This window comes from Bacillus cereus group sp. RP29, assembly GCF_040459765.1.
Taxonomy (GTDB): Bacteria; Bacillota; Bacilli; order Bacillales; family Bacillaceae_G; genus Bacillus_A; species Bacillus_A paranthracis.
Genome location: NZ_JARVHN010000001.1, coordinates 2650961 through 2707477 on the forward strand (window position 1 = coordinate 2650961; position 56517 = coordinate 2707477).

A 56517-nucleotide genomic window follows, 5' to 3' on the forward strand; every position below is an offset into this window, starting at 1 on the left:
TATATACGACATTATTAAAAATGATCATTCCAATTGCAGTTGTTATTGCACTCATTGCAATGGTTGCAGAAAATTTTTTAAGTTATACTGGTGATCAAGCAGTATTAAATGTTATTTTACAAGTAATAGGTAAAGGCATTGGAGAAATTTTTGAAGTAGCCCTCCATGTATTTTTCTGGTTAACACTCGTATTTGCTATTTTAGAAAGAACGGATAAAAACAAAGATACCGAGCCGTTGACGACAAATTTAAAAAAGTGGACGCCAGATGATTTGAAAAACATTTCGTACATTCCGAAGAAAAAAGCAATCTCCAAGTTTGAAGTTTTTGGAGGGTTAATGTGGACGGCAATATGGGGTACACTTTATTTTTATGCGAATCATCTCGTTGGCGTATACAGTGGTACGGGAAGTGGATTGAAGTTTGTCGCGCCAACGTTTAATCAAGATGTGTTACTTCAGTATTGGCCAATCGTTGTGATGATAATTGTTTTTGAAATAGCGATATCTCTTTATAAATTAGTACAGGGACAATGGACAAAAAGATTGGCAATCGGGAATGCTATTCTCCAAATAGCTGGAACGATAGTATTCATTATAATTGTAGTAAATCCGCACATATTTACCGATGGATTTATTACGTTTGTGGTAAATGTGTTCACTATTTCTCCGGAAGAACTTAAAAAGTGGCTAATTAGTGGGGGTATTCTCATTTACGTTTTATCTGCTGCATTAAACATTTATGATGGCTTTCGAAAAGCTAGTGTTCGTGTAACAAATAGGTAGTTAAAAAGAGAACGTATATGAAAGGAAAAAAACGATGATAAGGGAAGCAACGGAAAAAGATGTAATATACATTTTAGATATTTATAATGATGCGATACTGAATACAACTGCTGTATATACGTATAAACCCGTAACCCTTGAAAATAGAATAGATTGGTATGAACAAAAAAAGGCTGATGGTTATCCGATTTTTGTATACGAACTAGATAATAAAGTAGTAGGATTTGCGACATTCGGTCCGTTTAGAGCTTGGCCTGCCTACAAATATTCAATTGAGCATTCTGTGTATGTTGATAAGGAATATAGAAAATGTGGGATTGGAACTTCTTTGATGAGAGCATTGATCACAATTGCAAAAGAAAGAGAATATATGACTTTAATTGCTGGAATTGATGCGGAAAACGAGAAAAGTATTGCCTTACATGAAAACTATGGATTTGTTCATGCAGGGACGATTAAAAAGGCTGGTTATAAGTTTAATAAATGGCTAGATTTAGCTTTTTATCAATTGGAGCTTAATGGTCCTAAAAATCCTTTAGAAGAATAGAAAATTAGTATCTTAGGTAGCATGGAGTTATTCATGCTACCTTTTTCTTATTGTAATCATAAGAATGCTTATCTAAAAAGGGATTTTATATTATATATTGAATTATTAAAAAATAATATAACGTTTGGAAAAGAGGCTGGGAAATGGAAACTGTCATTCAAAAAATGAAAGAGATACAATCTGATCATGTTGGGATAGCTATTTATTCTACAAAAAGTAATCGCATAGTTGCTTCATATAATAGTGAATTAAATATTCCGTTAGCATCGGCAGCAAAAGTAACAATAGGATTTGTAGTAGCGCAGATGGTGAAGGAAAATAAATGTAATTGGCATGATATACTTCATCATGTTAAATTTAATCCAAATGAAGATAGTGCGCAGTTGTATCCACATTTACAAGGAAGAAGGACTTTAACACTTAGTAAAGCAGTAGAAGTGATGATAGCATGTCATGATAGTTACGTTGCACAGTCAGTTGTAATGTACTGTGGTGGATGGGATGCTGTGAAAATGTATGCCCAAACGTACTTTTCAAAAATTTATATACAAGAGGACGCTAGAGATGAGAAAAATGTTGGAGAATTAAATGAAGTTCTTTCACTTTTAGTACATATTTTTCAGGGTTATAAATCAGAAGCAGAATTATGGGAACCAATTATTAGCGGCATGGTAAGACAGCAAGCTGAATATGAAGGAATACATTCATATCACTTAGCTCATATGACAGGTGGGCTATCTTCAGCTGCAATAAATATTGGTATAATAGGAATATTTAACGAATTTCCGTTTCTTTATGTTATTGGGGGAAAAGATTTACCTAACCGACTTGAAAATAAAGAGGTAGATGAAGCTTTTGCGGTAGCTTTGAAGTACATATACAAAGAATATAGTGAAAGCATGCTAGGAGTGAGTAATTGAAAAGAAACTTAAAGACATCAACAATCATTATGTTAATTGTAACGATTATTGCTCTTGAAGTGGGTATCGCACTATACAATCACAATTTGTCATTAGATACTATTTATTTTGCAGCGATCCTCATTTGTATTGTATTACTTTTTGGTACACGTGTTTCTGAGAAGAAAGAGAGACGAAAAAAAACAGCTCTTTTATTTTGGCCATCTATTTTACTATCTATCGCTTGTTTTGCAGTTATAAGTTACATAAGAATAGGCTATGTTTCTGTACCAGGTATAATTGGCTTTTCATGCTTTGTTATTTATGGTGGTTTCGTATTTATTAGTATGTTAAAAAGGAAAAGTAAAAATGAGAGATAGCTTACTAAGTTGAAAGGAAGAGATATATGAAACGCATAGAGAATGGTACTCGCATAGAAGGAGAATATATAAAGAATAAAGTCATTCAATATAACATGTCTATTTTAACAGATGAAGCAAAACAGCCGATGGAACAAGTAAGTTTTGTTCTGAAAGATGAGGCTGGGAAAATCTTTGGCGGCGTAACAGGTACGATGTATTTTTATCATCTTCATATAGATTTTTTATGGGTTGATGATTCAGTTCGTCATGATGGTTATGGTAGTCAACTATTACATAAAATTGAAGATATTGCGAAGGAAAAAGGTTGTAGATTAATATTATTAGATTCATTTAGTTTTCAAGCACCAGAATTTTATAAAAAGCATGGCTACCGAGAATATGGTGTTGTTGAAGATCATCCGAAAGGGCATAATCAACACTTTTTAGAGAAGAGGTTATAGTATTCGTGTTTTGCAAGAAAAGTGTTTTTTAAAAGCATCGCCAATAAGGCGATGCTTTTTTTAGTTTATAGAAACTAATCCATCTGATGCAATTATGCGAAGAAATAGTTCGATTCGTATTACAAGGATTTTCTTTTTTTACTATTCAAATAGCTTATTCATTAAATCTTGTATTTCACGTCTTCTTTTATCTGTTTCATCCTTATCAATTGTATATGTATCATCCTCTATTATGAGAACATCACCCTCTTTTGCAGTGGAAGGGAGTTTGGATTTAGGTACATCAATTGTTACGTTATTCACTTCAATAACTGCTAGTTCGCCTTCGAAACGGTCAATAATACCTCTCTTCATAATTATCTCTCCGTTCTTACAGAAATGTTAGAACTATCACTAGTAATAATTACAGTTCCATTTAAATCCGTTCTATATACTTTAACAGACATTGCATTTAACTTTGCTAAAGTTTCCTGTGTGGGATGGCCATATCGGTTACCTGCACCTGCACTGATTACAGCGATACTTGGTTTCACTGCATCTAAAAATGGTTGAGAAGAAGAAGTCTTACTTCCGTGATGGCCAGGTTTTAATACATCGGATTTTAGGCCGGAACCATACGTTGCAACCATATCTTTTTCACTTTTAGATTCAGCATCACCAGTAAATAAGAAAGATTTGCTGCCATGTGTTACTTTTAATACAGCACTCCACTCATTTAGATCGTTACCGTATTCTTTAACAGGAGCTAAAAATTGTGAGTTTAAACCATTGATTGATAAAGTTACTCCAGACTTCGCTTCTTTAATAGTTAACCCTTTGTTAGCTACTGCAGTTAAAAAGTCTTGAAACGTTTGTGTCGTATGGCTTACTTTAGGTGCGTAAACGTTTTTTACATTCATAGCATAAAGTACTTCATCCAATCCGCCTACATGATCGGCATCAGGATGAGTAGCAATCATATAATCGATAGTTTGGAATCCTAATCCTTTTAAATAATTTGCTACTACTTTACCTTTTCCGTTGTTACCACCGTCAATAAGGATCGTTTCGCCACTTGGAGATTTAATAAAAGTAGCATCACCTTGTCCTACATCAATATAATGAACTTCTAACTCTCCTTTAGGCTTAGGAAGAGCCGGACGGAAACTAGGTTCTAATACACGAGCTAAAAATGCGGCGAACTGTTCACGAGTTACTTTTATGTCTGGACCAAATGTACCATCAGGAAACCCAGCTGTAATATTATTTTGAGCTAAAATTTTGACAAAATTGTAACCCCAATGAGTAGATGGAACATCAGGGAAATTGACGTCTGCACCTGTAGGTTGCAAATTAAAAGTTTTAACTAAAACTACTGCCATTTCTGCACGAGTTAATGAACGGTCAGGGAAATAGTTTGTTTCACGTTGTACAATGTTATTATGTGCTAACTTATGTACAGAATCATAGTAATAGATACCTTTGGCTACATCGGAAAAAATATGATTATAGCTAGATGGTTTTTCTAATTTTAATGATAAATCTAGCATTAAGGCCATTTGTCCACGAGTTACATCATCACCCGGTTTAAAAGTTCCTTCTGGCGTACCATTAATGATACCTTTATCCGATAAATAGTTAATTTCCTTAATTGCCCAATGATTAGATTGGACATCTGGGAAAGCTTTAGCACTTGTAAGATTTGGAATGAACAATGTTAAAATCATGACAAATGCTGTTAGTAATAAACTAAACTTTTTCAAAAAATCGACTCACTTAATGTATTTTTTACCTTATTAACTTTACCATTTATTACAAGTAATTCAAAGTTTAATAAGTAAATATTTTATTAGTTGTTTTGTATTTCCATAAATTCGTTAATTTGAAATAATCTAACTTAATAGAGGGGATAGGAAAGGTATTAGAGAATTGTTTATATTGCAATTGTAAAATCCATATTATAAATTTATAAAATCATTTATAATAATTTATATCATGTTAAATGGGAGAAAGAAAATGTATACATATAAATTACAAGATGAGAAACCAATCTGTTCAGAAAAATTAAAGAGGCTTTACGATTCTGTCGGTTGGTGGCCAGAAAGAAAAGAAATCGATATTCAAAAAATGTTAAAAAATAGTATAGCAATTGGGGTATGGAAAGAAAATGAGTTAATTGGTTTTGCTAGAGTTGTTTCAGATGGTGTTTTTCGAGCGTACTTAGAAGATGTTGTTGTGAATGAGAGTGTAAGGAATAAAGGTATTGGAGAGAAGATGCTTACAATGTTACTTGAAGAAATATCTCATATCGATATTGTGAGCTTATTTTGTGGAGAGAAGCTTATAAAGTTTTATGGTCAAAAACAATTTCAAGCGACGAAACAAATTGTGATGCATCGTAATCAAATAGTGAAAGAATAAGGGGAGAATTAGAATGAATGCAACAAGGGAATATTGTTTATCGAAAAGAAAAGCGACAGAAGATTCACCAGATGGTTGGAATGCAACGTGTATGAGGCTTAATAATAAAATATTTGCGATATTGAACCATGAAGAAGGCGAAAAAGCGGCAATAACATTAAAATGTGATCCAGAACTTGCGCTAAGATTAAGAGAAGAGTATCCAGAAACAATCATTCCGGGTTATCATATGAATAAAAAACATTGGAATACGGTGTATATACATAAAGATGTGGAACAGGTGCAAATTAATAAGATGATTGATTGGTCGTATGATTTAGTTCTACAATCATTTTCAAAGAGAAAGCAGCAAGAGTTATTAGATTAATATGTATAAGGGGTGGATGTATTGAAAGACACGATTAAAGATACATATGATAAATTAGCGAGTACATATAAAGAAAATCTAGATGTGGCAAATCCATATAACAGCTATTATGAAAGACCAGCGATGATGGAGATGGTTCCAAAGAAATTAGAAGGGAAGAGTATACTAGATGCCGGATGTGCAGCTGGATGGTATACTTCTCAATTTGTAGAAAGAGGAGCAAATGTTACTGCAATTGACGTAAGTTATGAAATGGTAAAAGCTGCAAAGGAAAGTATGGGGGATAAAGCAACGTTTCTTTGTCATGACTTGCAAGATATATTGCCATTTGAAGACAATACTTTTGATGTAATTGTAAGTTCGTTAACTCTTCATTACTTACAAAATTGGAATCAAGTATTTCAGGAGTTTCGTCGAGTACTGAAGCCAGGTGGAGAATTTATATACTCCATTCATCATCCTTTTATGGACTTTACAAAGTTTACTTGTAAAAATTATTTCGAAAAACAATTATTAGTAGATACTTGGGTTAAACCAAACATTACAATTGAAGTTGAATTTTTTAGAAGGTCACTTCAAGATATTATTAATGAAACAACAAATTATTTTATGTTAGAAAAAATGGTTGAACCGAGGCCAGTTGAAAAGATGAAAGAAGTAAATAAAAACTCTTATTACTATTTAAATACAAATCCACATTTTCTTATTGTTAAAGCAGTTAATAAATAGCTAGTAAAATGATTATATTTTACTAGCTATTTTGCAATTATAAATGATGAATTAGGAGTTTTGAAATGAATACGAAACGAAATAGATTACTATACGCAATGTTTACAATCCTTGTTATTATTTTAGGGCTTAGTTCAAGAAAATTTGCTTTTGCGCTGCCGGCTCTATTAAATGATTATTTAGGTGATGCTTTATGGGCTTTAATGATTTTCATTGGATTTGGATTTTTATTTCCTAAAATAGAAATGAAGAAATTGGCTTTTATTAGTTTAATGTTTTGCTACGGGATTGAAGTGAGCCAATTGTATCATGCTGAATGGATAGATAATATTCGTGCAACGACTTTAGGTGGACTCGTATTAGGTTATGGATTTTTGTGGAGTGATTTAGTTGCTTATACAATTGGTGTTGGGGTAGGATTTCTTTTTGAGTTTATATTAAGGACGAATAAGCGATTTTAAATGGAGGTATTTATTATGGAGGATATATTAGAAATTGTGAATTTTTGGTTTGAAGATAAAGATGTCACAGCTACTGAAATAAAAGCAAACGTAACAAAGATTCATTGTAATAATAAATCCTATATTTTGAAGGAAAAGGGATCGATAAAACAACTATTAGTTGAAATACATGTATTAGAACAGCTTGAGGAAAAAGGGGTTAAAGTACAAAAATTAGTGAAAACGAGTAATAGTAAAAAGTATGTATTTTATAAAGAGAAGTATTATTGTTTGTACAAATATATTGCTGGAAGTGGACTTGAAATAAAAGATACAGAAAATCTGAAGGAGCTAGGAAGTACAATTGGAGAAGAAATAGCTAATTTACATCAAGTACTTAATTCGGTGAATAATAATGGGTTAGTAAAAAGAGATTTGTATAAAGTAGTATACGGATGGGCTTTACCTATTTTAGAAAAGAATGAGTATGTTCATCAGGATGTAATTCGAAAAATGAATCAAATACATACAGCTTTCAAAGAAATAGTTCACCCATTACGAGAGCAAATTATTCATCGTGATATGCACTTATCCAATGTAATCTTTAAAGATAATGAATTTCAAGGTTTTATAGATTTTGAACTATTAGAAAGTAATGTAAGAGTATTCGATTTATGCTATTGCTGTACGAGTATTTTGAGTGAGTTATATAGTGATGAAGTATTAAGAGGGAAGTGGCAACATATTATCAGCACAATCTTTGAAGGATATAATAAACAAAACATTTTAATGAAAGAAGAACTACAGTCTATTTGGTATGTGATGCTTTCGATTCAAGTTATCTTTATTACTTATTTTGTTCAGTTAAAAGATTTATTAAAGTTAAATGAAGAGATGTTTTTCTGGATTTTTGCTAATAAAGAAACTATTGAAGAATTAATAGAAAGTAGTGTACAAATATGAAAAAAATAATATTAATAGGTTCTGGTGGTTCAGGGAAGTCTACATTAGCAAGGCAGTTAGGCAATAAATTAAATATTAAAGTACATCATCTTGATGCACTATTTTGGAAACCGAATTGGGAAGGAGTACCGAAAGAAGAGCAAAGAACGGTTCAGAATGAATTAGTGAAAGAAGATGAGTGGATTATTGATGGGAATTATGGCGGGACAATGGACCTAAGAATGAACGCAGCTGATACAATTATTTTTCTTGATATTCATAGAACAATATGTGTTTATCGTGCTTTTAAAAGAGTTATACAATATCGGAATAAAACAAGACCAGATATGGGCGCGGGATGTAAGGAAAGATTTGATTTACAATTTTTTAAATGGATATGGGAATATCCTAAGACGAAGCGACCTACAATTTTAAAGAAGTTAAATCAATTGAGTAAGGATAAAGATGTTATTATTTTAAAATCTACAAATGAAGTAAGACTATTTTTAGAGAAGTACAGTGCTATAAATGGTTAGATTATAAAAAGAAATAACCTGGGGGTATAGAATTGGATAGATTTATTAGGCTAGTTGATTCTAATATGGTGAAAATTCCAGCAGGAAAAGTAGAATTAAGAGATGATCGAATAAAAAAAGAATGGAAAGCCCAAGTTAATTCGTTTCTTCTTGCAAAGTATGTTGTAACGATGGAATTATATGATGCGATTACGAATCATACATCAAATTTATCCAAAGATAAAAAAAAACCAGTTGTAATTTACATAGATGACCTTGGATTTAGGCTCGCTAAGTCCATTTAGAAAAATTATAAGAGCAAAATAATATAGATAAGATTTAAAGTAAGGAGTGTTTTAAGTGGCACGTGTTTTATTCATTAATGCTGGATCAGAAGGACATATAAATCCAACGTTGCAAGTTGTAGAAGAATTAGTTTCGCGTGGGGAAGAGGTAGTTTATTTTTCGATAGAAGCTTTCAGAGAACGTATTGAAAAAACAGGGGCTATTGTAAGAACAATTGACGACCAAAGGTTTATAAAAGCATTTCTTTCCGGTGGCCGAAATTATTTGCAGGAAAGAATAAATGGCCTTCTACATACAGCAGATGTTATTATACCAAGTGTTCTTGAACAAATTGAAGGAGAACATTTTGATTATATGATTCATGATTCGATGTTTGGCTGTGGCCGTATAATTGCTCAAATTTTAAAGCTTCCGGCAATAAATTCCTGTACATCTTTTGCACAAGATGAAAAATCATTTCAACAAATGTTAGATCACTTGTCTAAAAGTATCCCAGTGAAAGTTCAGGAGAGGATACATAATGATTTTGAAAGATTAACTAAGGAGGTTGCGGAAAAGTATAGTGTTGAAATAAACTCACCATATGAAGTTTTCTGTAATCCAGCGTCACTTACTATTGTATATACAATAAAAGAGTTCCAGCCTTTTGGAGATATGTTTAATGAAACATTTAAATTTGTAGGTCCATCCGTCCCTGCACAAGTAAAAAATGAAGACTTTGATTTTACTTCAATTGAAGAAAAAAGCCCGATTTACATTTCGCTAGGCACTGTTTTTAATGAAGCGCTTGATTTTTATAAACTTTGTATGAAGGCGTTCGAGAATAGCGAGCATACTATTGTAATGTCTATTGGTAATAAAACGAACATAAGTGATTTAGGTGAAATTCCTAAAAACTTCATTGTGAAAAACTATGTACCACAAACGAAACTACTTGCATATACAAAGTTGTTTATTACACATGGTGGAATGAACAGTACACATGAAGGGCTATATAACGGGATTCCACTCATTGTAATTCCGCAAAGTGCAGATCAGCCAGTAATCGCAAAGCAAGTGGAGAATCTAGGAGCTGGGATTAAGTTATCTATGAAAGAATTAACTGTAGAACAACTACGTGAAAGTGTAGAACTTGTATTAAATAATCCATCATATAAAGAAGTTGCATGGAATTTGAAGGAATCTTTCCTGAAATCTGGTGGCTATCAGGAAGCTGCTGATGAGATTTTTACATTTATAGGTCAATAATAAATAGAAAATTATACATGAGAAGAGTGTCTATATGAAATGATATAGACACTCTTTTTTTATATGAAGCGGAGAATTCGTTGTTTTGAAATGTTAAATATTCTGTTTTGCAAATTCGGACCATAGTTTTACGTGTTACTAATGCTTTCATCATTTCTGCACAACTTCTGCACATACTTTGATGATTTCTATGTCATGATATATTCATCAAGTGAAATATTTCACAAGAAATGAAATATATTTTCACTGCGGTGTATGCATAACACACACATACATCGTTACAAGATTGTCTCTTGTTATTCTTTTACATCGAAGCCCACATTACACTACAAATTATAACAAGAAGGGGACAGGAACATGAAGAATCAATTTTTAAAACAACTACAAAACATGAAAATGAACAAAAAAAGTCTAGGAGCTGTTGCATTAACAGCTGGAATTATTGGCACGACACTTATTCCTCAAAACGCATACGCGCACGGTTTTGTTGAAAAGCCGAGCAGCCGATCTGCTTTATGTAGTCCAACTTATGGTGCACTAAATGTAAACTGCGGAAGTGTTATGTATGAACCACAAAGTTTGGAAGCTCCAAAAGGGTTCCCGCAAACTGGCCCAGTTGATGGTCAAATCGCTTCTGCAGGTGGTAAGTTTGGTGGTATTTTAGATCAACAAACTGCCGATCGTTGGTTTAAAAATACAATTACAGGCGGGGAAAATACATTTACGTGGAAATATACAGCGCCTCACTTAACGAGCAAATGGCATTACTATATTACAAAAAAAGGATGGAATCCAAATAAAGCGCTCACAAGAGCAGATTTTGAACCAATTGGAACTGTGCAACATGATGGTTCTGCAGCCTCAAATCATTTAACTCACAAAATCAATGTACCTACTGATAGAAGTGGGTATCATGTAATTTTAGCAGTATGGGATGTAGCTGATACAGCAAATGCATTCTATAATGTAATTGATGTTAATCTCATCAATGACGTAAAACCAGACACAGAAGCTCCAAGCATTCCAAATAGAATTCAGGCACAAAAAGTAACAGCGAATAGTATAGAACTAGCATGGACCGCTTCTACGGATAATGTAGGGGTAAAAGGGTATCAAATCTTCCGTAACGGAGAGATGATTGATACAGTACCAGGAACTCATTTTATTGATAAAAAATTACAACCAAGTACAGAATACTCTTATACTATAAAAGCAATTGACGCAGCTGGAAATGTATCGAAAGAAAGTGCAACGCTTACAGTAAAAACAACAGTTGAGGCTCCTGATACAGAAGCACCAACACAACCAAAAGGATTACATAGTATGGGAACGACAGCGTCAAGTGTGGATCTAATGTGGAGTCCTTCTGACGATAATATTGGTGTAGACCATTACGATATTTATAGAGAAACAAAAGGATCAATGGAAAAAATTGCAACATCCAATACGACTTCTTATATGGATAAATATTTACTCTCTAATACTACTTATAAATATGTAGTGAAAGCTGTTGATGTAGCTGGAAATGAATCTGTACAGAGTGATATATTCATAATTACTACAAAAACTGAAAGCGTTTCATATGAAGAATGGGATGCAAAGAAAGCATATGAAAAGGGAGATAAAGTTCTACACGAGGGAAAAGTATATGAAGCAGTCCAAAGTTATAAAGGAAATGGGGATCCAAACTGGATTTATGCCTTATCATTATGGAAAACAGTGTAAGCTTTACCTTGGTATGAACTAAGAGATAATGGGCTTTGATGCAAAAGGACATCTTGAGAATTCATTTTTCTATAAATAAAAAAGGGCAGTATATGAATACGTAAAGTAGTTTCATATACTGCCTTTTTTATTATGATAACATTTTCGTCATAAGTATATGCGGAATGCCATCTTCCATAAATACATCAGAAGAGGTTTGATAACCTAGTTTTTTATAAAATCCTTCAGCCTGTGTTTGACCGTGTAGTTTTACTTTTGTAGATTCTTTTTCACGAGCAATTTCTTCTAACGTTTGAATAATTACTTTTCCTAAACCGTATTTACGATAGTCTTTTAAAATACAAATACGTTCTAATTTTCCAGTTCCATCAACAAATCGTATGCGACCTGTACCAACAGGAAGCTCGTTATAATAAACTAAAATATGTTTACATTTCTCCCCGATTTCATCAAACATATCGAATTCATCTTCAAGTGGGACATTTTGTTCTTTTACAAATACTTCTTTTCGAATATGAAAGGCAGTTTCTAAATCTGTAAGTTCTGTTATGAGTTTGGAGTGCAAATTGTTCAATCCTTTCTAGTGTAATGTGCTTTTGTTTTCATAGTATATCATAATGTTACGTAATAACGAGAAAATATAAAAAAGCTGACTGTAAGAGTCAGCGTTCATTATAATTCCTGTATCCCGTTTTTTGTTCCAATAATCGCCTTACTAGTCATGTTAACAAACAATCCGGTTTCAACTACACCAGTAATCATTTTTAATCTTTTGTGTAAATCGGAAGGAGTAGCTATATGATTAGGAAATATACAATCGACAATCATATTATTATTATCGGTTATAAATATTTCATTATTTTTTAAACGTAACGTTGTTTGACATCCTAAAGATTGAATTTTACTTTCGGTTTGTTTCCATGAAAAAGGTATAATTTCAACAGGTAATGGGAAAGTACCTAAATGCGTTACGAGTTTCGATTCATCAGCAATGATAAGTAGTTCCTTAGAGGAAGAGGCAACGATTTTTTCGCGAAGTAATGCGCCACCGCCTCCTTTAATAAGCTGTAAATTAGAATCAATTTCATCAGCTCCATCAATTGTAAGATCAAGACTTTGTACGTCGTTTAACGAAATCAACGGAATATTTAGCTGCTGTGCCAATGCTTCCGTTTCCTTTGATGTCGGGACAGCTTGAATTGATAATCCCTCTTTTACACGTTGACCTAATTTTTGTATCGTCCAGTATGCGGTTGATCCTGTACCAAGACCAATCTTCATACCATCTTTTACGAAGGTTGCAGCATATTCACCAGCTATCTGTTTTAAATCCATCGCTTTACTCCGCCGGACGTGGTCCAGCATCAAGACCTGAACTTTCAACTGTAAGTACTGGACGAACTACTATATCCTTATGTACACGCATTTGACAAGATAATCGTAAATGATCCTCAATCCCTTTTTCAGTCATTGCATGTTTTTCATTCGCACTCGCTTCACAAAAATCACCGGCTATAATTTCTACTCTACAAGTTGTGCAACGTGCTTTTCCGCCGCAACGATGGAGTATGTTTACACCGTTATCTTCAATTGCTAATACTAATTTTGTGCCTTCTTTTACATCAAAAGTTCCCGCACCTTCAATTGTTAATTTTGGCAAATTTGTTCCTCCTCACGTAAAATTGTACATAACATATTTATGACCGCGAATTATTGAACATAAACATAATTTTTTTATATGCCCCGTAACTTTTTTATTTGTTGAATCGTTAATTAAGTAAGCGCTGAAAAGGAGTGGTTATTTTGTGCACAAAAGTAACTCATATTTTGAAAAATCATATCGATATGAATCATTCAAATATAACTTTTTTAATTGAGCAATACGGAGAGTTGAAAAGATACTGTACATTTTTAACGAAAAATAAATGGGATGGCGAAGATCTTGCCCAAGAAACGGTTTGTAAAGTACTTCAAAAATATAGTAATAAAGATATTTGTATGACGCTCGTATATAAAATAGCTAGAAATCGTTGGTTAGATCAAATAAAGTCAAAATCAGTTCATGAAAAAATAAGAGACCAAATTACTTTTGAAGAACCACATGAAAAAATTGCAGATTTGCATGAAATGGTAGGGAAAGTATTATCTTCATTAAATGTACAGCAATCCACGATTTTATTATTAAAGGATGTTTTTCAATATAGTATCGCTGATATTGCTAAAGTATGTTCCGTATCGGAAGGGGCAGTAAAAGCTTCTTTGTTTCGGAGTAGAAATAGGTTGAAAACTGTAAGTGAAGAAGGGATAGAGATAGTTGAATTCACAGACGATATGGAAGTTGTAGTAACGTCTATTCGAGAAGAGAGACCGGAATTATTAACGAAACTGCTTCCAACAATAGATTTTACTAAGTTACCATCTAAACAGCCAGTCTTATTATTTAATGTGAAACAACCTTCTTCCTACAGTTGTATGCTTTTAGCAGCATAACAATTATTGGAGGGATTTAAAATGAATGCAATTCCATATGTTGTAGAACAAACGAAATTAGGAGAACGTTCCTATGATATATACTCAAGGTTATTAAAAGACCGTATTGTTATTATTGGTTCAGAAATAAATGATCAAGTAGCGAGTAGTGTCGTAGCTCAATTATTATTTTTAGAAGCAGAAGATGCAGAGAAAGATATATTTTTATACATTAATAGTCCAGGCGGATCAACGACAGCAGGTTTTGCCATATTGGATACGATGAATTTAATCAAACCAGACGTGCAAACGCTATGCATGGGCTTTGCAGCATCATTTGGTGCATTGCTATTATTATCAGGTGCAAAAGGAAAACGGTTTGCACTCCCAAATAGTGAAATTATGATTCATCAGCCGCTTGGTGGTGCACAAGGGCAAGCAACGGAAATTGAAATCACAGCAAAAAGAATTTTAAAGTTAAAACATGATATTAATAAAATGATTGCAGAAAAAACAGGGCAACCGATTGAAAGAGTAGCACATGATACAGAAAGAGATTATTTTATGACCGCAGAAGAAGCAAAGGCATATGGGATTGTAGATGATGTTGTTACGAAAAAATAGCAGAAAGCAGGCTAGAGAGTAAAGTATATTCTCTAGCCTGTTTTATTAATCTTTTATCCATTCATCGACTAACGCTTGATTCTTTTTAATCCATTTTCGCGCCGCTTCTTCGGGATCTTTCGTTTTATTTAACTCGACCATTAATGTACCAAGCTGTTCATCGTTCATTTTCCATTTATCAAAGTATTTTATGATATCCGGATGATCTTTTTCGAAACCTTTACGAACGGAGTAATAAATGTCATCTTTTTCACCATATACTTTCTTAGGGTCTTTTAAATATTTTAAGTCAAATTCTGAAAACCCCCAATGTGGATTCCAAAGCGTAACAGCGATTGGTTTCTTTTTCGTATATGCTTTTTTTAGTTCACTCATCAAAGCAGCTTCAGAAGACTGGACAAGTTTTAGCTTTATATCATATTCCTTCATCGCTTTATTCGTTAAATTCATAAGACTGCTGCCAGGTTCAATTCCGACAATTTTATTATCTAGTTCATCTTTATGTGCATTTAGATCTTCAATGCTGTTTATGTTTTTCACATAAGAAGGGACAACTAAACCTAGTCCGGTTCCTTCATACCATTTTGATTTTAAGACAATATCATCTTTATAACGATCATTTAGTGGTTTATCCGTAACGGGTAGCCATACTTCTAAATTAGCATCAACATCACCGCGAGCAACACCAGTCCAAATTGCCGCTTTTTCTAAATACATGAGTTCAACTTTGTAGCCTTTTTGTTCTAGTAGTACCTTCCACATATTTGCAGTTGCAATGTTTTCTTTCCAACTTGTTACACCTAGTTTAATTTTTCCTTTCGAATTTGCATTTGTTGCATTACATGAAGAGAAAATCATAGTAATAAATAATGCAAGGCATATGAGCCATATTTTCTTTCTCATTAAAAACCTCCTAAGAAACGTTTGCTTTTTAAATAAATGTATAAGTAAGCATTCTTATTATGAACGGAAAAAAGAATTTTAAAGAAATCTTATAAATGTTATTTTTATGTAATATTTCTTTGCAAAATCGCAACACTATGTGAATAGATGGGTAGAAAAGGAGTAGTGACATGGATAATACAAAGGTACGTGTTGAAAACGTAACAAAAGTATTTGGGAAACACCCGCAAAGAGCGCTTACCTTATTAAAAGAGGGAAAAAGTAAATCGGAAATTTTGAAAGAGACAGGAATGAACGTTGGCGTAAAAAAGGCGACGTTCGAAGTATATACGGGAGAAATTTTCGTTATTATGGGATTGTCTGGTAGCGGGAAATCGACATTAGTTCGTATGTTAAACCAACTGATTAGACCAACAGCGGGGCATATATACATAGATGGAGAGGATATCGCAACGATGGGAAAAGAAGAGTTGCGAAGAGTGAGAAGAACGAAGATGAGCATGGTGTTTCAGAAATTCGCTCTATTCCCTCATCGTACCGTTTTGCAAAATGTTGCATATGGGTTGGAAATACAAGGAGTTCCAGTAGAGGAACGAGAGAGAAAAGCGTTAGAGTCCTTGAAGTTAGTTGGACTTGATCATCATAAAGATAATTATCCAAGTCAACTGAGTGGTGGTATGCAACAGCGTGTCGGCATTGCGAGAGCGCTTACGAATGATCCAGATGTTTTACTTATGGATGAGTCATTTAGTGCATTAGATCCACTGATTCGAAAAGAAATGCAAGATGAACTGTTAGAATTACAAGATAAAATGGAAAAAACAATTATTTTTATTACGCATGATTTAGATGAAGCCCTTCGAATTGGTGATCGAATTGCGTTAATGAAAGATGGAGAAGTTGTCCAAATTGGAACGCCAGAAGAAATTATGATGAGTCCTGCGAATGAATTTGTAGAGAAATTCGTGGCGGATGTGAATTTAGGAAAAGTAATAACGGCGGAATCTATATTAAAACGACCAGAGACGTTATTAATAGACCGTGGACCACGTGTAGCACTTCAAATTATGAGAAATGCCGGCGTTTCTACCGTATATGTTGTAAACAAAAAATATGAGTTTTTAGGAATATTAACGGCAGATGATGCGAGTAAAGCAGTACAAAAGCAATGGCCGATTGCTGATTTATTACTTACCGATATTCCGCACGTGTATTTAGATACTTTACTGGAAGAAACGTATGCGAAAATGGCGGAGATGAAATATCCGTTACCAGTAATTGATGAGAAGAAAAGGCTAAGAGGAATTATTAAACGTGAAAGTGTCATTCAAGCTCTTGCAGGTAATATTGAAGAAGAGGTGAAAGACGATGAATAGTATACCACGTATTCCTTTAGGGGAATGGGTCGACTCATTTGTTGCAAGTTTATATGAGCACTTTGAAGGCTTATTCCGAGGATTCTCTTATATTATCGGTGGATTCGTTGATTTACTCACTAATTTTTTAACAATAATACCGGCTATATTGATGATTATTATTTTGTGTTTCCTCATTTGGTACACAACGAGAAAAGTATCTTTAGTTATTTTTACACTCATCGGATTATTATTTATTTTGAATATTAACTACTGGGCACAGACGATGCAGACATTAGCTCTTGTACTTACATCTGTTATTATTTCAATTATTGTAGGTATCCCAATTGGCATTTTAGCTTCGCAAAATGAACGGTTTTCAAAATTTTTAAAACCGACATTAGATTTTATGCAAACAATGCCGGCTTTCGTATATCTGATTCCTGCGATTACATTTTTCGGAGTAGGGGTAGTACCTGGGATTATTGCATCGGTAATCTTTGCAATGCCACCGACAATTCGTTTTACTGACTTAGGAATTAGACAAGTTCCAGAAGATTTAATAGAAGCAGCGAATGCGTTTGGCTCTACCGCATCACAAAAATTATTTAAAGTACAATTACCACTCGCAACTGGAACGATCATGGCTGGTGTGAACCAAAGTATTATGCTCTCTTTATCAATGGTAGTAACAGCATCGCTTGTAGGAGCTCCAGGTCTTGGAGTTGATGTATACCGCTCTGTGACACAAGTTAATATCGGGATGGGATTTGAAGCGGGACTAGCCATTGTTGTCATTGCGATTATATTAGATCGTATTACACAAGGATTTCACCAAAAAAGAAGATAACAAGAAAACACACTTTATTATACAAAGTGTGTTTTTTGTTTGAATAGATTATATTCGAACGATAACAGAACCGTCAGCTGACGCAAAAACTTGTTTTTTTATTTCATTGATTTAATTCTTCGATGAATAACGATATGTTTGTTTAATAGCGACTTGAAAATCTCTTCTTAAGAAGAGGATTATGTGGTGGAAAAGTATAAGTAATAAAGTGCATTTTTTGGAAATTATTAAGTGGAATAGCGAATATATTAGGAGACAGTGACTTCATGTAAATAGATATTATTTTGGAAGAAATTATGAGAGGAGATGCTATTTTGTCTAAAAAGAAAAAAAGTAATGATGCCTTGGCGATAGGCGTCGGTATAGGGGTTGTAATCGGTGTAGTCCAAGGTTATTTTACAAATAATTTAGTAGTCGGAATTGTGATTGGGATTGTAATTGGAGTTGTGGTTTTGAAGAAAAAATGAGGTGTAAATTCAATTCAAAATTGTTGCGTTAAAAGAATGAATTTTCGGAATATAAATCTTATTTTTCCTTTTTTTATGATATTATATATAAAAAGGATGGTGATGGATATGCCAACAAATAATCAAGAAGAACAAAATTGCTTCATTTGTGAAAAACATAAAGGAAATATTACAGTTCCAGGTGGAGCTATTTACGAAGATGAACTCGTTTACGTTGGACATGTCCACTGGGATAGCGAAGAAACGTATCTTGGTTATGTAATGATAGATATAAAAAGACATGTACCTGGTCTTGCTGAGCTAACAGATGAAGAAGCAAAAAGGTTCGGACTTATATCAAGTAGAGTAAGTAAAGCACTAAAAGAAAGTGAAGGTGCCGAACATATTTACACTTTTGTTTCAGGGAATGGTGTACCACATATGCATATGCACATCATACCGCGTTATGCAAATACACCAAAAGAGTTTTGGTCACTGACTGAAGTAGAGAAATGGAACGGTGCGCCTTATAGTGATACAGAAAAAATCAAAAAACTATGCGAAAGAATACGAAAGTATATGGTGAGTGAATATGCATACAACAAATAATAGACAACATTCATGGATTGGAAGTAGAGAAATGTGTTTAGACGAAATTTCGGTAAAGCAATATGGTGATATCGTGCTCGGTGCATATGGTGGGAATATTAGTGCCGGAGCAAAAAAGAATGAAGATGGTGCGTTAGTTTGGTCAAATGGTGATTGGGAATTTGCAGCTATATTAGATGGACATAATAGTGCAGAAAGTGTTGATTTAGTAGTAAATACAATTCAAAAAGAATATGAAAATATAAAAGAAATGATGAATGAATCGATTGATACAGTATTTCGATCTATTGAAAATCATATTCTTACAATCTTACAATCTTCTTCATTTAAGGAAAAGTGCAAAAGAATTAAAGGTGAAACAGCTTGCTTACTATGTGTAAGAAAAGAAAACTATATATGGTGGTTATCTATCGGAGACTGTTTAGTGTATGTATTTCATGATGAATTACACAAATTAGGACAATACGCACTAAATCAACGTCATTTTTACGAATGGATTGGTAACGTAAATACTTTTGATTTACCTGTTCCTTGTTATTCAACAGGCATTCGTGAATTACGTAATGGAAAGAATCGAATTGTAATGGTGACAGATGGAGTATTAGAATGCGGGGAACGTCGGTATGAAACTCCTGTAAATCTGTATAGTGATATGAATAGAAATAATATAAAACTTGAAGAAAGTGTTCATCATGTATTAGAGCACGTTCATCATCAATTCGGACGCGATAGTGCGACAATTATTAGTTGGGACATTGATAATAAAGGAAAAGCTACTTATCCGAGTGATCAGCCAGAGAAAATAAAAGTAAGAAAATAAAAGGAGAGGGTTTTCTGTCAATTACCAAAATAACGCTATTAATTTTATGGGTACTATGTATATTCGTTTTTGAAAAAATAGCAAGAAGAAGATTAAACATCCCGAAACAAAAGGGATGGGATAATCAATATGTGAATAAAACACATAAATGGGGGAATAGAATTATTATTTTCTCTTATATAGTTGTTATTGCGATAAGTGCTTTGTTTCCAAACCGTATATTTATGGGGTATGTACCTCTTTTGTTTTTTATCACGTTATATGGATTTCAATCATATATGGAGTGGAAATATGATAAGGAATCGCGCGAGTTCTTGATTTCATTTTTTGCAGTTACAGCGCTAATAATAACTGGATTAATTATATACTTCTTTCTTTAATAAATTTTCAATTAAAGATTTAAAGGAGGAAAATAATGAATAGATCTGTATTACGTGTAGAAGTTATTATTTATAATGGAGATAACTCAAAAGTGCTCGTTCAATGCGATGAAAATGAATCATTTTATCGTTTTCCAGGAGGCTCTATTGAATTTGGTGAACCAGCAAAAGAAGCGATAATACGAGAATTAATGGAAGAATACGATTTGAAAATTGATGTCCAAAAGCTAGCTGTTGTAAATGAGCATATTTTCGAGTGGAACAACGAAAAAGGACATCATTGTACATTGATATATTGGGGAACTGTTCAAGAGATGGTTACAAATGAAATAAGGCATAAAGAACATGAGAATATTATATTAATATGGAAGAGCATAGAGGAATTAAAGGAGAAGCCAACATATCCTGAAGGAATTGTAAGTTATTTAGAAGAGAATAACCATAATATAGTCCACTTTGTTTCTAAAAATATATAAAGTAATTGGAGGGATAACAATGGATACCTCTACAATTTTAATTATTATTATTGGACTGGGTATAGGTGGTTACTTTTTAGAACAGTTTTTAAGAAGAAAATTAAATATGGAGAAAAGAGGCTTCTTTGGATATAAGCATGTGAATAGTGTACATGTAAAATTAGAAATAGGTCTTATTATTATTTATGTAATAAGTAGTTGTTATTATATGTTTAAATTTGAAAACGCTAAAATGGCTTATGTCATGTTCACTTATTTAGGGATATCATGGACTTTAAGAGCATGGATGGAATGGAAATATGATAGAAAATCAAAAGAATATATACTTTCGATAACGGGAATGGTTTCTTTTATATTGATGCTCTCGATACTATTTTATTTCGTTCCACCTGCTGTATAATTAAAAATTTGATTATACATAATGAGATAACTAATAAATAAGAAACCATTTACTGCTAAATGGTTTCTTATTCAATTTAAACATTTAATTTCGCTAATACGGATTTAATGAAATTTGTTTTATCCTCTGCATATTGATGTTTATCATTAGGATTAGCCTGTGAAAGTTGAATCTTCAACTGTTCATACTGTATACGAGCAGTTTTATTGACTATTAAGTAATCTCTGAATTGCAATTGTTCTATTACATGTGTATTCCCTTTTTCATACATATGAATTTGATGAGTTCTTGGCTCACCTTTATTAAAATAATATCGTTCAGGCAATACATCTTTTCTATATTTATAGTTTAGTAGTTCTAATTTTTTAATACAATGTATACCGTCCCTATAATTTTCTAATTCAATTGCTATATCAATAATGGGCTTTGCACTTAAATGTGGAATAGAAGTACTACCAATATGGTGTATCGCTAAAATATGTTCGCCAATTTGTTCCTCAATGAATTGTTTCTCCTTTACAAATTCAATTGCCCACTCTTCAGTCCATGGAACTAAAAACACTTTACCATAGGGTAAACCTAACATTTAATTAGCACCTCTTTCAAAATGGTTTTCAATAAAGGTAATTACATTTTCTTAAAGCTTCTCAAAACAAGATATTCCCACAATCTCCAAGGAAGAATTTTCTTTGCAAAGATCATAAATTTTACACCTTTACCGATTGGATAACGTAAATTCGTACGCTTAGACTCAGCAATTTCTACAATTTTATTAGCAACATCTATCGGATTACCAAATGTATCACTGCCGCTATTAATATGTTTTTGTATTTTATCCATATATTCTTTGTAAGGAGAAGTAGTATCAGATTGGTTTGTAGCTAGTTGTTTACCAACTTCCCATATATTCGTGTTATAAGAACCAGGTTCCACTAAAGCAACATCTATTCCAAAAGGTTTCACTTCTAAACGAAGGGATTCACTCCATCCTTCTAATGCATATTTGGAAGAAACGTAAGGAGATAGACCAGGGAATCCAACTTGACCACTAATGCTGCTTATATTAATGATTTTCCCACTTTTTTGTACTCTCATATAAGGTAAAACAAGCTGAGTGATTGAAATAGCACCAAAAAGGTTCGTTTCAAATTGTTTGCGATATTCCTCTACTGGAATTTCTTCTACAAAGCCACCATTAGCATATCCTGCATTATTAATAAGGAGGTCTACTTTGTTTATTTCTTTTAAAAATAATTGAAAGTTATGTATAGAGTTTTGATCGGTTACATCTAATTGTTGAACTGTTATGTTGTGCAGCAAGTTTAGTTGAGTAGCTTGAGATAGTAAGTTCGCTTGTTTTTCAAGGTTTCTCATTGTAGCGATAACTAAATAATCTTTTTTTGCGAGTTCGAGTGTAGTTAATAGTCCAAATCCACTTGAGGATCCTGTAATAATTGCGACTTTTTTGTTCATTTTCTGCCAGCTTTCTTTTTCTTTTATCATAACGAGTTATGATAAGAAAATCTATTATTCTTACATTCGTTTTGAGAGCATTACCCGTTAATTCTATATTCTATGAGATTTTTAAAAGAGGAAATTATACGGACTCAGCGTATATAGAGAAGTGAGTATGAATACGTTTATGAAATGAGGGAAGAATAATGGCCCATGTGAAGGATGTATTAGCAGATCAGTTATTAGCGAATGCGAACGATCCTAGTTGGTATATTCCGTTTTCAGATGCAGTTAAGGGTTTATCTGAGAGGGAAGCTTTCTGGAAACCGAATGAAGAGAGTAACAGTATAGCTGAAATTGTACAACATTTATTGTATTGGAATTCTACGTGGCAAACTAGATATAAAGAATCGAATGTGAATGCTGTGCCCGCTATTGGAGATAATAACAAAAGTTTTATGCTTTCAAATAATCAAACTTTCGATGAATTACGAGAAAAACTACTAGAGAAACTGTTACTATGGCAAAATCTCATAAATGAAGAAAAGGTTGAAAGCGATGTAGTGGGATTTCCTGTTTCTGCAAAGTGGTGGGAAGTGCTAGCCAATGTAACTACTCATAATGCATATCATATCGGTCAAATTATTTACATCCGAAAATTACAGAAGAGTTTTGATGGTGAATAAGATAATAATTTTCAAATTAGGTGAACAAAAGTGGACAAAACGAGACTAATGTCTCATTTTGTCCACTTTTTTATTTTCAACATAGAGAGAAAACCTATTAAATCAAGGATTGGAAATTGGCACGGTACTTGCAATATAAAAGATGAACAAGAAAATAGGAGGGCTGAACATGTTAAAAACAACTGAAAGTAAAGGGAATGGAATTACGAAAGAACAAGCTCGCTGGATGTACGAAAAAATGTTAGAGATTCGTAAGTTTGAAGATAAGGTGCATGAATTATTCGCGCAAGGCGTTCTGCCAGGTTTCGTCCATTTATACGCTGGGGAAGAAGCGGTAGCAGTTGGTGTATGTGCCCACTTAACGGATAGTGACAGTATTACAAGTACGCATAGAGGACATGGACACTGTATCGCAAAAGGTTGTGATTTAAACGGTATGATGGCTGAACTTTTCGGGAAAGCGACAGGATTATGTAAAGGTAAAGGCGGATCCATGCATATTGCTGATTTAGATAAAGGAATGCTTGGTGCAAATGGCATTGTAGGTGGTGGTTTCCCGCTTGCTTGCGGTTCGGCATTAACAGCTAAATATAAAGGAACGAAAGATGTAAGTGTTTGTTTCTTCGGTGATGGAGCAAATAATGAAGGAACATTCCATGAAGGGGTTAACTTAGCGGCGATTTGGAAGTTACCAGTTATTTTTATCGCTGAAAATAACGGTTACGGTGAAGCAACGACATTTGAATATGCTTCAAGTTGTGATTCTATTGCGGATCGTGCGAAAGCTTATAACATTCCAGGTGTTCAAGTGGATGGAAAAGATCTGCTAGCTGTATATAAAGCTGCTGAAGAAGCAGTAGAACGTGCGCGTAACGGCGGTGGTCCAACAATAATTGAATGTATGACATATCGTAATTACGGTCATTTCGAAGGTGAAGCACAAACGTATAAAACTTCAGAAGAAAAAGAAGAACATTTAAATGAAAAAGATGCGATTGTGAATTTCCGTAAGCATTTAATTCATGAAGCTGTATTAACTGAATCTGAGCTTGTAGATATGGAAAAGGCAGTAGATGAAGCGGTTCAAAAATCAATTGAATTTAGTGAAAATAGTCCATATCCAGAGGATGAAGAGTTATTAAAAGATGTATACGTTTCTTACAAATAAGAGGAGGGTGAAAAATAATGACTAGAACAGTAAGTATGTCAACTGCAATTAATGAAGCGATGAAAATATCGATGCGCCGTGATGAAAATGTAATTTTAATAGGAGAAGACGTTGCAGGTGGTGCACAAGTTGATCACTTGCAAGATGATGAAGCATGGGGCGGTGTTCTTGGTGTTACGAAAGGCCTTGTACAAGAATTTGGCCGAAATCGTATTTTAGATACACCAATTTCAGAAGCGGGTTACATGGGAGCAGCAATGGCAGCTGCGGCAACAGGACTACGTCCGATTGCTGAATTAATGTTTAATGATTTTATCGGTAGTTGTCTTGATCAAGTATTAAACCAAGGTGCAAAGTTCCGCTATATGTTCGGTGGTAAAGCGAAAGTGCCAGTTACAGTACGTACGATGCATGGTGCAGGTTTTAGCGCAGCTGCACAACATTCACAAAGTTTGTATGCGTTATTTACGAGCATTCCAGGTATAAAAGTTGTCGTTCCTTCTACTCCATATGACGCAAAAGGCTTACTATTAGCGGCAATTGAAGATGATGATCCGGTAATCTTCTTTGAAGATAAAACACTCTACAATATGAAGGGTGAAGTGCCAGAAGGTTATTACACAATTCCATTAGGAAAAGCGGATATTAAACGGGAAGGTTCTGACGTAACAATCATCGCAATTGGAAAACAAGTTCATACAGCACTTGCGGCTGCTGAGCAATTATCGAAAAAAGGACTTGAAGTAGAAGTAATTGATCCACGTTCTTTATCACCACTGGATGAAGATACGATTTTAGCATCAGTTGAAAAAACAAATCGCCTTATTGTTATTGATGAAGCAAATCCAAGATGTAGTATCGCAACGGATATTGCGGCAATTGTAGCAGATAAAGGATTCGATTTGTTAGATGCGCCTATTAAACGAATTACAGCACCACATACACCAGTTCCGTTCTCGCCACCACTTGAAAAGTTATATTTACCAACGCCGGAAAAAGTAATTGAAACTGTATCAGAAATGATCGGAGACCAAACTTTATTACATGTGTAATAAAACGATGAGAAGGGAGAGAGAAGCATGGCTGTAGAAGTTGTAATGCCGAAGTTAGGTATGGCGATGAAAGAAGGTATTATTACAAGCTGGAATATTAAAGCAGGCGATCATGTCTCAAAAGGTGAACTAATTGCTAGTATTAATTCGGAAAAAATCGAAACTGAAATAGAAGCACCAGCTGATGGAACTGTTCTTGATATAGCTGTAAGTGAAGATGAGGGAGTTCCACCTGGCACTGTCATTTGCTATATCGGTAAGCTGAACGAAAAAGTAGAAATCAATGAAAGTATAAATGTTGTAGAAGAAAAAGCACCTAATCTAGAGCCTAAAAAGGTCCAACATCCAGAACCATATGCGAAAGAAGTGGCGAAGAAAAGAATCAAAATTTCACCTGTAGCGAAGAAAATTGCAAAGTCTGAAAATCTAGATATCAAAGCATTAGTTGGTACAGGCCCTGGCGGAAGGATTACAAAAGTAGACGTATTAAAAGCGATTGAAGAAAGAGTAACAATTCCAGAAGTACTTGAACAAGAAGAAAGTAAAGTAATTCCTGTTACTGGTATGCGGAAAGCAATAGCAAACCGTATGCATGCAAGTTTACAAAATAGTGCACAATTAACATTAACGATGAAAGTAGATGTTACAGATTTAGTTGCTTTACATAAAGAAATAGCTTCAGTTGTACAAAAACGATACGATAACAAACTAACTATTACGGATTTCGTTTCTCGTGCTGTTGTATTAGCGCTTGGAGAGCATAAAGAAATGAACAGCGCTTATATGGATGATACAATTCATCAATTTGAACATGTTCATTTAGGCATGGCAGTCGCATTAGAAAAAGGATTAGTCGTTCCAGCTATTCGCTTTGCTAATAATCTATCTTTAGTAGAGTTATCTAAACAAATTAAAAACGTTGCACAAAAAGCAAGAGAAGGTAGTTTAAGTAGTGATGATATGCAAGGGACAACCTTTACAATTAGTAATTTAGGTAGCTTCGGTATTGAATATTTTACGCCAGTATTAAATACACCTGAAACTGGTATTTTAGGTGTAGGTGCAATTGAACATGTTCCAGTATATAAAGGGAAGAAAATAAAAAAAGGCAGTATGTTACCTTTAAGTTTAACATTCGATCATCGTGTATTAGATGGTGTACCAGCAGCTGCATTTTTACGCACAATTAAACGTTATTTAGAAGAACCTGTAACAATTCTTTTATAAAGAGAAGGTGAGAGAATGAGTAAACTAGTCGTTATTGGTGGCGGACCTGCTGGCTATGTAGCGGCAATTACCGCAGCTCAAAATGGAAAAGATGTCACTCTTATTGATGAAGCTGATCTTGGCGGGACTTGTTTAAATGTTGGATGCATGCCTACAAAATCATTGTTAGAAAGTGCAGAAGTGCATGACATTGTGAGAAAAGCGAATCATTATGGAGTTACACTCAATAATGGAAGTATATCAATTGATTGGAAGCAAATGCAGGCGAGGAAATCACAAATCGTAACGCAGCTCGTTCAAGGAATTCAATATTTAATGAAGAAAAATAAAATAAAAGTTATACAAGGTAAAGCGAACTTTGAAACGGATCATCGTGTGCGAGTTATATACGGTGATAAAGAAGATGTAGTAGATGGAGAACAGTTCATTATAGCGGCAGGTTCAGAACCGACTGCATTACCCTTTGCTCCATTTGACGGAAAGTGGATTTTAAATAGTAGCCATGCAATGTCCATAGATTATATACCAAAATCATTATTAATCGTTGGCGGTGGTGTAATAGGATGCGAGTTTGCAAGTATTTATAGTCGTCTTGGAACAAAAGTTACGATTGTTGAAATGGCACCGCAATTATTACCAGGTGAAGATGAAGATATCGCACACATTTTAAGAGGGAAACTAGAAAATGATGGTGTAGAAATATTTACAGGAGCAGCTTTAAAAGGATTAAATAATTATAAGAAGCAGGCTTCATTTGAATATGAAGGAAGTATCCAAGAAGTTAATCCAGAATTTGTTCTCGTTTCTGTCGGCCGAAAACCACGTGTACAACAATTAGATTTAGAAAAAGCAGGAATTCAATATTCAAATAAAGGAATTTCTGTGAATGAACATATGCAAACCAATGTATCACATATTTATGCAGCAGGAGATGTGATTGGTGGAATCCAGCTTGCTCACGTTGCATTCCATGAAGGAACGACGGCAGCATTACACGCGAGTGGAGAAGATGTAAAAGTAAACTACCATGCTGTACCTCGCTGTATTTATACCGCTCCAGAAATTGCTAGTGTCGGTTTAACAGAAAAAGATGCAAGAGAGCAGTACGGTGACATACAAATTGGAGAATTTCCTTTTACAGCAAATGGAAAATCGCTTATTATTGGAGAACAAACGGGGAAAGTAAAAGTTATTGTGGAACCTAAATATCAAGAAATTGTTGGAATTTCTATTATTGGTCCTCGTGCAACAGAACTAATTGGTCAAGGAACTGTAATGATTCATACGGAAGTTACTGCCGATATTATGAGCGATTATATTGCAGCGCATCCAACTTTATCTGAAGCGATTCATGAAGCTTTATTGCAAGCGGTAGGACATGCTGTACACGCTTAAATGGAATTATAATAAACCACTATTCTCTAAATGAATAAGAGAATAGTGGTTTGAATTTTTACGGGAGAAATTGAATATCCTATTATTTTTTTACGTCAATCGCTGAAGTAATATCGTTCCAATCAGCAGCTAAATTAGCAGTTTTACCGTACCAATCCGCATGTTTGAATACAACACCTTTTCCATAGCCTTGTGTTGAAGTATGCTCCCAAAGTGTCGTTGAATAACTTGCTGAAGGTGATGCTGTACTTACAGAGGAAATTCTGTCGTTCCAGCTAGATGGTAAGTTTTTAAAGCCGCTGCTCCAGTAAATATATTGGCCACCTTTATCTTTATGTTCATAAAAATCAGTACTACCAGCACCGCTACCTAAAGGATTAATTTTATTTTTAAGTACTTTTTTATCCTTTTCAATATAAGCATCTAATGTTTCACGGCTAGTAAAACCGTAAGCTAACCAATCTCCATTTTCATTTTGCTCTGGTAATACCATAGTAATTTGGATGTCTTTCTTATCTTGATCACTTAATTTTGTAAGAGAATTAACATTCTGTTCATCCACTTTTAAATAATCAAAAGACTTAATTGTGTTACCTTTTTCTTCAGCACTTGCTACTCCTAGTCCTCCAGTTAATGCAAATCCCGCTACTAATGTACCTGCTACTAATTTCTTCAACATATAACCATCCCTTTTAGTTTAGATTTTTGTACAGGTGAATCTTTGTACTAGTAAAATGTATTCTAATTATCAACTATTGTAAATATTCTGAAGTTTTAGAAATAAAAGATGGAATATTTACAGTTTTGCATTTTTTCTTTAGAAAAAATAGTTATTAGAATGATATAATAAATAGATATATCGATTTTGTTGGATCTTAAAATGTTTTAGGGGGAAAGTCTTTGAAGTATTTTAATAAAGATTGGTATAAAGAAATGCAAGTATCTGGTTTTTTAAATTTCCCAGAAACAGTAGAAGAATGGGAAGAGATGTTGCGAGAGAGCGAAAAGGTAGGAATGGATTATAAGCAAAGTTTAAGAGAAGACGTGGAAGAAAAGAAAGAAGATTTATTAAAGTTCCTCCCTAAATCACTGCATCCATACATTCATGACAATACAATTAATTCAGAATACCCAACGGAAAAATTAAAGAGACTTATGCTTGAGTGGACAAAAGATTATGAGAAAAGAATGAATGATTTAGAGCAAGCCTATATAGATAATTATAATTCTATAAAAGAAAAGCTCGCGCAGAATGTCGTTCAACTACATGAATACTCACTACATGACAGTGTAGTCAAATCAGTGGAGAAAAAATCAGAAGCTACGCTAATTATAACTTTAGATTGCAGTGGTACTTTCAGTGAATTTGATAAACTACAAGCAACTTTTATAGGAGTAACGAAATGTTCTATCCCGGAAAATTTTGAAGGTGCTTGGTGGTTATGTCATGAAATAGATTTTGCTGAAGATGGTTTTGAACTAGGGGTTTTATTTGATTGTCCATTTGAAGAAGTGATGATTTGTGCAAAAAATGTATTGCTGGAAATAGATAACTAGTAAACTTTATAACTCTATAAATAAAAAACAGTCTTATATGACTGTTTTTTATTTATATACTAAATGATCCAGCTTCCAATATGTATCTGTTAATGGCGCAGCTTTGCTATCTATGTATAAATACATATTATTTAAATCTTTTGGAGAATCTTTCATATTAAATACAATGTCGGTAGTTAAAGAAAACTCAGATGGAACCTTTTTAGCATTTTCATTTTGTATAACTTCACCTTTGTATTTTTTACCCGTTTTTTCATCTTTTATGAAATATTTTATTTCTGAAAGATCTATCGTTTGTCCGTCAACACGAGCATTATTTATAGTAACGCGAGCTGTGAGACGCCACTCTTTGTCTATTTTTTCAAATTTAGCATTTTCAACAGTTGCTCTATAGTATTCGTTTTTAAAGATTTCCCCATAGTGCATTGCATTTTTTGCTAGAGCGCTTTTTTCTTGTTTTGGTGTAGCATTTCCACTACATCCTGCCATTATCCCTGTAAATAATAATGCTGTACAAGTTACTTTCATTAAAGATTTCATAGTAATTCCTTTCTGTGTTAAAAAGTAAAATATAGGAATAATTTTACATTAATAGAAGGATGAATGGAAGTATAATTGTGAAATATGCAAATATGCATTTATTTAGTTGTTAATTTAATGGGATAGAAAAAGGGAAAAAACCTGTATAGAGCTGAATAAAGAAGTATTGAAAATATTATAAAATAGAAAAAACATGCATATAATTAAAAGATGAATAAATTTTCTGGATATTAAATGATAGTGGTGAGAACATGTTTACTGAAGAGCGTAGAGAGAAAATTTTAGAGTTACTTAAGAAAAATGGAAGGGTCATTGCAAAGGATCTTGCGGAAAGTTTCGATATGTCTATCGATTCTATAAGAAGAGATTTGTCTATTATGGAGAAGGATGGCTTGTTAAAAAGAACACATGGAGGAGCAATTGAACTTGCTAGAGTACGGAATTTAGCTACCAAGCCATTGAAACGTTATAGTAATGGTTCTGTATATGAAGACGCAATTGCAAAAATCGCAGCTTCTTATATACAAGAAGGAGATTCCGTTTTTATTGGTGGAGCTTCTATTCATTATGCCATGTTAAAATATTTACCTGAAACATCATTTACAGTTGTTACGAATGCTTTAGAAATTGCTAGTACGTTACGGGAATATAAGAACATTGATACGTACTTAATTGGTGGAAAGGTGAAACCATCAGGAAATATGACAGATACACTTGCCTCAGAGTTGATAAGTAGATTTTCTATTGATCTTAATTTCTCTACAGGTGGTGGCATTTCATTGAATGGTATAAGTACTGCAACGCCGGAAGTTGCTTTTTTTAGTAAAACAGTAAGTAAGATTGCTAGAAGAAATATTTGTTTAGCTCCTCACAATAAACTTGGAATAGACTACTTTATAAAAGGAGAGTCACTGATTGAAATTGACATTATAATAACAGATTCGGAGGCTAGTAAAGAAACAATTCAAGAATTTGAGAAACAAGGTAAAGAAATTGTAATAGCATCAATAGACTGCATTTAAAAGGAGTTTGAAATGATTATAAAAGGGCAAGAGTTTCACATAAATGGATTAGTTTATACAGTTCGTCCTGCAGCTGAAACAGATGCGGAACAGTTGTCGGAAATTAGAGTTCAGATCGATGGAGAAACTGAAAATATGGATAGAGAAGCTGGAGAGGGATTTATAGATAAGATAGGGTTTCAAAAAATAATAAAAACAGATAGTGAAGAGAGTAAGAATCTGTTTTTAGTTGCAGAAGTGCACAACCGAATCGTTGGATTTTCAAGGTGCGAAGGTTCAAACCTGAAGAGGTTATCTCATAAAGTAGAATTTGGCGTTTGTATTTTAAAAGAGTTTTGGGGATATGGAATGGGTAAGAGTCTATTGCAACAATCTATTCATTGGGCTGATGAAAATGAGATTAAAAAGATATCATTACAAGTATTAGAAACAAATGAAAAAGCCATTCAGCTATATAAAAAATTAGGTTTTGAAGTAGAAGGTATTTTAAAAAATGATAAAAGGCTGTCGGATGGGAAGTATTATAATACGGTTGTAATGGGAAGGTGTATTTGAGTCTGTTCATTAAAGAGGTGAAAATGTATGTTTTATAGAAGAAAGTACTATATAGTAAAAAATGAATTTATTAAAATTTTTAATGATCATTTCAATCATACGAACTTACCTAATCAGTTAAAGCATGGCTCTAGGCTAATAGGACGCTGGATGAAAGATAATAAGAATGGTACGACCGAAGTGTTTGCCATATGGGAATATGATAGTTATGAACAGTATAAAGAAATAGAATCAAAGATTAGAAATGACGAGAAACATGCTAGAAGAATACATGAATGGTATGAAAAACATGGCGGAAGAGAATATGTTTTACAGGAGTACATAGTAGAGATGAAAAATGAAGAGTTAGTGTGTACTGTAAAGTGATAGAGAGGTGATGGATAATGGGAATGAAAACAAAATTATATTTTAGTGTAGCATCCACAATTTTATTTGCAATAGCCGTGAGTGTTTTCTTTATAAATGGAAATCCACAAAAGTGGTTTTGGTTATGTATTTTCTTTGCTTCCATTATACAAAATATAGTGCTACTAAAAAAGAATAAAGAAGTGCATTAAGATATTCAAATTATTAACATATTTGTGTCGTCTTTCTAGTTTTGTTGAAAACGCTTTTATTCAGTTTTATAATAAAAGTATGTTTTTACAAATCTCCAAAATAATGAATAGGGAGATGATACAATGCTAGCTTCACCGTTTTACTTACATACATGGAAAAAGTTTGTTGATGAGGGTGTCCTTGATTCGAACCGTATAAACGAAAGAATTTCAGAATCATGGCATCGATGTAAACAAGCAAATGTGAATCCTCATATGAATAAAGGTCAGAAAATTTTGTCTTCTAATATTTTTCAAGACCAAAAGAAAAAGAGTGAAATCTTCCTAGATATAGCAATACCTCAAATACAAAATATGAGAAAAACCATTGATGAACTGCAAATGATGGCATTATTAATCGATCCAGACGGTTACGTTCTATCGTTAAGTGGAAATAAACAAACGTTGCAACGAGCGAAACAGATTAATTTCATTGAAGGTGTGAAATGGACGGAAGCTGCTGTTGGTACAAATGCGATAGGAACAGCGCTTGAGATTGAAGAGGCTATTATGATAAGTGGTACAGAGCATTATTCTGTCGCATCTCATAGCTGGAGCTGTGCGGCCGCTCCTATTCATAATGATGATGGGAAATTAATAGGCGTTCTAGATTTCTCTTGTCCGATTGAGTTTTCGCATCCATATATGCTCGGTATGGTAACTTCGATTGCACATGCGATTGAACGTGAATGTAGTATTCGAGTACATCAAAATGAACTGCAGTTAATCCATCGTTTTTTAGATGTAATTGATAGTGATGAACAAGTTGTAATTTGTAATCATCGTGATGTTATCGTTTCTGCAAGCAAGAGGGTTCGGGAACGAGTATGTAATTGGTCACGGATGAAACTTGAAGATTTAATGCACTATGGATTGAAAACTAAATTAGAAGTTCCATTATACAGTAATAATAGAATGATTGGGAAATGTATTTATGTAAAGGGAAATAAACAAGTAAAATCATTTTCAACGTCCCCATTTATAAATGGCATCACTTTTCCTGGAGTAATTGGGACAAGCAGTGCATTTCAACATACTTTAGAAGAAATTAAGCTTGTATCACCAACTGACGCAAGTGTATATGTTTGTGGTGAAACAGGTGTAGGAAAAGAATATGTAGCGAGAGCGATTCATGAAAATAGTCCAAGAAAAAATGGTCCTTTTATAGCTGTTAACTGCGGTTCATTACCGAAAGAATTAATGGAAAGTGAATTGTTCGGTTATGCTGAAGGAGCGTTTACAGGTGCACGGCGCCAAGGATATAAAGGGAAATTCGAACAAGCAGACGGAGGAACAATATTTTTAGATGAAATTGGTGAAGTGCCACCAGAGATGCAAGTAGCATTATTGCGTGTTTTACAAGAACGAACAGTAAACCCAATTGGCAGTTCAAAAGAGATACCAGTAAATATTCGTATTATTACTGCGACACATAAAGATCTATTGCGATTAGTAGAAGAAGGGAAATTCCGTCAAGATTTATATTATCGCTTACATGTTTATCCACTATATGTCCCATCGTTAATAGAAAGAAAAGAGGATATTCCGTACTTCATAAAACATTTTTGCAAACGAAAGAATTGGAATGTTGTATTTCCAAAAAGTATTTGTAATCAATTTTATCAGCATACATGGCCCGGAAATATTCGAGAATTATTAAATGTATTAGAACGCATCTACATTTTGTCGCAAGGACGAGAAATATGTGAAAAACAAATCTCTTTTTTATTACAAACAATGATGGGAAATCAACATCAACTTGCATTGCAAGCAGAAAATAAAACAGAGAACACATTAAATTTCCGTGAAAAAATACAGCGTGATAGCATGATTGAAGCGTTAGAAAAGACAAATGGAAATGTTTCATTAGCTGCAAAACTTTTAGATGTACCTCGAAGTACATTTTATAAACGAATGCAAAAATATAAGTTATAAAGTAGATTTTTGTAATCTACTTTTTCTTTGTGGGCTCATGTTCTGTCGGAATGTGCGCTTACCGGGGAAATAATAGAATAGTTAGAAATTAATTTCCGGAAGGAGGACTTAGGTGAAATATATTGAAATTGGTATTGGGAATACGTGGTTCGTTCGAACAGAAACTGAAAATAAAGATGGAACTGAATTTGAAGAACGAGGAATTATAAAACCTATTTATTTTGAGTCTTTATATGTACGAGTGTGGTTTCGAAAAACGTGTTTAATTTTTGATACGAAAGAAGGGTTTAAAAAAGTTAAGAAGAGGAGGATTGAATATAAATTTATAGTTGGAATTGTAAGTAGACTGGATAAAGAAAAAGTGGGCTAACATGCGTAGTTATATTGGACAGGAAATTCTTTTGAATTATATCAAATTCATGAAAAGCACTTTTACTAAATATAAATTGTTAATAAAACCGCTAAGGAAACTTAGCGGTTTCTTTTTAAAAAGGAGGGATTTTCGTATGAATAGGATCGTAACGGTTTTACTTGCAATTATTATAATGGGGTATTCCATTTATAGTTGGAATGATACTTCGGAAATGAGTATGCTAATTTTACAAACGCTTTTAGGGTTTATATTAGTTAGCTTAGGGGTGCAAAATTTAAAAAATAACGAAAAAGAAAATAGAAGTATAGGGATAGCTCTATTACTTGTGGCTTTGTTTTTAATTGTTGTATCTTTAATAAAATATTTTGTATGAATAAGTTTTTAAATTAATAAAAAATTAAAATTCTACTTGTATTTCACTATATAAAATATGGCATAATGATTTAGTTAAAATAGAAATGGATAGGGTATTTGAGAGGGGCAGTATAATGAGTTTTGCAATAGAAATAGTAATAAAAGCACCAATGGATGTTGTATGTGACTACATAATAGAAGATGAAAAAATAAAAGAATGGAATACGTTTATAATAGAAAATCGCTATCCTTCAAATATGGATAAAGAAAATCCACGTGTAGGAGATAAATATATTACTGTTCAAAAAGTCGGTAAGAAAATATTGGAGGCAGAAGTAGAAATTCTTGAATACGATGCACCCTATATTATTTCACTTGGCAGTGAAATGAAGCAAGGTTATTCGGCAATGACTTATATGTTAGAAGAAGATGAGGAGGGTACAGCACTTACATTAATTTCAGAATATGAACCTAGTAATCTTTACTATAAAATTATGTATAAGTTAACAGGCTGGATTTCACGAGGTTTAACTATGGAACAAATTGAGCGTCTAGCAGAATGTGTAGAAGCTGCTTATCAGAAAGAAGATTAAGATTAAAAATATATTAAGGTAAAAGCGTTACTCAATCTCGTGAGTAACGCTTTTACTGTTTGAAGATTTTTTATTGAAAATCTCAATAGCTCTTTCATATATTTCTTTATCAACACAAAATCTTTCTGTTATCCAATAATTAAGTTCAGAAGATGTAATGATTTGTTCTCTTTTCTTACCTTGGAAATATCGTTTTAAAACATTATCATTAATAGAAGTTGGAATACCATCGATATAACCGAAAATCTGAATTTTCTTTAATACAGGGGATGTATACCAATCGTTAGACTTTGTAATGAGTTCTTTCATACTTGATAAATGTATTGGATCTGTATGTAAGATTTTTGTTGGACCTGGATCTCTAGTAATTTTAATCCTATTATTTGAGACTTCATAAGTGAAAGTTTCTCTTACATTACTTACTTGAAATGATTCATAAAGTGGGTAAGCTTGGAATAAAGGTGCACAATAACCAACATCAACATAATAAGGTTGGTCTAAGTTAACCCGTAAGCATAAATGTCCGGGATCCATATACATATAATGAACATTAAAACCAAGATTTGATAATAACCAATGGAATCCAATTGAGTGCGTCCAACAAGTACCCCCGAGACCTTTTGTTGTAATATGGTTTATGTATGTCTCAATGGAAGGGAAATAATTACCTGTTTCATTACCCTTTTCCCAGTCAATTATTTTAGTGAGGGTTTCCCATTTTATTTTTTCTTGATGAGCTTTAATAAGCTCATTTAAAAACTTTAAGCTAGTAGGCTGTTTTGTCATACCTAAAAATGATAGAAAGCTATTTACTAGTTTTTCTTGAGACATTTTCTGATCCTTTCTATATAGAAATCGTTTTTGGTATTATTATACAATAGATATCAGAAAATACAGTTATTTATTAATAGAGTGGGAGAGAATTATATGTCGATGTCGCTATATTATAAACAAATCCGTGAGCAATTAGGTCATGAACTAATTTTTATACCGAGTGTAGCTGCTATTATTAAAAATGAGCAAGGGGAAATCTTATTTCAATATCCTGGTGGAGAATACTGGAGCTTGCCAGCTGGAGCAATTGAGCCTGGAGAAACTCCAGAAGAAGCGGTAGTTCGTGAAGTGTGGGAAGAAACAGGATTGAAAGTGCAAGTAAAAAAACAAAAAGGGGTGTTTGGAGGAAAAGAGTATCGCCATACATATCCGAATGGCGATCAAGTAGAATATATTGTTGTTGTGTTTGAATGTGAAATTACTAGTGGAAAACTAAAATCAATAGATGGTGAATCTTTAAAACTACAATATTTCTCATTATCTGAAAAGCCTTCTTTAGCGCTACCATACCCAAATAATATATTTTTATAGATGTAAAATAGCACACCTTATGTATTGAAGGTGTGCTATTTATATAAACCAGTCGTATACATTTTCGTCAATGTATGCACAATTTCTTCTAGGTCGATCTTTTTATCATTTTGCACAATCGTCCAAAGAAACATCTCATTCATCGCAAACCAAGCACGTGCTACAATTTCTTTATTCAATTCAGAATGTGCTAACCCACCTTCTTGAGAGTATGTAATATCTTGCGTAATACTGTTTATAAAGCGTTCCCGTATCTCGTCCCATTTTTGACGTATCTCTTTTGATAACCCAATTGCTTCTTCTACAACTTGTAAAATTGCTCGTTCTTTCTCTGCTAATTGTAGAAATGCTTTAACTTGATTTTGAATCATTATACGTGCTTCTTCTGTCGTTTGAGGCGAAAAAGAGCGCTCAGCAATATCATAAAATTGATTCATAACATCTTCCATTAAAACGATGAGGAGATCATCTTTGTTTTTAAAGTATACATATGCCGTGCCATAACCAGTTTCTGCATGTTTAATAATTTGTGTAATTGTCGTTTTTTGAAATCCGTTACGAATAAAAATAGTGTAACCAGAGTGTAATAGTTTCTTCTTTGTTTCTAAGGAGCGGTGTTTTCTTGATGAAAGAGTAGTGTTTTTCAAAGAATCACCTCTTTATACTGAAATATCTGAAAATATAACTGTATTGTAAAAGAAATTCATATATAAAGTCAACTGACATAATATCATTGACGTTATATCAACTAAGGTGATATATTTCAATTAGTTAGAATAAAAAGAAAATTAAGAGAAGGTGACACCATGTATACAGAACCATTTCAACCAACTTATGAGTATGCGCTTGAATGTGATAAACATGATGAACTGAAAGATTTTCAAACTGAATTTTATAAAAAAGAAGGAACAATATATTTAGATGGAAACTCATTAGGGCTACTTTCAAAAAGAGCAGAGAAATCATTACTTACTTTGCTAGATTCATGGAAAGAGTATGGCATTGACGGCTGGACCGAGGGTGAGCATCCGTGGTTTTTCCTTTCGGAGAAATTAGGTGAATTGACTGCACCTCTTATTGGAGCTTTACCAGAAGAAACTATTGTAACCGGTTCCACGACAACAAATATTCATCAAGTAATCGCAACTTTCTATGAGCCGAAAGGAATTCGCACAAAAATTCTTGCGGATGAGTTAACATTCCCATCCGATATATATGCACTTCAAAGTCAAATTCGTTTAAAAGGATTAGATCCAGATGAGCATTTAGTACGAGTAAAGAGCCGAGATGGTAGAACACTTTCTGAAGATGATATTATTCATGCAATGACAGATGATATCGCGTTAATTTTATTACCTTCTGTACTATATAGAAGCGGCCAAATTCTTGATATGAAACGTTTAACAGCGGAAGCGCATAAGCGTGGTATTCATATCGGGTTCGATTTATGTCACTCAATCGGTTCTATTCCGCATCATTTCAAAGAGTGGGATGTTGATTTCGCGATTTGGTGTAATTATAAATACTTAAATGCGGGACCTGGTGGCGTTGCAGGGCTTTATGTGAATAAAAAGCATTTTAATAGACTTCCTGGATTATCAGGTTGGTTTAGTTCTAGAAAAGATAAGCAGTTTGATATGGAACATACATTAACAGCTGCTGATCATGCAGGTGCTTATCAAATTGGTACACCACACGTATTAAGTACTGCACCTTTAATCGGTTCTCTTGAAATATTTAAAGATGCTGGTATAGAACGTTTACGCGAAAAATCATTACATATTACAAGATACATGCTTAATTTGATTGATCATGAATTAAAAAATTTCGGATTTACAATTGGAAATCCATTTGAGGATGAAAAACGAGGCGGGCATATTTATTTAGAGCATGCAGAAGCAGCACGTATATGTAAAGCGTTAAAAGCAAATGGAGTAATTCCAGATTTTAGAGCGCCAAATGGAGTGAGACTTGCGCCAGTTGCTTTATATAATACGTACGAAGAAGTATGGCAGTCTGTTATGATTTTAAAGAAAATCATGAAAGATGAAGAGTATAAGCAATTTGAAAATAAGCGAGAGGTTGTGGCATAAGTATGAAAACATCAGAGTGGATTGATATTTCACAACCGCTAAATAATGATATTGCTACTTGGCCAGGGGATACACCGTTCTCGTATGAAGTATCATGGTCAAAAGAAGAGAGTGGCTCAGTAAATGTCGGAAAGTTAACGATGAGTATTCATACAGGTACTCATATTGATGCACCGTTTCATTTTGATAATGATGGAAAGAAAGTGTTAGATTTAGATATCCAAGTTTATGTCGGACCTACGCGAATCATTGACGTTTCTAATCTTGAAAGCATTGGGAAAAAGGAATTAGAGAAATTTCATTTAGAAGGCATAGAACGCTTGTTGTTACGCACATCTTCACATGGTAAAGCGAATGAATTCCCAGATATAATCCCGCATTTACGTGCGGATATAGCACCGTTTCTTTCAGAAAAAGGTATACGTTTAATCGGGGTGGATGTACCATCAGTTGATCCATTAGATGATAAAGAATTAGCAGCGCATCATCAATTGTTTAAACATGGTATACACATTTTAGAAAATGTCGTACTAGATCATGTAGCAGATGGCGATTACGAACTAATCGCATTACCACTTGCCTTATCAGATGCAGATGGAAGTCCAGTTCGAGCAGTTATTAGACCAATATAAGTAGAAATATATATAAAGGGGCGTTTTGCTAATATGAAAGAAAATGAAAAGGTAATTATGGAAAAAGGGATTCATACGGACTTTAAAGAGAATATGACGTACGGGGAATATTTACAATTAGATAGTTTACTATCTTCTCAAAAGAGATTATCAGACCACCATGATGAAATGTTGTTCATCGTTATTCACCAAGCAAGCGAACTTTGGATGAAGCTTATTTTACATGAGTTAAACGCAGCAATTGAATCTATTAAACAAGACAAATTACAACCAGCTTTTAAAATGTTAGCACGTGTATCAAAAATTCAATCACAAATCATTCAATCTTGGGATATTCTTGCGACATTAACGCCGTCAGAGTACATTGAGTTTCGTGACTCGCTCGGTCAAGCTTCAGGTTTTCAATCGTATCAATATCGTATGATTGAGTATGCGCTTGGTTATAAAACGCCGCATGCCTTAAAAATTTATGAAAAAGATCCAGAATTACACGCTCGACTTCATACGGCGCTACATGCACCAAGTTTATATGATGTCGCAATTCAAGCACTTGTAAAAGAAGGATTTCCTATTCATAAAGATGTGTTGAATCGTGATATTACGCAGCCTTATGAAGAAGACGCAACAGTAGAAGCAGCATGGCTTGAAGTGTATGCGGATGTAAAAAAATATTGGGATTTATACCAACTTGCTGAAAAATTAATTGATATTGAAGATTGGCTACAACAATGGCGTTTCCGTCATATGAAAACAGTAGAACGCATTATCGGACATAAAATGGGAACAGGTGGCTCTTCAGGTGTATCTTATTTAAAACGAGTACTTGATCAACGATTCTTCCCAGAGCTTTGGAATGTTCGCACAAAATTATAAAAAACAAACCTGTCAGTTCATTACTGGCAGGTTTGTTTTTTATTTGAACACAAGTATGTTTTAATTAAAGCTACAAGATATAATAAATTAGGTAATGATTTAATTGGAGGTAAAGTATTGGATTTCAGGCAGCTAGAAAATAAATTTGAAAAGAAAAAAGTAAATACATTTCTTGTTTATCAAAAAGGGGAATTAACAACTGAGTCTTATAAAACACCTGAATGTGCAAGTAATTTATATAAAATAAATTCGATTACAAAAAGCATTGTATCTATATTAATAGGTATTGCAATTGATAAAGGCTATATAAATGATATACATACACCCATTACAGAGTGGATTGAAAATGTACCTGAGGGAAAACATGATTTGACGCTTTATCACTTATTAACAATGACTACTGGTGAGGAGTGGAAAGAGTTTGGAAATGGAGTAGTATTCCCGAATGACTTTGTAGAATCAGCGAACTGGGTGCAATATATATTAGAAAAACCAATAATTGAAGAACCCGCTACAAAAATGAATTATAACTCAGGCTCTTCGCATTTACTTAGTTACATTATCAAAAAAGCTACTGGAATGCCGACAGAACAGTTTGCGAAAAAATATGTATTTGATCTATTAGAAATTACCGAATATGAGTGGCAACAAGACCCACAAGGAATACATGTCGGCGGCTTCGGTATGAAAATGAAGTCAAAAGACTTATTAAAGCTAGGAATATTATGTTTACAAAATGGATATTGGCAGGGGAATGAAATTGTATCATCGAAATGGTTAGAAGAATCAAGTACACCTCTATTTGAAACGTATGAACATGTCGGGGCGTATGGATATCACTGGTGGGTATTGAATAACGAAAGATTTCACATACCGTACTGTATGTACTTTGCTATGGGATATGGCGGGCAATATATCGTTATCATTCCGCAGTTAGAGGTAGCTGCTGTAATAAGTAGTCATATGCCTAAACGTGGACTTGTTCCATTAAAATTATTTATTGAACATATACAAGAGAATTGTAATTTTCAGTAAGGGCACAAGTAAATCCATTTAATCCAGTTCAATTGTTTCATTTCTTCACAATTGAAAGTAATTTAGAAATGAAAACCTCACTGTTTATATTATAAACAGTGAGGTTTTCATTTTATCTACTCGTCTTCTGAAATGACACCTTAATAAATTTCTCCGTCTTCGTTTCAAATTCTACATCAACAAAAACACCGTATTCTTTTCCATCTTCACGTAACCATAATTTAAATTTTTCAACTGTTATTTGAACGGTTTTCGGTTTTCTACCTATATGAAGATAATCAATTATATCAGCTTTCGGGTATTGTTCTTTCGTCTTTTCTACAGCAAGCTTACCCCATTTCGCATACGGCGGCTGTGCATGAACAATTGCTGAGCCTGTATATACATTTGAACATATTGTTAGGAACAGAATAACGAGTGCGACACGCTTTAACAATTTTTTCATAATGAACTCCTTTTACCTTTTTTTATATTGTTTACATACTTTTTCAACGATATTAGTTTGGATTTTTTTGTCTTCATTACATAAAAGCGAGCCTTTTACAAAACATAACCAAGAAATCATTTACATAATTAAGGAGGGAAAATTATGCGCCAAAAACCTGTTTTTAAAATAGCAGTTTTGCTTGCGTTCATAGGACTGTCTTTCATGGTCAGTAGTATACAACTAAAAAATGTAGAAGCCTTTTCTAATCAAGTCATTCAAAGGGGAGCATCTGGTGAAGATGTCATTGAACTGCAATCTCGTTTGAAATATAACGGATTTTATACGGGAAAAGTAGATGGTGTTTTCGGATGGGGTACATACTGGGCACTTCGGAATTTTCAAGAGAAATTTGGTTTACCGGTTGATGGTTTAGCTGGAGCTAAAACGAAGCAAATGCTCGTGAAGGCAACGAAGTATGATAAGTCAACTGCTAATAAAGGAACGACAACGAATAAAGGAAATAGTGGTGGCACTGCACAAGAGAATAAACCACCTCAAAATAAAGGGACAAATGTTCCAAATGGCTATTCTCAAAATGATATTCAGCTCATGGCAAACGCAGTATACGGAGAATCACGTGGTGAGCCGTATTTAGGACAAGTTGCAGTCGCTGCAGTTATTTTAAATCGTGTTACAAGTGCATCATTCCCAAATACCGTTTCAGGTGTAATCTTTGAGCCAAGAGCATTTACAGCGGTAGCAGACGGACAAATATATTTAACACCAAATGAAACAGCGAAAAAAGCTGTATTAGATGCAATTAATGGATGGGATCCAACAGGAAACGCATTGTATTATTTCAATCCAGATACTGCAACAAGTAAATGGATTTGGACTCGTCCACAAATTAAAAAGATCGGGAAACATATTTTCTGTAAATAGAGCGGAGGTGGAACTATGTTACGAGGTATTATAATCGTATTATTAACAGTTGGTGTAGTTGGAACTGGATACTGGGGCTATAAAGAGCACCAAGAAAAGAATGCAGTATTAATTCGAGCAGAAAATAGCTATCAACGTGCGTTTCATGATTTAGCGTATGAGGTTGATTTATTGCACGATAAAATTGGAACAACGCTTGCGATGAATTCGCGCGCATCTTTATCGCCTGCATTAGCAGATGTATGGAGATTAACATCGGAAGCTCGTTCGGATGTAGGACAACTTCCTTTAACATTAATGCCTTTTAATAAAACGGAAGAATTTTTAGCGAATATCGGTGATTTTAGTTACCGTGCAGCCATTCGTGATTTAGAAAAAGAACCGTTAAATGATCAAGAATACAAAACGTTGCAAACTTTATATTCCAATGCAGGGAATATACAAGATGAACTAAGAAAAGTGCAACATCTTGTTTTGAAAAACAATTTACGCTGGATGGATGTTGAGATGGCACTCGCATCAAATCGTGATCCTGCAGACAATACAATTATTGACGGATTAAAGACAGTAGAAAAAAATGTAACATCGTATTCATCTACAAACTTCGGACCGACCTTTACAAGTGCACAAAAAAATAAAAAAGGTGGATTTGCAGCAGAAGGAAAAGCAATTTCAAAAGATGAAGCGGCGAAAATTGCAAAATCGTTTTTAAATTTAAAAGGAAATGAAAAAGTAGAAGTCGAGAAAAGCGGAAAAGGTGCGAAAGAATCTTTCTATAGTGTGAAAATTAAAGACGAGGCAACGAATAATGAGTTTTATATGGATATTACCGGAAAAGGCGGATATCCAATTTGGGTTATGAATAATCGAGAAATTAAAGAACAGAAAATTAGTTTAAACGATGCAGGAAGTAAAGGTTTGAAATTCTTAAAGGACCATAAGTTTCATAATATGGAGCTTTATGATAGCTCACAATATGATAATGTTGGAGTATTTACGTATGTAGTAAATGAGAATGGCGTACGAATTTATCCAGAGGCAATTCAAATGAAAATTGCTTTAGATGACGGTTCTATCGTCGGATTTTCGGCGAAAGAATATTTAGCATCACATCAAAAACGAACAATCCCTTCGGCAAAGCTAACTGCAGCAGAAGCAAGAAAGAAAATAAACCCTGATGTAAAGGTAATGGAAGAGCGAAAAGCAATGGTAGTAAACGATTTGCATAACGAAGTACTTTGCTATGAATTTTTAGGTACTTTAGGGAAAGATACGTACCAAATTTTCATCAATGCAAATAGCGGAGCAGAAGAAAAAGTGAAGAAAATGCAAGCTGTTGAAAAAATTTATGATTAAACTTTAATGGTAAAGTGGTGAGAATAATGAAGATTTTAATATATATGTTGATGGTTTGTTTTTTAATAACTGGATGCAGTATTGGAAAAAAGGATAATCCAAACGAAAAGCCCGAGCAAAAAAATGTTTCAATGAAAAATGTTAATTATACAAATAAGTCAAATAAGCCAAATGAAAAAGCAGCGGACCATTTAGCGTCTTTAGCGGCAAGTGTGCCAGGTGTGAATGATGCGACAGCGGTAGTAGTTGGGAAATATGCTATCGTAGGAATTGATGTAAAAGCGAAACTAGATCGAACACGTGTTGAATCCATTAAATACTCTGTTGCAGAAAGTTTGAAAAACGATCCTGATGGTGCTAATGCAGTTGTTGTAGCAGATGTTGATACGTATGAACGACTGAAACAAATTGGAAAGCAAATTAAAAAAGGAAAAACAGGCGAAGGTATACTGGATGAGTTAGCAGCAATTGTTGGCCGTGTAATGCCACAAGTTCCAAATGACATGATTGAAAATAAAGAAACGAATCCAATTCAAGATAATGATAAACAATTACCAAAAGATGAAGAGCAAGAACTGAGAAAAGAACAGAATGACCAATCAAATAATCATTTAAATAAATAAATTTAACAGTAACCCTGTACTAAATTGTACAGGGTTTTTCAATATAATATTAAATATTCAGTTTATTTTTAAGGGAATATATGGTTTAATTATGATGGGAGGGACAACTGTTATGATGAAAAAAAGCACATTAATATTATGTAGTTTATGCTTAGGTTTCAGTATGACAGCGTGTGAACAGAAGAAAGAAGTAAAAAAGCACACAGCGACTTCTTCTACTGTGATGGAAAATCAAAAGAAAAAATCTATCAATATAAATCATTTCTCCAATATAAATGAAGGAATGACTTATAAAGAAGTGAAAGATTTAATTGGTTTTGAAGGGGATTTACTCATAGAAGAAGGGGTGGAACATTCTACACAAATTAAGCAAATTTTTGCTTGGAAGGGAAGCAATCCAACTGCATTAGTTGAAATTACATTTTTAGATGGCAAAGTACATTCTAAAGTGCAGCAAGGTTTAAGTTAATAAGTAAAAAATGGGAGAGTTTATCATGAACATACATACAGGGGAGATTCAATTAGTTCCGTATAAAGAGGAATATAAAGAAGTTATAGAAACATTTACTTTACCAAGTGAACAAGTTCAATTTACGTCGGACCCAGCTGAATTATTGAAAAAAGCAAAAAATGATCGTACAAAAAATGTCATTGTTATTTTAGATTACAATGGGGTACCTGTTGGTCTTTTTGCATTGCAAACAGGAGATAGAGTACAGGAATTCACAGAAAATGAGAACGCTTTACTTTTAACTTCATTTTCTATAAATCACAATAGACAAAGGAAGGGATACGCTAAAAAATCACTGGCACTATTACAAGAGTTTGTACAACGTTATTTTTCGATGAAAAATGAAGTTGTACTTGCTGTGAATGAAAAAAATATTCCAGCACAAAATTTATATGAAAAAGTTGGTTTCCAAGATAAAGGACTTAGAAGAATGGGACCAATTGGTCAACAAATTATAATGCATTTACCTATCATAAAATAATGAGAAGAAAAACTTACTCTTGCATAGTAAAGTAGTAAGTTTTTTTATTTGGAACAATATATGTTGTAAAATATATAAATAAACGAAATAGAAATGAAGGAAATACAAATGAATCAAGTTAGAAAATGGAATATTATTGGTGGAAGGGTGATAAAAACAGGAATTGCGGTTTTTCTTACAGTTCTAGTTTGCGAATTTTTCAATATACCAACTATTTTTGCTGTTATTACAGCAATTGTAACAATTGAGCCAACCGCAACGGATTCTATAAAAAAAGGACTAGTTCGTTTTCCAGCTTCAACAATTGGATCAGCGTATGCAATGACTTTCACATTTTTCCTAGGTCATCAGGCGCTTTCTTATGCGTTAGCGGCAATGTTTACAATCGTTACATGTCAAAAACTAAGGCTACACGCAGGAACGTTAGTCGCAACTTTAACTGCTGTTGCAATGATTCCCATTACGGCAGATCATTATTTTACTGCATTTTTAATTCGATTAGCTACTACATCTACTGGTATTATAGTGTCTACTTTAGTGAATTTTTTCATCTTACCACCACACTATGTTAAAACAATTTCGGGATGTACAGAAGAGCTATTTGTTAAAACGGCAAATGTTATGGAGGAATGGCTTACTGCGTTAATGGATGGGAAAGTTATAAAAAAGGAGACAACCTATACTCTTTCTAAATTAACTGTATTATTACATAAAGCAGTACAATTTGTTCAATATGAGCAAAAAGATTGGAAATACCATCGACATACAAAAAAAGAAATGAGAAGCTTTTTACTTGTACAAAAGCAACTTCATTTATTACAGCAAATTATTTATCATATAGATAATTTAGCTCGAGCACCAATTGAAACATGTGATTGGTCACAAAATGAAAAAGAAATTTTACGACGAACAATTCATTCTATAATTTCTATATTAAGAAATCATTGTGAAAAAATAGATGAGGAACATTTTAAACTGATTGATGAATTAGATAAGCAATTTTGGATTAATAAAAATGATTTAGCACATTGTAAACCGAATCAATATCATCATCATTTTTCAAGTGAATCTATCATTTTATTTGAGATATTATCTATACATGATATGTTAGAGGAATTAAAACAAATATTCGAGAAATATGAGAGTGAAAATCAACTTAATTGCTCAGTTCATTAAAATGCGGAGGATTGATATGACAATTTATATTGCATTACTAAGAGGAATCAATGTAGGCGGGCATAAGATAATCAAAATGGCTGATTTAAAACAAGCGTTTGAATCAATAGGGTTGAAACAAGTGAAAACATATATTCAAAGTGGGAATATCGTGTTCGAATCTGAAAAAGATATTGATTTTCTAAACAAACGAATACAATCTGAAATTAAAAACGTTTTTGGTTTTGATGTTCCGGTTATGTTAAGAACACATGAGGAATTTATAAACATTACAAAAAGATGCCCCTATGAAGTCAATTCATTGCGAGAAGGCGAAAGTATACATATTGCCTTCTTAGCACATGAACTTTCTAAAACAGAAAAAGATCAGCTACTTATGCAAAAAAATGAGATTGAAGATTGTTGTATTCATGAAAAAGTTGTGTATTTATTTTTCAAAAATAGCATTCGAAACTCTAAATTAATGAACCAGTTTCAGAAGTTGCATACACCAGCTACAGTAAGAAATTGGCGGACTGTGAATAAATTAAAAGCGATTGTAGAGAGTATATAACTATAAAAAGAAGAGGTTTTCTGTCTATAGAAAACCTCTTCTTTTTATTTATATTGTTTCGCTACAATGAGTTCAATGATAGGATAAATAAAGAATGAAGAGCACAGTGCAATAAAAAGAGGGAAGTTTTTAACCCCATCTAAATTAGCTCCCATAGAAAACCCTTCAGAGAAGAGTAATATAAGGAACATTACAACTACGAGCGTAAAATATGCAATTTTAGAGCTTTTATATGTAATTTGCTGTCCCATTTCATCTTGGCTTTCTTCCGATACTCCGTTTGGATCTCCCCAAGTAATTTGATTAATTAAATTACCGATAATTAACGAAAAAGCGAATATTGTTCCTCCCAAAATCGAACCTTCCGTTACATATTTATATGCCCCATGTATGAGAACTACGATTAATGATACAACGATAATTATGAAAATAAATTTTTTATGGTTCAATTTAAAAATGGCACCTCCATTGTTGTAAAAAACTCTTTACAACTATAGTATAAAATTGGGAAAGTTTAATGTCAAATACTTTTTACACACAGAGCCGTGAAAATGATATTTTGTATGTACGGTTAATAAAAAATTATATTACATTTGAATGTAAAAGAATGGGCTCGCATATATTTGGAAGGGATGTCAGATTAATTTAGGGGGTAGTTATGTCTATTCTTTTAAAAGCTGGTGCTGATGCAGGAAATAATGGTTTGAAGTTAATGGTGAAAGGGCAAGATCCTATTTTTATTCCGAGTATATATGCTTTATATATAGGAGAGCCTACAGGACTTTTAGATGAGGAAGATGTTTCATTATCTGAATTAGAAAATCACATTGACGTGACCATTAGTTCTCCATCGTTAATGTTAAATAATGTGCGGTATATCGTTGGAGAAAAAGTCATTCAAGATCAATTAAAAGGTACTGAGGTTGAGAAGAAATCGAATAAGTCAACTGATGAGTTAATGGTTATTACGATTCTATCTGGTTTAGCCGTAAGTGCTATGCGTCAAAGTCCAACTTCTAGCCATATTAACATTCGATATGATTTATCTGTTGCTCTCCCTATGCAGCTTATTACACAAGAAATAGCGGCGGAAAATGCGAAACGTTATATGGGGAATCATAAGGTTGTGTTCCATTATCCAAACGGACGTGATGTTACAATTAATATTTCCATCGAATATTGCAAATGCCTACCTGAGGGTGCTTCTGGGACGTGGGGCATTGTATATGATGAAGAAGGAAATGTTGTAAAACATAAAATAGAATGTGAACAAAATAAAGTGTCAGAAATTGATTTTGTTGATAAAACATTATTATCTTTTGATATTGGTGCAGGAACGACAGAAGAAGTCGTTTCACTAGGTGTAAACTTTAGACCACAACTAAGTAAGGGTTTATCGTACGGTGTGAAAGAAACGTTACTACAAATTATTACGAGATGGAACCGGAAGTATCCAACAAAGACAATTGATAGTATTACAGAATTCAATCAAATTTATTTAAATGATAAACACCCTAGAAATGCATTATTAGTTGAGGAATCACAACCAGCACTATTAGGTTTAGCAGCGCGCGTTGCAACGGATATTATTAACAAAATTGATGATATGAAAGACGATCCATATGTTTTTATTTATGGCGGGGGCGCAGTTATCATAAAAAATAGCCTGAAAATGATTTTAAAACAAAAAGGGCGTTTAACAAATGTAATCTTTGTAGATAATCCATTATTTACAAATGCACGTGGGTTATTAGTCTACACTTGTTCGCCAAAATATAGAGAGCATAAGCAAAAAGAGTTAGGATTTACAAACTTAACAATAAGTTAGTTGGTGGAAGTATGCGATCTAGGCGATATAAACGTGGTGACCGAGTAAAAATTAATATTCATAAGTCAGTATCACCTGAAATGCTTGCATGGCTGAATAAACAATCAAATCCAACCAACTTCTTTTTCTTTGCAGCGCAGCAACTTTTTAAACAAGTAGGAGATATTGATGTGTCAAAAGCTATACCAAGTAGCCATGTTTTCTCGTTATACGTTGAGCCATCATCTTTATTAAAAGTAGAAGTTAATCCTTTTAAAAGCTTACCACTAGAAGCAAATAAATCCACCGATAATATAAAAAAAAAATCATGGGAAGCTGTTGATCAATTAGATTGTCCGTTTTTTTAAACATAGAAAAATATAAGTATTGCCCATCACTATACATACGGATACAGTGATGGGCGTTTTTACATGTAAAGATAGGGGGGACACAAATTGCGGCGTGCCCCTCCTATTCATTATTTTTCTATTATTTTAGCTGTATGTTCAGTAACAGTATGAATGATGTCTTCCCAGTCATCAGGATGAATCTCATGTCCAGCGCCTTCAAGAGTTAATAGAGCTGAGTTAGGAATCTCATCGATAAGTGCGAGACCATGTTCAAAAGGGAGTGCGGTATCGTCTGTTCCGTGAATGACTAATGTAGGTGCTTGTATGGAGTGAAGCACCCCTTCATATGCATCATCGCCTTGAAGTAAAGCGTGATTAAACATGCTTAATAAATTGTTAGCTCGTTCAATTTCTTGTTTTACTTGATTATAGACTCTTTTTTCATCAAATGTGCGTTTGGACCCGCATAATAGACGGGACCCTGAAACTAAATATTCTGCTACAATATTTTCATTTGTCCAATCTAAATGCGTGCCATTTGCGTGATGTGTTAAAATTCTTTCATCCATCGGGGGTAAGTCACGTGTGTTATTGTCAGAGCCTATCACACTTGTAGCTAGTAATGTTAATGTTAATATTCTTTCGGGATGTTTTACAGCAGCAATTTGAGCGATCATACCGCCTAAAGACATACCAAATAGATGCGCTTTGTCAATATGATAAGCATCTAGTACCCCAATTGCATCTTCAGCCATATCCGTAACGGAATAATTAGAAGTTCCAGGTTCATATGCGACAGAGCGTCCCACATCACGGTTATCAAAACGAATAACAAATTTCCCCTTGTTAGCCAACTGTTCACAAAATTCTTCATCCCAATAAACCATTGAACACGTAGCACCCATAATTAATAAAATAGCTGGATTTTTAGGGTTTCCAAAGCTTTCTGTACATATATCAATCTCGTTTATTTTAAATATCTTTTCAGTCATAGAGTTCTCTCCATTTCTTTTGAATGTAATTAAACATAAAATTTTGAATGACTCTAAGTTGTGTGTTAGATTTGCTTTGTTTTTTGCGTAATTACCCCCAAAAATAAGTTTATGATAATTTAAGGGGAAAAATTTTGAGAAATAATTGTATGTTATTAAAATAAACAGCAAGGGAGAGGACATGAAAGCAATTGTTATAGATCAATATAGTAGTGTTGAAGAATGAAAGTTTTAAAACCAGTTGTTAAGAATAACGAGGTATTAAAATGAAGAAGGCGTTAGAGAAGCTTATATTTTGAGTGAATATAAACATGTTTCATTTTATTCATGATACGGATTGACTTTATTTATTGGAAAGGCGTAATATTATTAAGCTATATGAAAGAGATCTGTAAGAAGAGGGGAGTTATTATGAAAATAAATTGGACTGAAGTAAAGGAAAAAATTCGACCGCAAATTTCAAAACCATCATATGAAACTTGGTTTACGAATACTACTGTTTATTTAGAGGATGATATATTAACAATTTATTGTCCAAATGAATTTGCACGTGACTGGTTAGAATCTCATTATAAAGAATTAGTATTTAATACATTAAGAGAAATGTTTAATACGACTTTTGAAATTCAGTTTGATCTATGTAATGGCGAACCATCTAACTTGAAAGATGTCCAAAAAGAAAAGCTTAGTAGCTGGGATGAAGTAAAGAAAGCATTAAGACCTAAAATAGCAGAGAAAACATTTATGACATGGATTAGAAATACAAACGCTACGATAAAAGATAATAAAGTAATAATCTTTTGTGAAGATGCGTTTCATCGTGATTTGCTTGAAGGTGAGTATAAAAATATAATTTCAAGTACCGTACAGAAACTTTCTAATGAAGAATATCAAATTTGGTTTGAAATAAAATCAAATGCTACTTCAATAGCTCAGATTCATCATGTGCAAAAGAATCAACTTACTTCGGAACAAGAGGAATCCAGTACAATTTGGAATAAAATAAAAGAAAAAATGCAATTAACAATTTCGAGACCATCATATGAAACATGGGTCAAAGAAACGACAGCTAGAATAAATGAAGATTCATTAATCATTTATTTTGAAAACGAATTCCAACAAGAGTGGGTTAAAAAGTCTTATAAAGATTTAATTTCGCAAATAACTAAAGAGTTAACTGGAAATACATATGAGCTTCAATTTGAATTAAAATCAAATACAAATGCACTAGATAATGCTGGAAAATCAAATATTAAAGATATCACTTCCGAATTAGGGGAGCAGTTCAAAGTATCCAATAACAGTTTAAAATATAATGATGTAGACGAGAGCAATAAACGCATTCGAGCCCTAGAAGAAAAAATAATGAACTTGGAAAAGATCATTGGTACATTAGTAGAAAAATTAGATGCAGTAGAATTAAAAACACAGTTGGAAAAATAACCAACTGTGTTTTTTTTACTTAATTCGCTTTTTTTATAAACCCTTTATAATGACGTTTTACAAGCTGACTTTCTAACGTTTTCATTGTTTCAAGTGCCACACCGACAATGATCAGTAAGCTTGTACCACCAATTTGTGCAGAAGGTGGTAATGTAGCAATCTTTGTGAATACAAGCGGTAAAATTGAAATTGCACCTAAGAAAATTGCACCGATAAATGTTAAACGGTATAAAATTTTCGTTACATATTGTTCTGTTGATTTACCAGGACGAATACCAGGTACATATCCATTTTGTTTTTTCAAATTCTCTGCCATTTGTTCAGGATTTACTTGAATAAATGCATAGAAGTATGTGAAAGCAACGATAAGACCTACATATAGGGTCATTCCAATTGGATGTGCGAAATCAAGGTTTGCAACTAACCATTTTGATACGCTTGAATCAGGGAAGAGCTGCGCAATTGTACGCGGCGTCATTAAAAATGCGGAAGCAAAGATTACTGGAATTACACCAGCACTATTTACTTTTAGAGGTAAATGAGTGTTTTTTGCTCCTTGATATTGATTGTTTCCTGAAACAGCTTTTGCATATTGAATCGGTATTTTACGCACAGCTTGTTGAATGTAAATAACCCCAACAACTATCGCTAAAATTATAAGACCAATTAAGACCATTTTTATGATGTGCATGAATAATTGATCGCCTGCATTTTGAAATTGTTGTAAATAAATTTGATTCGCAACATTTGGAATCGCTGCTACAAGTCCTGCGAAGATAATCATCGAAATACCATTACCTACTCCGTTAGCGGTAATTTGTTCACCTAACCAAAGTAAAAATGCAGTACCTGCAGTTAAAACTGTTGCAATAAATAAGTATGTAGTCCAGCTTTGATCTGTTATTAATTGTCCACCTGCTATATTATTAAAGCCATAAGACATCCCAATGGCTTGTATGAATGCGAGAATGATTGTAAAGTATCGAGTAAATTGAGCTGATTTCTTACGGCCCATTTCTCCTTGCTTTGCCCATTCCGAAAATTTTGGTATGACGTCCATTTGTAGTAATTGCACTATAATGGAAGCTGTAATATATGGTGTAATACCTACAGCAAAGATTGAGAAGTGTTGCAATGCTCCTCCGCCAAATACGTTTAGCATACCTAAAACGTTAGCTTGATCTTGTACTTTTAATACCTCTGCGTTAGTATGAGGAACTGGAATAAACGTGCCAATTCGAAAAACGATTAACATCGCTAATGTAAAAAGGATTTTCCTTCTTATCTCAGCTACTCTCATGAAATTTGAAATCGTACGAAACATTATATCGCCTCCTATATTTTTATCAGTTTAAAACTGATTATTATATCCCGATGAAGTAACCACAAACCTCCTTCCGCATTAAATTCATTTGACAAATGGAATTTTATACATTTTGTAGTTTTCACGGATATAAAAATATAAGGTATTTTTAGCGAGCTATAAGTTTTTCGTAATCATTCAATACACATAATATATCGAATAAATTAACAAATGTACATACATACGCATGAAAAATGAATAAATAGGGTCATTTTTTACATTTATTTAATGATAATCGAAAGAAGGATGCTTTTAATTATTGTATTTCAAGAAATTTGCTAGGACGATGAAAGGAATTCTATTATGTTATTTAGTATAAAAGTGGCAGGGTATTTTTTATTTATGAAGGAATATATGAAAATAAAGGCTAAATAATTTGAGTAGAGATTTGTTAAGGGGAGTGATGTATATGAAAGTGATTATAAAAAATTTACCATCATTAGAAGTGGCATATATAAGACGAACGGGCAGTTACTTTGAACCACAAGATCATTGGGGGAAGTTATTGAACTGGTCTATTGAAAATAAACTTTATCCACTAGAGCAATCATTTATCGGAATTTCATTAGATAATCCTGAACTTGTTGCAAGTCATATGTGCCGACATGATGCTTGCGTTACCATACCTGAAAACTTTGAAAAAGAACAACATGAGGATGTGCAATTTAAAAGTGTAGATGGAGGTCTATACGCTCTATACCAATTCTATGATGAACCTCATAAATTAAGTGAAGTGTATCGATATATGTACGCAGTGTGGTTACCAAATAGTGAATATAGTGCAGATTATGATAGGGATAATTTAGAGTTTTGTATGAACAATGTTGCAGAAGACCTAGAAGGAAAATTAAAGGTTGATTTATTTGTGCCATTAAAAAACAAATAAATTTATGTCAGAAATATAGTTTTTAATAAGTAGTATAAATTATAAGCGGTATTAAAATAATTATTTTTTAATAGTATAAAACCCACTCTTAAAAATAGTTGAGAGTGGGTTTTATGTTGTTATTGAGAAAAAAGTTTACTTTAATTAATATGAATATTTGTTTATATGATGAATGTACGTAATAGTACATAATAAAAATATTATTTTTTTGTCACAAAAATGAGCATTCTGGTTTCTCTATAATGCAGGCATCAAAAGAGAGAGAGGTTTTATTCACATGCAAACAATAAAAAGTGAAGAGAGGAATGTTTCACATATAACATTTGAAGCGGTGTTTAAACAAAACTATGCGTATGTTGTTAAACAAATAATATGGATCATTAAAGAACAGACGGTTGCTGAGGAATTAGCGCAAGAGGTGTTTTTGCAACTGTATCATTCAGATTGGAAAGCAATAGAAAATTTACGTGCTTGGCTTATAAAGTCTTCTACTTATGTCGCCTATAACTACATTCGCTCTGAAAAGAGACATCGGGCAAGAATCGATAAAGAAACCCAGTATCAAGAAGTTCAAATTGATTCGTCACTAGATGATGAATGGATTAGAAAAGAAGAAATTACAAAAGTACAAAGGGTTTTGCGAAAAATGAAAGAACAAGATCGAACAATATTATTAATGAAATTTTCAGGGTTTCGATATAAAGAAATCGCGCAAGTACTTCAGATTGAAGATTCGTCTGTTGGAACATTGTTGGCACGAGCTAAACTTAAGTTCCGAAAAACTTTTGAACAAATGGAGGGGAAATAAATGACTTGTTATGAAATGGGATCCATTCAATCACATATTGATGGCGAACTTTCGCGTGAGGAAAGAAAACAATTTATAAAGCATTTAGACAAATGTAAGAAGTGTCAAAATTTATTAATTGAGCTAACAGAATTAAATCAATGGGAACATTCAACACTAGCCGAGGAGAAGCTTCATGAGGCTCCAGAAATAAATATTGATGTCGAAAAAGCATGGCAAACATTTAATGGTTATAACCAGACTAATAATGTACTTAGTACAAATCAAACGATAGAAAGAAAGCAGGGAGTATTTTCAAATATGAATAAAAAATCAAAACGGTTCATGTATACGTCGGTTGCTGCGGTAGGCATTTTTACTATAGCTATGATCCCGCAAGTTCAAGTTGCAGCAACTAATATTGCTTCTTACTTTGCTAATGAAGTATTAAATGATACGGTTGTGAATGAAGGAAGTAAAGATGAAAACGGTGTACAACAAGAAGGTATGTTGAACGGGCAGTTTATACCTATTGATGAAAAGATAACAGATCAAGGGATAACTGTACATTTTAAAGAATTATATGTGGCAGATGCACGTATATCTGTTCATTATAGAGTGGAGAAAGCCGATGGAACTCTAATGCCATTTGAATTTGATACAAATGGATTAGATATAAAAAGCGATGGAAAAGTAAATGGACAACAAGAAGAAAATCCTGAATATAACACAGGAAATGGTATGTTTTCACAATTATCATTTATTCAAGGTGAAGACAATTCACCATTTGAATTATTGTCAGAAGGAAAACAGTTAGAGCATGTAGGCATTCGTGATAAAGACAGACCAGAAGGCGTCATTACATTTGTTGAAGGTCTTGAAGGAAAAGGTTCCTTTAAACAGCCTTTAACATTAGATGTAAACATAAATAAAATAGGAAAAATAGCTGGATCTTGGAAAGGTCAATTTCAAATTAATCCTGAAAAAGTAAATAAGTAAAACAAATTTATATGAAAAAAAGAATAACACAATACATGTCGAGTGATATCTTTATCTATTGGTTTGCTTTTATAATGCTTATTTCTTACATTATTTTAACTATCTCTTTTATCTACTAATCAAATAGTAACGAAGAATTTCAATGTATGAGATAACTAATTTTTATAAGTTATTGTGCAGCGAAATCACCAAATAAACAATTGAATGAGACGAGCATATACTAATAAATGACACAATGCATAATTTATAATCGTATT

70 protein-coding genes and 1 pseudogene (1 of these 71 running past the window's edge) are annotated in these 56517 nt (G+C 33.4%); 55 read left to right on the plus strand and 16 right to left on the minus strand.

From position 1 onward, the window contains the following. The 5 genes from QCI47_RS14115 to QCI47_RS14135 form a co-directional block, all read left to right on the plus strand. Positions 1-785 carry the 3' portion of an HAAS signaling domain-containing protein gene (locus tag QCI47_RS14115; RefSeq protein WP_076867709.1) on the plus strand. Its footprint begins 226 nt before the window's first position, so only the last 785 of its 1011 coding nucleotides appear in the window; its start codon lies beyond the left edge, outside the window; the stop codon is at positions 783-785. Between the two features lie 34 nt (positions 786-819). After that, positions 820-1332 (plus strand): GNAT family N-acetyltransferase, encoded by a 513-nt coding sequence (locus tag QCI47_RS14120; protein WP_000617502.1) that lies wholly within the window; start codon positions 820-822, stop codon positions 1330-1332. 143 nt (positions 1333-1475) lie between these two features. Continuing rightward, complete coding sequence (locus QCI47_RS14125) at positions 1476-2252, plus strand: serine hydrolase (protein ID WP_061130464.1); 777 nt, start codon at positions 1476-1478, stop codon at positions 2250-2252. Then, on the plus strand, positions 2249-2611 hold the full coding sequence (locus QCI47_RS14130) for a hypothetical protein (protein ID WP_076872152.1): 363 nt from the start codon (positions 2249-2251) through the stop codon (positions 2609-2611). Before QCI47_RS14125 ends, QCI47_RS14130 begins: the two co-directional genes overlap by 4 nt. A gap of 26 nt (positions 2612-2637) precedes the next feature. Further along, positions 2638-3054, plus strand: a complete 417-nt coding sequence (locus tag QCI47_RS14135) for a GNAT family N-acetyltransferase (RefSeq protein ID WP_071741990.1) — start codon at positions 2638-2640, stop codon at positions 3052-3054. A 141-nt stretch (positions 3055-3195) separates the two neighbouring features. On the opposite strand, the gene QCI47_RS14140 is transcribed toward QCI47_RS14135, so the two are convergent. Both QCI47_RS14140 and QCI47_RS14145 read right to left on the minus strand, forming a co-directional pair. Beyond that, complete coding sequence (locus tag QCI47_RS14140) at positions 3196-3408, minus strand: DUF3006 domain-containing protein (RefSeq protein WP_000820164.1); 213 nt, start codon at positions 3406-3408, stop codon at positions 3196-3198. A gap of 2 nt (positions 3409-3410) precedes the next feature. Beyond that, complete coding sequence (locus QCI47_RS14145; RefSeq protein WP_061130465.1) at positions 3411-4796, minus strand: S-layer homology domain-containing protein; 1386 nt, start codon at positions 4794-4796, stop codon at positions 3411-3413. 253 nt (positions 4797-5049) lie between these two features. On the opposite strand from QCI47_RS14145, the gene QCI47_RS14150 reads away from it, so the two are divergent. The 9 genes and pseudogenes from QCI47_RS14150 to QCI47_RS14190 all read left to right on the plus strand — a co-directional run bounded on the left by QCI47_RS14150 (position 5050) and on the right by QCI47_RS14190 (position 11726). After that, positions 5050-5454: a GNAT family N-acetyltransferase gene (locus QCI47_RS14150; RefSeq protein WP_242231068.1), complete on the plus strand. Its 405-nt coding sequence runs from the start codon at positions 5050-5052 to the stop codon at positions 5452-5454. A 13-nt stretch (positions 5455-5467) separates the two neighbouring features. Further along, positions 5468-5821, plus strand: coding sequence for an MmcQ/YjbR family DNA-binding protein (locus QCI47_RS14155; protein ID WP_000994635.1), 354 nt, complete (start codon positions 5468-5470; stop codon positions 5819-5821). A 21-nt stretch (positions 5822-5842) separates the two neighbouring features. Further along, positions 5843-6550: a class I SAM-dependent methyltransferase gene (locus QCI47_RS14160; protein ID WP_309423094.1), complete on the plus strand. Its 708-nt coding sequence runs from the start codon at positions 5843-5845 to the stop codon at positions 6548-6550. A gap of 65 nt (positions 6551-6615) precedes the next feature. Further along, the gene (locus QCI47_RS14165) at positions 6616-7011 is read left to right on the plus strand and encodes a ribosomal maturation YjgA family protein (RefSeq protein WP_242231067.1); all 396 of its coding nucleotides are present in this window, start codon (positions 6616-6618) and stop codon (positions 7009-7011) included. A gap of 15 nt (positions 7012-7026) precedes the next feature. Continuing rightward, positions 7027-7953 (plus strand): phosphotransferase enzyme family protein, encoded by a 927-nt coding sequence (locus QCI47_RS14170; RefSeq protein ID WP_000389483.1) that lies wholly within the window; start codon positions 7027-7029, stop codon positions 7951-7953. After that, positions 7950-8468 (plus strand): DNA topology modulation protein, encoded by a 519-nt coding sequence (locus QCI47_RS14175; RefSeq protein WP_242231066.1) that lies wholly within the window; start codon positions 7950-7952, stop codon positions 8466-8468. Before QCI47_RS14170 ends, QCI47_RS14175 begins: the two co-directional genes overlap by 4 nt. Before the next feature lie 32 nt (positions 8469-8500). Continuing rightward, a pseudogene (locus QCI47_RS14180) lies at positions 8501-8707 on the plus strand (hypothetical protein); the annotation flags it as partial. Between the two features lie 100 nt (positions 8708-8807). Then, positions 8808-10001, plus strand: a complete 1194-nt coding sequence (locus QCI47_RS14185; RefSeq protein WP_000124899.1) for a macrolide family glycosyltransferase — start codon at positions 8808-8810, stop codon at positions 9999-10001. Positions 10002-10358: 357 nt separating this feature from the next. Further along, positions 10359-11726 (plus strand): lytic polysaccharide monooxygenase, encoded by a 1368-nt coding sequence (locus tag QCI47_RS14190; protein ID WP_000795733.1) that lies wholly within the window; start codon positions 10359-10361, stop codon positions 11724-11726. A 130-nt stretch (positions 11727-11856) separates the two neighbouring features. Here the strand turns inward: QCI47_RS14190 and QCI47_RS14195 are convergent, their stop codons facing one another. The 3 genes from QCI47_RS14195 to QCI47_RS14205 all read right to left on the minus strand — a co-directional run bounded on the left by QCI47_RS14195 (position 11857) and on the right by QCI47_RS14205 (position 13386). Beyond that, positions 11857-12291, minus strand: coding sequence for a GNAT family N-acetyltransferase (locus QCI47_RS14195; protein WP_000555715.1), 435 nt, complete (start codon positions 12289-12291; stop codon positions 11857-11859). A gap of 107 nt (positions 12292-12398) precedes the next feature. After that, a complete protein-coding gene (gene rpiA / locus QCI47_RS14200; protein WP_073541730.1) occupies positions 12399-13061 on the minus strand; it encodes a ribose 5-phosphate isomerase A in 663 nt (220 codons plus the stop codon). 4 nt (positions 13062-13065) lie between these two features. Continuing rightward, positions 13066-13386 (minus strand): 2Fe-2S iron-sulfur cluster-binding protein, encoded by a 321-nt coding sequence (locus QCI47_RS14205; protein ID WP_001125376.1) that lies wholly within the window; start codon positions 13384-13386, stop codon positions 13066-13068. Between the two features lie 143 nt (positions 13387-13529). Here QCI47_RS14205 and QCI47_RS14210 point away from each other — a divergent pair, with 143 nt between their 5' ends. Both QCI47_RS14210 and clpP read left to right on the plus strand, forming a co-directional pair. Beyond that, positions 13530-14216: an RNA polymerase subunit sigma-70 gene (locus QCI47_RS14210; RefSeq protein WP_000337497.1), complete on the plus strand. Its 687-nt coding sequence runs from the start codon at positions 13530-13532 to the stop codon at positions 14214-14216. A gap of 21 nt (positions 14217-14237) precedes the next feature. Beyond that, complete coding sequence (clpP, locus tag QCI47_RS14215; protein WP_000991625.1) at positions 14238-14819, plus strand: ATP-dependent Clp endopeptidase proteolytic subunit ClpP; 582 nt, start codon at positions 14238-14240, stop codon at positions 14817-14819. A 45-nt stretch (positions 14820-14864) separates the two neighbouring features. On the opposite strand, the gene QCI47_RS14220 is transcribed toward clpP, so the two are convergent. Next, positions 14865-15722, minus strand: coding sequence for a glycine betaine ABC transporter substrate-binding protein (locus QCI47_RS14220; RefSeq protein WP_001227645.1), 858 nt, complete (start codon positions 15720-15722; stop codon positions 14865-14867). A 170-nt stretch (positions 15723-15892) separates the two neighbouring features. On the opposite strand from QCI47_RS14220, the gene QCI47_RS14225 reads away from it, so the two are divergent. The 8 genes from QCI47_RS14225 (at position 15893) to QCI47_RS14260 (ending at position 21058) form a co-directional block, all read left to right on the plus strand. Further along, positions 15893-17098, plus strand: a complete 1206-nt coding sequence (locus tag QCI47_RS14225; protein WP_000370623.1) for a quaternary amine ABC transporter ATP-binding protein — start codon at positions 15893-15895, stop codon at positions 17096-17098. Then, the gene (locus QCI47_RS14230; protein WP_001084762.1) at positions 17091-17927 is read left to right on the plus strand and encodes an ABC transporter permease; all 837 of its coding nucleotides are present in this window, start codon (positions 17091-17093) and stop codon (positions 17925-17927) included. Before QCI47_RS14225 ends, QCI47_RS14230 begins: the two co-directional genes overlap by 8 nt. Positions 17928-18223: 296 nt before the next feature. Beyond that, positions 18224-18394: a glycine zipper domain-containing protein gene (locus QCI47_RS14235; RefSeq protein ID WP_071742003.1), complete on the plus strand. Its 171-nt coding sequence runs from the start codon at positions 18224-18226 to the stop codon at positions 18392-18394. Positions 18395-18496: 102 nt separating this feature from the next. Next, positions 18497-18982, plus strand: coding sequence for an HIT family protein (locus QCI47_RS14240; protein WP_071741995.1), 486 nt, complete (start codon positions 18497-18499; stop codon positions 18980-18982). After that, the gene (locus QCI47_RS14245) at positions 18966-19802 is read left to right on the plus strand and encodes a PP2C family serine/threonine-protein phosphatase (protein ID WP_000557569.1); all 837 of its coding nucleotides are present in this window, start codon (positions 18966-18968) and stop codon (positions 19800-19802) included. Before QCI47_RS14240 ends, QCI47_RS14245 begins: the two co-directional genes overlap by 17 nt. A gap of 41 nt (positions 19803-19843) precedes the next feature. After that, positions 19844-20182, plus strand: a complete 339-nt coding sequence (locus QCI47_RS14250) for a DUF4181 domain-containing protein (RefSeq protein ID WP_071741996.1) — start codon at positions 19844-19846, stop codon at positions 20180-20182. Between the two features lie 35 nt (positions 20183-20217). After that, positions 20218-20658 carry an NUDIX domain-containing protein gene (locus QCI47_RS14255; RefSeq protein ID WP_071741997.1) on the plus strand — a complete coding sequence of 147 codons (441 nt, stop codon included), beginning with the start codon at positions 20218-20220 and terminating at the stop codon, positions 20656-20658. Positions 20659-20677: 19 nt separating this feature from the next. Continuing rightward, positions 20678-21058, plus strand: a complete 381-nt coding sequence (locus QCI47_RS14260; protein ID WP_076873884.1) for a DUF4181 domain-containing protein — start codon at positions 20678-20680, stop codon at positions 21056-21058. Positions 21059-21134: 76 nt separating this feature from the next. On the opposite strand, the gene QCI47_RS14265 is transcribed toward QCI47_RS14260, so the two are convergent. Both QCI47_RS14265 and QCI47_RS14270 read right to left on the minus strand, forming a co-directional pair. Next, positions 21135-21644: a GrpB family protein gene (locus tag QCI47_RS14265; RefSeq protein ID WP_000901188.1), complete on the minus strand. Its 510-nt coding sequence runs from the start codon at positions 21642-21644 to the stop codon at positions 21135-21137. 41 nt (positions 21645-21685) lie between these two features. After that, entirely contained in the window at positions 21686-22531 is an 846-nt protein-coding gene (locus QCI47_RS14270) for an oxidoreductase (protein ID WP_061130476.1), read from the minus strand. Between the two features lie 188 nt (positions 22532-22719). Between QCI47_RS14270 and QCI47_RS14275 the strand changes: the two genes are divergently transcribed. The 5 genes from QCI47_RS14275 to lpdA all read left to right on the plus strand — a co-directional run bounded on the left by QCI47_RS14275 (position 22720) and on the right by lpdA (position 28041). Further along, positions 22720-23199 carry a DinB family protein gene (locus tag QCI47_RS14275; protein ID WP_000951609.1) on the plus strand — a complete coding sequence of 160 codons (480 nt, stop codon included), beginning with the start codon at positions 22720-22722 and terminating at the stop codon, positions 23197-23199. 169 nt (positions 23200-23368) lie between these two features. Continuing rightward, entirely contained in the window at positions 23369-24367 is a 999-nt protein-coding gene (gene acoA, locus QCI47_RS14280) for an acetoin:2,6-dichlorophenolindophenol oxidoreductase subunit alpha (protein WP_061130477.1), read from the plus strand. 17 nt (positions 24368-24384) lie between these two features. Continuing rightward, positions 24385-25419, plus strand: a complete 1035-nt coding sequence (gene acoB, locus QCI47_RS14285; protein ID WP_095842852.1) for an acetoin:2,6-dichlorophenolindophenol oxidoreductase subunit beta — start codon at positions 24385-24387, stop codon at positions 25417-25419. Between the two features lie 27 nt (positions 25420-25446). After that, positions 25447-26646 (plus strand): dihydrolipoamide acetyltransferase family protein, encoded by a 1200-nt coding sequence (locus QCI47_RS14290; RefSeq protein WP_000257750.1) that lies wholly within the window; start codon positions 25447-25449, stop codon positions 26644-26646. 15 nt (positions 26647-26661) lie between these two features. Further along, entirely contained in the window at positions 26662-28041 is a 1380-nt protein-coding gene (gene lpdA, locus QCI47_RS14295) for a dihydrolipoyl dehydrogenase (RefSeq protein ID WP_309423087.1), read from the plus strand. Between the two features lie 82 nt (positions 28042-28123). Here lpdA and QCI47_RS14300 read toward each other — a convergent pair whose 3' ends face one another. Continuing rightward, positions 28124-28720, minus strand: coding sequence for a hypothetical protein (locus tag QCI47_RS14300; RefSeq protein ID WP_000914447.1), 597 nt, complete (start codon positions 28718-28720; stop codon positions 28124-28126). Between the two features lie 221 nt (positions 28721-28941). Between QCI47_RS14300 and QCI47_RS14305 the strand changes: the two genes are divergently transcribed. After that, positions 28942-29598 carry a DUF4085 family protein gene (locus tag QCI47_RS14305; protein ID WP_000873325.1) on the plus strand — a complete coding sequence of 219 codons (657 nt, stop codon included), beginning with the start codon at positions 28942-28944 and terminating at the stop codon, positions 29596-29598. A gap of 48 nt (positions 29599-29646) precedes the next feature. Here QCI47_RS14305 and QCI47_RS14310 read toward each other — a convergent pair whose 3' ends face one another. Continuing rightward, the gene (locus QCI47_RS14310) at positions 29647-30138 is read right to left on the minus strand and encodes a hypothetical protein (protein WP_309423084.1); all 492 of its coding nucleotides are present in this window, start codon (positions 30136-30138) and stop codon (positions 29647-29649) included. Between the two features lie 251 nt (positions 30139-30389). On the opposite strand from QCI47_RS14310, the gene QCI47_RS14315 reads away from it, so the two are divergent. The 7 genes from QCI47_RS14315 to QCI47_RS14345 all read left to right on the plus strand — a co-directional run bounded on the left by QCI47_RS14315 (position 30390) and on the right by QCI47_RS14345 (position 35566). Next, positions 30390-31160: a DeoR/GlpR family DNA-binding transcription regulator gene (locus tag QCI47_RS14315; RefSeq protein WP_000493625.1), complete on the plus strand. Its 771-nt coding sequence runs from the start codon at positions 30390-30392 to the stop codon at positions 31158-31160. A gap of 12 nt (positions 31161-31172) precedes the next feature. Next, the gene (locus QCI47_RS14320) at positions 31173-31715 is read left to right on the plus strand and encodes a GNAT family N-acetyltransferase (protein ID WP_240814206.1); all 543 of its coding nucleotides are present in this window, start codon (positions 31173-31175) and stop codon (positions 31713-31715) included. 27 nt (positions 31716-31742) lie between these two features. After that, positions 31743-32081, plus strand: coding sequence for an NIPSNAP family protein (locus QCI47_RS14325; protein ID WP_000499967.1), 339 nt, complete (start codon positions 31743-31745; stop codon positions 32079-32081). A gap of 314 nt (positions 32082-32395) precedes the next feature. Further along, positions 32396-34246 carry a sigma-54-dependent Fis family transcriptional regulator gene (locus tag QCI47_RS14330; protein ID WP_061130385.1) on the plus strand — a complete coding sequence of 617 codons (1851 nt, stop codon included), beginning with the start codon at positions 32396-32398 and terminating at the stop codon, positions 34244-34246. Between the two features lie 112 nt (positions 34247-34358). Then, on the plus strand, positions 34359-34616 hold the full coding sequence (locus QCI47_RS14335; protein WP_000873859.1) for a DUF3977 family protein: 258 nt from the start codon (positions 34359-34361) through the stop codon (positions 34614-34616). A gap of 136 nt (positions 34617-34752) precedes the next feature. Beyond that, a complete protein-coding gene (locus tag QCI47_RS14340) occupies positions 34753-34992 on the plus strand; it encodes a DUF3953 domain-containing protein (protein WP_001080078.1) in 240 nt (79 codons plus the stop codon). A 115-nt stretch (positions 34993-35107) separates the two neighbouring features. Then, a complete protein-coding gene (locus tag QCI47_RS14345) occupies positions 35108-35566 on the plus strand; it encodes an SRPBCC family protein (protein ID WP_000006421.1) in 459 nt (152 codons plus the stop codon). Between the two features lie 27 nt (positions 35567-35593). On the opposite strand, the gene QCI47_RS14350 is transcribed toward QCI47_RS14345, so the two are convergent. Continuing rightward, positions 35594-36397, minus strand: coding sequence for an arylamine N-acetyltransferase (locus QCI47_RS14350; RefSeq protein ID WP_061130384.1), 804 nt, complete (start codon positions 36395-36397; stop codon positions 35594-35596). Positions 36398-36493: 96 nt separating this feature from the next. Between QCI47_RS14350 and QCI47_RS14355 the strand changes: the two genes are divergently transcribed. Then, entirely contained in the window at positions 36494-36931 is a 438-nt protein-coding gene (locus tag QCI47_RS14355) for an NUDIX hydrolase (protein ID WP_309423077.1), read from the plus strand. 35 nt (positions 36932-36966) lie between these two features. On the opposite strand, the gene QCI47_RS14360 is transcribed toward QCI47_RS14355, so the two are convergent. After that, positions 36967-37578 carry a TetR/AcrR family transcriptional regulator gene (locus tag QCI47_RS14360; protein WP_000799603.1) on the minus strand — a complete coding sequence of 204 codons (612 nt, stop codon included), beginning with the start codon at positions 37576-37578 and terminating at the stop codon, positions 36967-36969. 159 nt (positions 37579-37737) lie between these two features. Here QCI47_RS14360 and kynU point away from each other — a divergent pair, with 159 nt between their 5' ends. From kynU to QCI47_RS14380, 4 genes are all read left to right on the plus strand, one after another. Then, positions 37738-39024, plus strand: a complete 1287-nt coding sequence (gene kynU / locus QCI47_RS14365) for a kynureninase (RefSeq protein WP_000287844.1) — start codon at positions 37738-37740, stop codon at positions 39022-39024. Positions 39025-39026: 2 nt separating this feature from the next. Next, complete coding sequence (kynB, locus tag QCI47_RS14370; RefSeq protein WP_309423076.1) at positions 39027-39656, plus strand: arylformamidase; 630 nt, start codon at positions 39027-39029, stop codon at positions 39654-39656. Positions 39657-39689: 33 nt separating this feature from the next. Next, entirely contained in the window at positions 39690-40529 is an 840-nt protein-coding gene (gene kynA, locus QCI47_RS14375) for a tryptophan 2,3-dioxygenase (protein ID WP_000661965.1), read from the plus strand. A gap of 117 nt (positions 40530-40646) precedes the next feature. Beyond that, positions 40647-41564, plus strand: a complete 918-nt coding sequence (locus QCI47_RS14380) for a serine hydrolase domain-containing protein (RefSeq protein WP_353811831.1) — start codon at positions 40647-40649, stop codon at positions 41562-41564. A 112-nt stretch (positions 41565-41676) separates the two neighbouring features. Here the strand turns inward: QCI47_RS14380 and QCI47_RS14385 are convergent, their stop codons facing one another. Then, positions 41677-42009, minus strand: coding sequence for a DUF3889 domain-containing protein (locus QCI47_RS14385; RefSeq protein ID WP_000734897.1), 333 nt, complete (start codon positions 42007-42009; stop codon positions 41677-41679). A gap of 144 nt (positions 42010-42153) precedes the next feature. On the opposite strand from QCI47_RS14385, the gene sleB reads away from it, so the two are divergent. The 7 genes from sleB (at position 42154) to QCI47_RS14420 (ending at position 47633) form a co-directional block, all read left to right on the plus strand. Then, entirely contained in the window at positions 42154-42933 is a 780-nt protein-coding gene (sleB, locus tag QCI47_RS14390) for a spore cortex-lytic enzyme (RefSeq protein WP_001249248.1), read from the plus strand. Positions 42934-42948: 15 nt separating this feature from the next. Then, complete coding sequence (gene ypeB, locus QCI47_RS14395) at positions 42949-44289, plus strand: germination protein YpeB (RefSeq protein WP_309423072.1); 1341 nt, start codon at positions 42949-42951, stop codon at positions 44287-44289. Between the two features lie 26 nt (positions 44290-44315). Beyond that, complete coding sequence (locus QCI47_RS14400) at positions 44316-44912, plus strand: YhcN/YlaJ family sporulation lipoprotein (RefSeq protein WP_000698002.1); 597 nt, start codon at positions 44316-44318, stop codon at positions 44910-44912. 112 nt (positions 44913-45024) lie between these two features. Beyond that, on the plus strand, positions 45025-45381 hold the full coding sequence (locus QCI47_RS14405; RefSeq protein WP_000976537.1) for a hypothetical protein: 357 nt from the start codon (positions 45025-45027) through the stop codon (positions 45379-45381). A gap of 25 nt (positions 45382-45406) precedes the next feature. Continuing rightward, complete coding sequence (locus QCI47_RS14410; protein ID WP_001020868.1) at positions 45407-45904, plus strand: GNAT family N-acetyltransferase; 498 nt, start codon at positions 45407-45409, stop codon at positions 45902-45904. A gap of 108 nt (positions 45905-46012) precedes the next feature. Then, complete coding sequence (locus QCI47_RS14415; protein ID WP_061130378.1) at positions 46013-47080, plus strand: aromatic acid exporter family protein; 1068 nt, start codon at positions 46013-46015, stop codon at positions 47078-47080. A 16-nt stretch (positions 47081-47096) separates the two neighbouring features. Further along, positions 47097-47633: a DUF1697 domain-containing protein gene (locus QCI47_RS14420; RefSeq protein ID WP_048557909.1), complete on the plus strand. Its 537-nt coding sequence runs from the start codon at positions 47097-47099 to the stop codon at positions 47631-47633. 44 nt (positions 47634-47677) lie between these two features. On the opposite strand, the gene QCI47_RS14425 is transcribed toward QCI47_RS14420, so the two are convergent. Next, on the minus strand, positions 47678-48082 hold the full coding sequence (locus QCI47_RS14425; protein ID WP_061130376.1) for a hypothetical protein: 405 nt from the start codon (positions 48080-48082) through the stop codon (positions 47678-47680). A 209-nt stretch (positions 48083-48291) separates the two neighbouring features. Here QCI47_RS14425 and QCI47_RS14430 point away from each other — a divergent pair, with 209 nt between their 5' ends. Continuing rightward, positions 48292-49461 (plus strand): ParM/StbA family protein, encoded by a 1170-nt coding sequence (locus QCI47_RS14430; protein WP_000025610.1) that lies wholly within the window; start codon positions 48292-48294, stop codon positions 49459-49461. Between the two features lie 11 nt (positions 49462-49472). Further along, complete coding sequence (locus QCI47_RS14435; protein WP_001257754.1) at positions 49473-49808, plus strand: hypothetical protein; 336 nt, start codon at positions 49473-49475, stop codon at positions 49806-49808. A 110-nt stretch (positions 49809-49918) separates the two neighbouring features. Here QCI47_RS14435 and mleBCA read toward each other — a convergent pair whose 3' ends face one another. Continuing rightward, the gene (mleBCA, locus tag QCI47_RS14440; RefSeq protein ID WP_309423068.1) at positions 49919-50782 is read right to left on the minus strand and encodes a BCA family alpha/beta fold macrolide esterase; all 864 of its coding nucleotides are present in this window, start codon (positions 50780-50782) and stop codon (positions 49919-49921) included. A 411-nt stretch (positions 50783-51193) separates the two neighbouring features. Here mleBCA and QCI47_RS14445 point away from each other — a divergent pair, with 411 nt between their 5' ends. After that, positions 51194-52225: a DnaA N-terminal domain-containing protein gene (locus tag QCI47_RS14445; protein ID WP_353811832.1), complete on the plus strand. Its 1032-nt coding sequence runs from the start codon at positions 51194-51196 to the stop codon at positions 52223-52225. A gap of 19 nt (positions 52226-52244) precedes the next feature. Here the strand turns inward: QCI47_RS14445 and secY are convergent, their stop codons facing one another. Beyond that, positions 52245-53549, minus strand: a complete 1305-nt coding sequence (gene secY, locus QCI47_RS14450) for a preprotein translocase subunit SecY (RefSeq protein ID WP_000490140.1) — start codon at positions 53547-53549, stop codon at positions 52245-52247. Between the two features lie 448 nt (positions 53550-53997). On the opposite strand from secY, the gene QCI47_RS14455 reads away from it, so the two are divergent. From QCI47_RS14455 to QCI47_RS14465, 3 genes are all read left to right on the plus strand, one after another. Further along, positions 53998-54474 carry an AraC family transcriptional regulator gene (locus tag QCI47_RS14455; protein WP_309423066.1) on the plus strand — a complete coding sequence of 159 codons (477 nt, stop codon included), beginning with the start codon at positions 53998-54000 and terminating at the stop codon, positions 54472-54474. Between the two features lie 277 nt (positions 54475-54751). After that, a complete protein-coding gene (locus tag QCI47_RS14460; protein ID WP_109629590.1) occupies positions 54752-55282 on the plus strand; it encodes an RNA polymerase sigma factor SigX in 531 nt (176 codons plus the stop codon). Beyond that, positions 55283-56260 carry a DUF4179 domain-containing protein gene (locus QCI47_RS14465; RefSeq protein ID WP_309423064.1) on the plus strand — a complete coding sequence of 326 codons (978 nt, stop codon included), beginning with the start codon at positions 55283-55285 and terminating at the stop codon, positions 56258-56260. It abuts the gene before it with no gap. The last annotated feature ends 257 nt before the right edge of the window (positions 56261-56517 follow it).

What these genes read in the sequence shown, in the direction of transcription:
- QCI47_RS14120 (WP_000617502.1), top strand. Translation starts at nt 820, where the DNA reads ATGATAAGGGAAGCAACGGAAAAAGATGTAATATACATTTTAGATATT.
- QCI47_RS14125 (WP_061130464.1), top strand. Translation starts at nt 1,476, where the DNA reads ATGGAAACTGTCATTCAAAAAATGAAAGAGATACAATCTGATCATGTT.
- QCI47_RS14135 (WP_071741990.1), top strand. Translation starts at nt 2,638, where the DNA reads ATGAAACGCATAGAGAATGGTACTCGCATAGAAGGAGAATATATAAAG.
- QCI47_RS14140 (WP_000820164.1), bottom strand. Translation starts at nt 3,408, where the DNA reads ATGAAGAGAGGTATTATTGACCGTTTCGAAGGCGAACTAGCAGTTATT.
- QCI47_RS14150 (WP_242231068.1), top strand. Translation starts at nt 5,050, where the DNA reads ATGTATACATATAAATTACAAGATGAGAAACCAATCTGTTCAGAAAAA.
- QCI47_RS14155 (WP_000994635.1), top strand. Translation starts at nt 5,468, where the DNA reads ATGAATGCAACAAGGGAATATTGTTTATCGAAAAGAAAAGCGACAGAA.
- QCI47_RS14165 (WP_242231067.1), top strand. Translation starts at nt 6,616, where the DNA reads ATGAATACGAAACGAAATAGATTACTATACGCAATGTTTACAATCCTT.
- QCI47_RS14170 (WP_000389483.1), top strand. Translation starts at nt 7,027, where the DNA reads ATGGAGGATATATTAGAAATTGTGAATTTTTGGTTTGAAGATAAAGAT.
- QCI47_RS14175 (WP_242231066.1), top strand. Translation starts at nt 7,950, where the DNA reads ATGAAAAAAATAATATTAATAGGTTCTGGTGGTTCAGGGAAGTCTACA.
- QCI47_RS14190 (WP_000795733.1), top strand. Translation starts at nt 10,359, where the DNA reads ATGAAGAATCAATTTTTAAAACAACTACAAAACATGAAAATGAACAAA.
- rpiA (WP_073541730.1), bottom strand. Translation starts at nt 13,061, where the DNA reads ATGGATTTAAAACAGATAGCTGGTGAATATGCTGCAACCTTCGTAAAA.
- clpP (WP_000991625.1), top strand. Translation starts at nt 14,238, where the DNA reads ATGAATGCAATTCCATATGTTGTAGAACAAACGAAATTAGGAGAACGT.
- QCI47_RS14220 (WP_001227645.1), bottom strand. Translation starts at nt 15,722, where the DNA reads ATGAGAAAGAAAATATGGCTCATATGCCTTGCATTATTTATTACTATG.
- QCI47_RS14225 (WP_000370623.1), top strand. Translation starts at nt 15,893, where the DNA reads ATGGATAATACAAAGGTACGTGTTGAAAACGTAACAAAAGTATTTGGG.
- QCI47_RS14230 (WP_001084762.1), top strand. Translation starts at nt 17,091, where the DNA reads ATGAATAGTATACCACGTATTCCTTTAGGGGAATGGGTCGACTCATTT.
- QCI47_RS14235 (WP_071742003.1), top strand. Translation starts at nt 18,224, where the DNA reads ATGAGAGGAGATGCTATTTTGTCTAAAAAGAAAAAAAGTAATGATGCC.
- QCI47_RS14240 (WP_071741995.1), top strand. Translation starts at nt 18,497, where the DNA reads ATGGATATGCCAACAAATAATCAAGAAGAACAAAATTGCTTCATTTGT.
- QCI47_RS14245 (WP_000557569.1), top strand. Translation starts at nt 18,966, where the DNA reads ATGCATACAACAAATAATAGACAACATTCATGGATTGGAAGTAGAGAA.
- QCI47_RS14255 (WP_071741997.1), top strand. Translation starts at nt 20,218, where the DNA reads ATGAATAGATCTGTATTACGTGTAGAAGTTATTATTTATAATGGAGAT.
- QCI47_RS14260 (WP_076873884.1), top strand. Translation starts at nt 20,678, where the DNA reads ATGGATACCTCTACAATTTTAATTATTATTATTGGACTGGGTATAGGT.
- QCI47_RS14265 (WP_000901188.1), bottom strand. Translation starts at nt 21,644, where the DNA reads ATGTTAGGTTTACCCTATGGTAAAGTGTTTTTAGTTCCATGGACTGAA.
- QCI47_RS14270 (WP_061130476.1), bottom strand. Translation starts at nt 22,531, where the DNA reads ATGAACAAAAAAGTCGCAATTATTACAGGATCCTCAAGTGGATTTGGA.
- QCI47_RS14275 (WP_000951609.1), top strand. Translation starts at nt 22,720, where the DNA reads ATGGCCCATGTGAAGGATGTATTAGCAGATCAGTTATTAGCGAATGCG.
- acoA (WP_061130477.1), top strand. Translation starts at nt 23,369, where the DNA reads ATGTTAAAAACAACTGAAAGTAAAGGGAATGGAATTACGAAAGAACAA.
- acoB (WP_095842852.1), top strand. Translation starts at nt 24,385, where the DNA reads ATGACTAGAACAGTAAGTATGTCAACTGCAATTAATGAAGCGATGAAA.
- QCI47_RS14290 (WP_000257750.1), top strand. Translation starts at nt 25,447, where the DNA reads ATGGCTGTAGAAGTTGTAATGCCGAAGTTAGGTATGGCGATGAAAGAA.
- lpdA (WP_309423087.1), top strand. Translation starts at nt 26,662, where the DNA reads ATGAGTAAACTAGTCGTTATTGGTGGCGGACCTGCTGGCTATGTAGCG.
- QCI47_RS14300 (WP_000914447.1), bottom strand. Translation starts at nt 28,720, where the DNA reads ATGTTGAAGAAATTAGTAGCAGGTACATTAGTAGCGGGATTTGCATTA.
- QCI47_RS14310 (WP_309423084.1), bottom strand. Translation starts at nt 30,138, where the DNA reads ATGAAATCTTTAATGAAAGTAACTTGTACAGCATTATTATTTACAGGG.
- QCI47_RS14315 (WP_000493625.1), top strand. Translation starts at nt 30,390, where the DNA reads ATGTTTACTGAAGAGCGTAGAGAGAAAATTTTAGAGTTACTTAAGAAA.
- QCI47_RS14320 (WP_240814206.1), top strand. Translation starts at nt 31,173, where the DNA reads ATGATTATAAAAGGGCAAGAGTTTCACATAAATGGATTAGTTTATACA.
- QCI47_RS14325 (WP_000499967.1), top strand. Translation starts at nt 31,743, where the DNA reads ATGTTTTATAGAAGAAAGTACTATATAGTAAAAAATGAATTTATTAAA.
- QCI47_RS14330 (WP_061130385.1), top strand. Translation starts at nt 32,396, where the DNA reads ATGCTAGCTTCACCGTTTTACTTACATACATGGAAAAAGTTTGTTGAT.
- QCI47_RS14340 (WP_001080078.1), top strand. Translation starts at nt 34,753, where the DNA reads ATGAATAGGATCGTAACGGTTTTACTTGCAATTATTATAATGGGGTAT.
- QCI47_RS14345 (WP_000006421.1), top strand. Translation starts at nt 35,108, where the DNA reads ATGAGTTTTGCAATAGAAATAGTAATAAAAGCACCAATGGATGTTGTA.
- QCI47_RS14350 (WP_061130384.1), bottom strand. Translation starts at nt 36,397, where the DNA reads ATGTCTCAAGAAAAACTAGTAAATAGCTTTCTATCATTTTTAGGTATG.
- QCI47_RS14355 (WP_309423077.1), top strand. Translation starts at nt 36,494, where the DNA reads ATGTCGATGTCGCTATATTATAAACAAATCCGTGAGCAATTAGGTCAT.
- kynU (WP_000287844.1), top strand. Translation starts at nt 37,738, where the DNA reads ATGTATACAGAACCATTTCAACCAACTTATGAGTATGCGCTTGAATGT.
- kynB (WP_309423076.1), top strand. Translation starts at nt 39,027, where the DNA reads ATGAAAACATCAGAGTGGATTGATATTTCACAACCGCTAAATAATGAT.
- kynA (WP_000661965.1), top strand. Translation starts at nt 39,690, where the DNA reads ATGAAAGAAAATGAAAAGGTAATTATGGAAAAAGGGATTCATACGGAC.
- QCI47_RS14385 (WP_000734897.1), bottom strand. Translation starts at nt 42,009, where the DNA reads ATGAAAAAATTGTTAAAGCGTGTCGCACTCGTTATTCTGTTCCTAACA.
- sleB (WP_001249248.1), top strand. Translation starts at nt 42,154, where the DNA reads ATGCGCCAAAAACCTGTTTTTAAAATAGCAGTTTTGCTTGCGTTCATA.
- ypeB (WP_309423072.1), top strand. Translation starts at nt 42,949, where the DNA reads ATGTTACGAGGTATTATAATCGTATTATTAACAGTTGGTGTAGTTGGA.
- QCI47_RS14400 (WP_000698002.1), top strand. Translation starts at nt 44,316, where the DNA reads ATGAAGATTTTAATATATATGTTGATGGTTTGTTTTTTAATAACTGGA.
- QCI47_RS14405 (WP_000976537.1), top strand. Translation starts at nt 45,025, where the DNA reads ATGATGAAAAAAAGCACATTAATATTATGTAGTTTATGCTTAGGTTTC.
- QCI47_RS14410 (WP_001020868.1), top strand. Translation starts at nt 45,407, where the DNA reads ATGAACATACATACAGGGGAGATTCAATTAGTTCCGTATAAAGAGGAA.
- QCI47_RS14415 (WP_061130378.1), top strand. Translation starts at nt 46,013, where the DNA reads ATGAATCAAGTTAGAAAATGGAATATTATTGGTGGAAGGGTGATAAAA.
- QCI47_RS14420 (WP_048557909.1), top strand. Translation starts at nt 47,097, where the DNA reads ATGACAATTTATATTGCATTACTAAGAGGAATCAATGTAGGCGGGCAT.
- QCI47_RS14430 (WP_000025610.1), top strand. Translation starts at nt 48,292, where the DNA reads ATGTCTATTCTTTTAAAAGCTGGTGCTGATGCAGGAAATAATGGTTTG.
- QCI47_RS14435 (WP_001257754.1), top strand. Translation starts at nt 49,473, where the DNA reads ATGCGATCTAGGCGATATAAACGTGGTGACCGAGTAAAAATTAATATT.
- mleBCA (WP_309423068.1), bottom strand. Translation starts at nt 50,782, where the DNA reads ATGACTGAAAAGATATTTAAAATAAACGAGATTGATATATGTACAGAA.
- QCI47_RS14445 (WP_353811832.1), top strand. Translation starts at nt 51,194, where the DNA reads ATGAAAATAAATTGGACTGAAGTAAAGGAAAAAATTCGACCGCAAATT.
- secY (WP_000490140.1), bottom strand. Translation starts at nt 53,549, where the DNA reads ATGTTTCGTACGATTTCAAATTTCATGAGAGTAGCTGAGATAAGAAGG.
- QCI47_RS14455 (WP_309423066.1), top strand. Translation starts at nt 53,998, where the DNA reads ATGAAAGTGATTATAAAAAATTTACCATCATTAGAAGTGGCATATATA.
- QCI47_RS14460 (WP_109629590.1), top strand. Translation starts at nt 54,752, where the DNA reads ATGCAAACAATAAAAAGTGAAGAGAGGAATGTTTCACATATAACATTT.
- QCI47_RS14465 (WP_309423064.1), top strand. Translation starts at nt 55,283, where the DNA reads ATGACTTGTTATGAAATGGGATCCATTCAATCACATATTGATGGCGAA.